The organism is Mycobacterium sp. GA-1285 (assembly GCF_001499905.1).
Classification (GTDB): Bacteria; Actinomycetota; Actinomycetes; order Mycobacteriales; family Mycobacteriaceae; genus Mycobacterium.
The window spans coordinates 228,257-285,927 of the sequence record NZ_LQIS01000012.1 but is presented as its reverse complement, the minus strand read 5'-3'; the positions used below and the strand labels follow the sequence as shown (position 1 = coordinate 285,927).

Annotated in this window: 51 protein-coding genes and 1 tRNA gene (2 of these 52 running past the window's edge); 34 read left to right on the top strand and 18 right to left on the bottom strand. The window is 66.9% G+C overall.

What is annotated here, in order from left to right; translation table 11 throughout:
- On the top strand, positions 1-1,289 hold the 3' portion of the coding sequence (locus AU193_RS10165; RefSeq protein WP_064422213.1) for an ABC transporter ATP-binding protein. Its footprint begins 535 nt before the window's first position; 1,289 of the gene's 1,824 nt are visible here — the last part of the coding sequence; its start codon lies off the left edge, out of view; its stop codon occupies positions 1,287-1,289.
- A 110-nt stretch (positions 1,290-1,399) separates the two neighbouring features.
- Here the strand turns inward: AU193_RS10165 and AU193_RS10160 are convergent, their stop codons facing one another.
- Together AU193_RS10160 and AU193_RS10155 are read right to left on the bottom strand one after the other, a co-directional pair.
- Positions 1,400-2,779, bottom strand: a complete 1,380-nt coding sequence (locus tag AU193_RS10160) for an NAD(P)-binding protein (protein ID WP_064422212.1) — start codon at positions 2,777-2,779, stop codon at positions 1,400-1,402.
- Complete coding sequence (locus AU193_RS10155; protein ID WP_064422211.1) at positions 2,780-3,883, bottom strand: epoxide hydrolase family protein; 1,104 nt, start codon at positions 3,881-3,883, stop codon at positions 2,780-2,782.
- 62 nt (positions 3,884-3,945) lie between these two features.
- On the opposite strand from AU193_RS10155, the gene AU193_RS10150 reads away from it, so the two are divergent.
- From AU193_RS10150 to AU193_RS10140, 3 genes are read left to right on the top strand one after another with little or no spacing between them, the layout of a single operon-like run.
- Positions 3,946-4,392 (top strand): hypothetical protein, encoded by a 447-nt coding sequence (locus AU193_RS10150; RefSeq protein ID WP_064422210.1) that lies wholly within the window; start codon positions 3,946-3,948, stop codon positions 4,390-4,392.
- A 30-nt stretch (positions 4,393-4,422) separates the two neighbouring features.
- Positions 4,423-4,638, top strand: coding sequence for a DUF3072 domain-containing protein (locus AU193_RS10145; RefSeq protein ID WP_064422209.1), 216 nt, complete (start codon positions 4,423-4,425; stop codon positions 4,636-4,638).
- Positions 4,635-4,880 carry a hypothetical protein gene (locus AU193_RS10140; protein ID WP_064422208.1) on the top strand — a complete coding sequence of 82 codons (246 nt, stop codon included), beginning with the start codon at positions 4,635-4,637 and terminating at the stop codon, positions 4,878-4,880. The genes AU193_RS10145 and AU193_RS10140 overlap by 4 nt, the downstream gene beginning before the upstream one ends.
- Before the next feature lies 1 nt (position 4,881).
- On the opposite strand, the gene AU193_RS10135 is transcribed toward AU193_RS10140, so the two are convergent.
- Positions 4,882-6,378: a carboxyl transferase domain-containing protein gene (locus AU193_RS10135; protein ID WP_064422207.1), complete on the bottom strand. Its 1,497-nt coding sequence runs from the start codon at positions 6,376-6,378 to the stop codon at positions 4,882-4,884.
- 26 nt (positions 6,379-6,404) lie between these two features.
- On the opposite strand from AU193_RS10135, the gene AU193_RS10130 reads away from it, so the two are divergent.
- From AU193_RS10130 to AU193_RS10105, 6 genes are all read left to right on the top strand, one after another.
- Positions 6,405-7,139, top strand: a complete 735-nt coding sequence (locus AU193_RS10130) for an enoyl-CoA hydratase (protein ID WP_064422206.1) — start codon at positions 6,405-6,407, stop codon at positions 7,137-7,139.
- Positions 7,139-8,257 carry an MBL fold metallo-hydrolase gene (locus AU193_RS10125; protein WP_064422205.1) on the top strand — a complete coding sequence of 373 codons (1,119 nt, stop codon included), beginning with the start codon at positions 7,139-7,141 and terminating at the stop codon, positions 8,255-8,257. Before AU193_RS10130 ends, AU193_RS10125 begins: the two co-directional genes overlap by 1 nt.
- An 88-nt stretch (positions 8,258-8,345) precedes the next feature.
- Positions 8,346-9,947, top strand: a complete 1,602-nt coding sequence (locus AU193_RS10120; protein WP_064422204.1) for a serine hydrolase — start codon at positions 8,346-8,348, stop codon at positions 9,945-9,947.
- A 14-nt stretch (positions 9,948-9,961) separates the two neighbouring features.
- The gene (locus AU193_RS10115; protein WP_371259177.1) at positions 9,962-12,367 is read left to right on the top strand and encodes a cation-translocating P-type ATPase; all 2,406 of its coding nucleotides are present in this window, start codon (positions 9,962-9,964) and stop codon (positions 12,365-12,367) included.
- Positions 12,368-12,377: 10 nt separating this feature from the next.
- Entirely contained in the window at positions 12,378-12,668 is a 291-nt protein-coding gene (locus AU193_RS10110; RefSeq protein ID WP_064422202.1) for an antitoxin, read from the top strand.
- A 3-nt stretch (positions 12,669-12,671) separates the two neighbouring features.
- Entirely contained in the window at positions 12,672-13,121 is a 450-nt protein-coding gene (locus AU193_RS10105) for an SRPBCC family protein (protein WP_064422201.1), read from the top strand.
- An 18-nt stretch (positions 13,122-13,139) separates the two neighbouring features.
- Here AU193_RS10105 and AU193_RS10100 read toward each other — a convergent pair whose 3' ends face one another.
- The 6 genes from AU193_RS10100 to AU193_RS10075 form a co-directional block, all read right to left on the bottom strand.
- Complete coding sequence (locus AU193_RS10100; RefSeq protein WP_156425162.1) at positions 13,140-13,427, bottom strand: hypothetical protein; 288 nt, start codon at positions 13,425-13,427, stop codon at positions 13,140-13,142.
- 85 nt (positions 13,428-13,512) lie between these two features.
- On the bottom strand, positions 13,513-14,985 hold the full coding sequence (locus AU193_RS10095; RefSeq protein ID WP_064422265.1) for a long-chain fatty acid--CoA ligase: 1,473 nt from the start codon (positions 14,983-14,985) through the stop codon (positions 13,513-13,515).
- Positions 14,982-15,785 carry an SDR family NAD(P)-dependent oxidoreductase gene (locus AU193_RS10090; protein ID WP_253867722.1) on the bottom strand — a complete coding sequence of 268 codons (804 nt, stop codon included), beginning with the start codon at positions 15,783-15,785 and terminating at the stop codon, positions 14,982-14,984. Before AU193_RS10090 ends, AU193_RS10095 begins: the two co-directional genes overlap by 4 nt.
- Positions 15,782-17,326: an AMP-binding protein gene (locus AU193_RS10085; RefSeq protein WP_064422199.1), complete on the bottom strand. Its 1,545-nt coding sequence runs from the start codon at positions 17,324-17,326 to the stop codon at positions 15,782-15,784. The genes AU193_RS10090 and AU193_RS10085 overlap by 4 nt, the downstream gene beginning before the upstream one ends.
- A gap of 8 nt (positions 17,327-17,334) precedes the next feature.
- Positions 17,335-18,072 carry a GntR family transcriptional regulator gene (locus tag AU193_RS10080; protein ID WP_064422198.1) on the bottom strand — a complete coding sequence of 246 codons (738 nt, stop codon included), beginning with the start codon at positions 18,070-18,072 and terminating at the stop codon, positions 17,335-17,337.
- Positions 18,069-19,688 (bottom strand): SMP-30/gluconolactonase/LRE family protein, encoded by a 1,620-nt coding sequence (locus AU193_RS10075; RefSeq protein WP_064422197.1) that lies wholly within the window; start codon positions 19,686-19,688, stop codon positions 18,069-18,071. Before AU193_RS10075 ends, AU193_RS10080 begins: the two co-directional genes overlap by 4 nt.
- Positions 19,689-19,826: 138 nt before the next feature.
- Here AU193_RS10075 and AU193_RS10070 point away from each other — a divergent pair, with 138 nt between their 5' ends.
- The 15 genes from AU193_RS10070 to AU193_RS10000 are packed head-to-tail and all read left to right on the top strand — an operon-like array spanning position 19,827 to position 38,355.
- Positions 19,827-20,672 carry an SDR family NAD(P)-dependent oxidoreductase gene (locus tag AU193_RS10070; protein WP_064422196.1) on the top strand — a complete coding sequence of 282 codons (846 nt, stop codon included), beginning with the start codon at positions 19,827-19,829 and terminating at the stop codon, positions 20,670-20,672.
- Between the two features lie 10 nt (positions 20,673-20,682).
- Complete coding sequence (locus AU193_RS10065; protein ID WP_064422195.1) at positions 20,683-22,056, top strand: SRPBCC family protein; 1,374 nt, start codon at positions 20,683-20,685, stop codon at positions 22,054-22,056.
- Positions 22,057-22,059: 3 nt separating this feature from the next.
- Positions 22,060-23,904, top strand: a complete 1,845-nt coding sequence (locus AU193_RS10060; protein WP_064422194.1) for an NAD(P)/FAD-dependent oxidoreductase — start codon at positions 22,060-22,062, stop codon at positions 23,902-23,904.
- A 2-nt stretch (positions 23,905-23,906) separates the two neighbouring features.
- Positions 23,907-24,854, top strand: a complete 948-nt coding sequence (locus AU193_RS10055; RefSeq protein WP_064422193.1) for an SDR family NAD(P)-dependent oxidoreductase — start codon at positions 23,907-23,909, stop codon at positions 24,852-24,854.
- A complete protein-coding gene (locus AU193_RS10050; protein ID WP_064422263.1) occupies positions 24,847-26,124 on the top strand; it encodes a CaiB/BaiF CoA-transferase family protein in 1,278 nt (425 codons plus the stop codon). Before AU193_RS10055 ends, AU193_RS10050 begins: the two co-directional genes overlap by 8 nt.
- A 14-nt stretch (positions 26,125-26,138) precedes the next feature.
- Positions 26,139-27,275, top strand: coding sequence for an acyl-CoA dehydrogenase family protein (locus AU193_RS10045; RefSeq protein WP_172798266.1), 1,137 nt, complete (start codon positions 26,139-26,141; stop codon positions 27,273-27,275).
- Positions 27,276-27,280: 5 nt separating this feature from the next.
- Positions 27,281-28,198: an acyl-CoA dehydrogenase family protein gene (locus AU193_RS10040; protein WP_064422262.1), complete on the top strand. Its 918-nt coding sequence runs from the start codon at positions 27,281-27,283 to the stop codon at positions 28,196-28,198.
- Positions 28,195-29,121 (top strand): Gfo/Idh/MocA family protein, encoded by a 927-nt coding sequence (locus AU193_RS10035; RefSeq protein ID WP_064422191.1) that lies wholly within the window; start codon positions 28,195-28,197, stop codon positions 29,119-29,121. The genes AU193_RS10040 and AU193_RS10035 overlap by 4 nt, the downstream gene beginning before the upstream one ends.
- A complete protein-coding gene (locus AU193_RS10030; protein WP_082682912.1) occupies positions 29,118-30,323 on the top strand; it encodes an acyl-CoA dehydrogenase family protein in 1,206 nt (401 codons plus the stop codon). Before AU193_RS10035 ends, AU193_RS10030 begins: the two co-directional genes overlap by 4 nt.
- Entirely contained in the window at positions 30,323-31,270 is a 948-nt protein-coding gene (locus tag AU193_RS10025) for an acyl-CoA dehydrogenase family protein (protein WP_064422189.1), read from the top strand. The genes AU193_RS10030 and AU193_RS10025 overlap by 1 nt, the downstream gene beginning before the upstream one ends.
- 19 nt (positions 31,271-31,289) lie before the next feature.
- Positions 31,290-33,005: a thiamine pyrophosphate-binding protein gene (locus AU193_RS10020; RefSeq protein ID WP_064422188.1), complete on the top strand. Its 1,716-nt coding sequence runs from the start codon at positions 31,290-31,292 to the stop codon at positions 33,003-33,005.
- A 27-nt stretch (positions 33,006-33,032) separates the two neighbouring features.
- On the top strand, positions 33,033-34,469 hold the full coding sequence (locus AU193_RS10015; RefSeq protein WP_064422187.1) for an aldehyde dehydrogenase family protein: 1,437 nt from the start codon (positions 33,033-33,035) through the stop codon (positions 34,467-34,469).
- A gap of 24 nt (positions 34,470-34,493) precedes the next feature.
- On the top strand, positions 34,494-35,477 hold the full coding sequence (locus AU193_RS10010; protein ID WP_064422186.1) for an MDR family oxidoreductase: 984 nt from the start codon (positions 34,494-34,496) through the stop codon (positions 35,475-35,477).
- A gap of 11 nt (positions 35,478-35,488) precedes the next feature.
- On the top strand, positions 35,489-36,661 hold the full coding sequence (locus AU193_RS10005; RefSeq protein WP_253867720.1) for a MaoC family dehydratase N-terminal domain-containing protein: 1,173 nt from the start codon (positions 35,489-35,491) through the stop codon (positions 36,659-36,661).
- A 2-nt stretch (positions 36,662-36,663) separates the two neighbouring features.
- A complete protein-coding gene (locus tag AU193_RS10000; RefSeq protein WP_064422185.1) occupies positions 36,664-38,355 on the top strand; it encodes a class I adenylate-forming enzyme family protein in 1,692 nt (563 codons plus the stop codon).
- Here the strand turns inward: AU193_RS10000 and AU193_RS09995 are convergent.
- A complete protein-coding gene (locus tag AU193_RS09995; RefSeq protein ID WP_064422184.1) occupies positions 38,342-38,665 on the bottom strand; it encodes a DUF1330 domain-containing protein in 324 nt (107 codons plus the stop codon). The genes AU193_RS10000 and AU193_RS09995 overlap by 14 nt on opposite strands.
- A gap of 4 nt (positions 38,666-38,669) precedes the next feature.
- Here AU193_RS09995 and AU193_RS09990 point away from each other — a divergent pair, with 4 nt between their 5' ends.
- On the top strand, positions 38,670-39,572 hold the full coding sequence (locus tag AU193_RS09990; protein WP_064422183.1) for an amidohydrolase family protein: 903 nt from the start codon (positions 38,670-38,672) through the stop codon (positions 39,570-39,572).
- A gap of 86 nt (positions 39,573-39,658) precedes the next feature.
- Positions 39,659-40,432: a VOC family protein gene (locus AU193_RS09985; protein ID WP_064422182.1), complete on the top strand. Its 774-nt coding sequence runs from the start codon at positions 39,659-39,661 to the stop codon at positions 40,430-40,432.
- A gap of 7 nt (positions 40,433-40,439) precedes the next feature.
- On the opposite strand, the gene AU193_RS09980 is transcribed toward AU193_RS09985, so the two are convergent.
- Positions 40,440-41,018 carry an SDR family oxidoreductase gene (locus tag AU193_RS09980; RefSeq protein WP_064422181.1) on the bottom strand — a complete coding sequence of 193 codons (579 nt, stop codon included), beginning with the start codon at positions 41,016-41,018 and terminating at the stop codon, positions 40,440-40,442.
- 99 nt (positions 41,019-41,117) lie between these two features.
- Complete coding sequence (locus AU193_RS09975; protein WP_064422180.1) at positions 41,118-41,564, bottom strand: cupin domain-containing protein; 447 nt, start codon at positions 41,562-41,564, stop codon at positions 41,118-41,120.
- 78 nt (positions 41,565-41,642) lie between these two features.
- Between AU193_RS09975 and AU193_RS09970 the strand changes: the two genes are divergently transcribed.
- Positions 41,643-42,056, top strand: a complete 414-nt coding sequence (locus tag AU193_RS09970; RefSeq protein ID WP_064422179.1) for a hypothetical protein — start codon at positions 41,643-41,645, stop codon at positions 42,054-42,056.
- An 81-nt stretch (positions 42,057-42,137) separates the two neighbouring features.
- Here AU193_RS09970 and AU193_RS09965 read toward each other — a convergent pair whose 3' ends face one another.
- Together AU193_RS09965 and AU193_RS09960 are read right to left on the bottom strand one after the other, a co-directional pair.
- Entirely contained in the window at positions 42,138-45,422 is a 3,285-nt protein-coding gene (locus AU193_RS09965; protein WP_064422178.1) for a LuxR family transcriptional regulator, read from the bottom strand.
- A gap of 149 nt (positions 45,423-45,571) precedes the next feature.
- Positions 45,572-46,021, bottom strand: coding sequence for an Hsp20/alpha crystallin family protein (locus tag AU193_RS09960; RefSeq protein WP_064422177.1), 450 nt, complete (start codon positions 46,019-46,021; stop codon positions 45,572-45,574).
- A 374-nt stretch (positions 46,022-46,395) separates the two neighbouring features.
- Between AU193_RS09960 and AU193_RS09955 the strand changes: the two genes are divergently transcribed.
- The 5 genes from AU193_RS09955 to AU193_RS23570 all read left to right on the top strand — a co-directional run bounded on the left by AU193_RS09955 (position 46,396) and on the right by AU193_RS23570 (position 52,853).
- Positions 46,396-47,085, top strand: coding sequence for a GAF and ANTAR domain-containing protein (locus AU193_RS09955; protein ID WP_064422176.1), 690 nt, complete (start codon positions 46,396-46,398; stop codon positions 47,083-47,085).
- Positions 47,086-47,275: 190 nt separating this feature from the next.
- Positions 47,276-48,160, top strand: coding sequence for a universal stress protein (locus AU193_RS09950; protein ID WP_253867718.1), 885 nt, complete (start codon positions 47,276-47,278; stop codon positions 48,158-48,160).
- A 77-nt stretch (positions 48,161-48,237) separates the two neighbouring features.
- Positions 48,238-49,836 carry an AAA family ATPase gene (locus tag AU193_RS09945; protein WP_082682911.1) on the top strand — a complete coding sequence of 533 codons (1,599 nt, stop codon included), beginning with the start codon at positions 48,238-48,240 and terminating at the stop codon, positions 49,834-49,836.
- A gap of 63 nt (positions 49,837-49,899) precedes the next feature.
- Positions 49,900-51,570: a GAF domain-containing protein gene (locus AU193_RS09940; protein ID WP_172798264.1), complete on the top strand. Its 1,671-nt coding sequence runs from the start codon at positions 49,900-49,902 to the stop codon at positions 51,568-51,570.
- A gap of 551 nt (positions 51,571-52,121) precedes the next feature.
- Positions 52,122-52,853 (top strand): integrase core domain-containing protein, encoded by a 732-nt coding sequence (locus tag AU193_RS23570; protein ID WP_064422174.1) that lies wholly within the window; start codon positions 52,122-52,124, stop codon positions 52,851-52,853.
- Positions 52,854-53,835: 982 nt separating this feature from the next.
- Here the strand turns inward: AU193_RS23570 and AU193_RS23095 are convergent.
- The 3 genes from AU193_RS23095 to AU193_RS09925 form a co-directional block, all read right to left on the bottom strand.
- Complete coding sequence (locus tag AU193_RS23095) at positions 53,836-54,165, bottom strand: hypothetical protein (RefSeq protein WP_156425161.1); 330 nt, start codon at positions 54,163-54,165, stop codon at positions 53,836-53,838.
- A 651-nt stretch (positions 54,166-54,816) separates the two neighbouring features.
- The gene (locus tag AU193_RS09930) at positions 54,817-55,056 is read right to left on the bottom strand and encodes a hypothetical protein (protein ID WP_064422173.1); all 240 of its coding nucleotides are present in this window, start codon (positions 55,054-55,056) and stop codon (positions 54,817-54,819) included.
- A 227-nt stretch (positions 55,057-55,283) separates the two neighbouring features.
- Positions 55,284-55,356, bottom strand: a tRNA-Arg gene (locus tag AU193_RS09925).
- Between the two features lie 156 nt (positions 55,357-55,512).
- Here AU193_RS09925 and AU193_RS09920 point away from each other — a divergent pair.
- Positions 55,513-57,474, top strand: a complete 1,962-nt coding sequence (locus tag AU193_RS09920; RefSeq protein WP_064422259.1) for an NAD(P)/FAD-dependent oxidoreductase — start codon at positions 55,513-55,515, stop codon at positions 57,472-57,474.
- Here AU193_RS09920 and AU193_RS09915 read toward each other — a convergent pair.
- Positions 57,469-57,671 carry the final stretch of an LLM class F420-dependent oxidoreductase gene (locus AU193_RS09915; protein ID WP_064422172.1) on the bottom strand. It continues 616 nt past the right edge of the window, so the window shows 203 of its 819 coding nt (coding positions 617-819); its start codon lies off the right edge, out of view; it ends in the stop codon at positions 57,469-57,471. The genes AU193_RS09920 and AU193_RS09915 overlap by 6 nt on opposite strands.

Below are 57,671 nucleotides of genomic sequence, written 5' to 3'. Positions count from 1 at the left end.
CGATCCTGCTCGTCGCGCTCGACTGGCGGCTCGGGTTGATGTGCCTGGGCGCTTTCCCGGTGCTGATCGGACTGGTCTGGTGGTTCCGCAACGAGTCGGCCAGAACGTATCGCCGGGTGCGGGAGAGTGCCGCGCTGGTGATCGTGCAGTTCGTCGAGACGATGACGGGCATCAAGGCCGTGCAGGCCTACCGCCGCGAACCACGCAACCAGCAGATCTTCGAAGACATCGCCGACCGCTACAAGGCCGACAACGAGCGCACCTTCCAACTGCTCGCGATCTTCATGCCGGGTGTCAAGCTCGTTGGCAACCTCACCACCGGCGTGGTGCTGCTGTACGGCGGCTATCGGGTCCTGCACGGACAGATGACCATCGGCACGCTGACGGCCTTCCTGCTCTACCTGCGGATGTTCTTCGAACCGATGCAGGAGATCTCGCAGTTCTTCAACACGTTCCAATCGGCGGCCTCGGCACTCGAGAAACTGGCCGGCGTGCTCGCCGAGCGGCCGGGCATCGAAGACCCGTCGCGCCCCGTCGCGCTGACCGACGTGCGCGGCGAGATCGCCTTCAGAGACGTGAAATTCGAGTACGTGGCGGGTCGGCCGGTGTTACCCGGCCTGACGCTCGAGGTGCCCGCCGGTCAGACCGTCGCGCTGGTTGGCACCACCGGGGCGGGCAAGACCACGATCGCCAAGCTGATCGCACGGTTCTACGATCCGACGTCCGGCTCGGTGACGCTGAATGGCGTTGACCTGCGCGACCTTTCGCAGTCCGAGCTGCGCCGTCACGTCGTGATGGTCACCCAGGAGAACTTCATGTTCGACGGGACCGTCGCCGACAACATCCGGTTCGGCCGGCCCGACGCCACCGACGCCGAGGTCGCCGCTGCGGCCGAAGCCGTCGGCGCCGATCGGTTCATCGCGGCGCTGCCCGACCGATACCACACCGACGTCGCCAAACGCGGCGGCCGGCTCTCGGCCGGGCAGCGGCAACTCGTCGCGTTCGCGCGGGCGTTCCTCGCCGACCCGGCGGTGCTGATCCTCGACGAGGCCACGTCGTCGTTGGACATCCCCAGCGAGCGCATGGTCCAACGCGCACTGGAAACCGTGCTCGCCGACCGCACGGCGTTGGTGATCGCCCACCGGCTGTCGACCGTGCAGATCGCCGACCGGGTGCTGGTCCTCGAGCACGGCCGGATCGTCGAGGACGGCACACCCGCCGACCTCATCGCCCGCGCCGACGGCCACTACGCCGCGCTGCACCGCGCGTGGGTCGACTCGCTGGCCTGACCCGCCTGACGCCTGACCCGCCTGACCTGCCGCCAGACCTGCCCGCCGAAACTGAAGATATGTGCGAGATCGGCGCGGGATTTCAGACAGAAGTTCAGTTTCGTCGCGAATCAGGCCGACGCCAGCAGCGCTTCCAACTTCTCGTTGACCGCCGGAAGCTCCGAGGTGAGCATCGAGATGATCCGGTCGCGTGCCCGCTCGCTGATGTTGGCGGTCACGTGGTGCAACGCGTTGAGCCGCGCCGCGTCGACCCAGGCCATCATGTCCGGGTCGGAGAACCACTGCAGCTGATTCTGGTTAAAAATCAACATCATCCGAAGCCAGTCGATCGGAACGTGCGGGTAGGGAACCGGCTTGCAGAACGTGTTGCGCGTGTCGTCGTCGGGGTACGCCGCCTCGACGTGAGCGATGACGGCCGCACTGAACGCCGGCTGGCAGGTGCGCACGGTCTGCAGCGCGATGTGGTCGCCGTCGAAGATCGTCGTCACCGGCTCTTTACCCAAACCGTCTGCGCTGCAGTCGATGTAGAGCACCGAGCCGTCGACGTCACGGACGCCGTCGTCGAGCATGATCCGCCCGGGCTCGATCGCCTTGACGTGGCCCATCCGCACGACGTCGGTGATGCGGCGCAACTCGGACAGCTCGGCCTGCGACAGGATCGCGCACCGGTACATCGTCGGCTCGACAGACCGGTCGATGCGTTGCAGACAGCCCTTGTCCTCGAGCCGCTCGAACAGGTCGGGGAGCGACTCCGCCTCGCGCACCGCGGCCAACTGATTGGCGAAGTCGCCGATCGTGTGCTTGGCGAACTGGCGCCCCGGCTGGATGGCCGCGCGGTCCAGCACCCACGACTCGCGGGGCTTGATCCACGTCACCCGCTCCGGCGCGACGCCGTGACGCAAGAGCCACAGGCAGGAGTCCATCGCCGTCTTCCCCGCTCCGACAATCACATAGCGGTCCCGCGGATCGGGCAGGCGCGGCAGGCTGTTGGGCGGCACGACATGGACGCCGTCGGCGATGTCGTAGGACGGGCGCCGCATCGACGGCACCACGACCTCGACCCGGGTGGTCACCACCCGCCGTGCCGTCACCTCGATGTCCTCACCGCCGAACGTGCGCACCCGCCCGTCGCCGACATACTCGCTCATCGGCAGGTAGGTCACCCGCCCGGTCGGCAGCAGGTGCTGGGTCATCACCGCGTCGAAATAGGCGCACACCTCGGCACCGCTGGCCAACTCGTAATAGCCTGCGTTGAGCCCGAATTCGTCGACGGTGTCGCTACCCAGCCCGCGCGAGTTCACCCCGTAGTAGGCCGACGGCTGGTGCAGCCGCACGAACGGGTACGCCGTCGTCCAGTGCCCGCCGGGCTGGTCGTTGCGATCGACCATCACGACCGTCGCATCCGACTCGTGGACCAACGTGTCGGTGAACGCGAGCCCCATCGCGCCCGCCCCCACGACCAAGTAATCGGCCTCGAACGTCCTGCCCATCTATCGCACGCTATCGAAGAACTTCGCGACGTCGTCGACGTACAGGTCGGGTTGCTCGAACGCCGCGAAGTGACCACCGCGCGGCATCGTCGTCCAGTGGGTGATGTTGTATCCGTTCTCGCACCAGTCGCGCGGGGCCTGCAAAATCTCTTTGGGGAAGGACGCGACGCCGGTCGGAAGCTCGACGCGGTCGAATCCGCCGAACGCGTTGAAGCTCTCCCAGTACAGGCGGGCCGACGACGCGCCCGATGCGGTGAGCCAGTACAGCATCACGTTGTCGAGGAGCTCGTCTTTGGTCAGCACGTTCTCCGGGTGGCCGTCGCAGTCCATCCACGACCAGAACTTCTCGACGATCCAGGCGAGCTGGCCGACCGGGGAGTCGACGAGCCCGTAGCCGAGGGTCTGCGGCCGGGTGGACTGCTGCTTGGAATAGCCGGAGTCCCACTTCTGGTAGTACGCGCCGCGCTCCAGCGCCCGCTGCTCCTCTTCGGTCGGATTCTCGAGCTTGCCGGGTGGGAAGCCCAGCGGCATGTTCAGGTGGATGGCCTTACAGCGACCCCCGTTGCGGCCAATCTGCGTCGTGACGGCCGCACCCCAGTCGCCACCCTGCGCCCCGAACCGGTCATAGCCCAGCCTGCCCATCAACGTGTCCCACGCCGTCGCGATCTTCTCGATGCCCCACCCCGTACTGGTCGGCTTGCCCGAGAACCCGTAGCCCGGCAGTGATGGGCAGACCACGTCGAAGCCGCGCTCGGTGAGCGGTTCGATCACCTTGTGGAACTCCACGATCGAACCAGGCCAGCCGTGGGTGATCACCAACGGGAAGGCATCGGGCCGCGACGAGCGCTGATGGATGAAGTGGATGTCGAGGCCGTCGATCTCGGTGGTGTAGTGCTCGAACCGGTTCAGCGCCGCCTCGCGGGCGCGCCAGTCGTACTCGTTGAGCCAGTAGTCGGCCAGTTCGCGGGTGTAGGCCAGCGGAATGCCCTGGCTCCAGTCGTCGACGCATTCGGCCTCCGGCCACCGGGTGCGTCGTAACCGGGACCGCAGGTCGTCGAGGTCGGCGTCGGAAAACGCGATGCGGAACGGATTGACTCCAGCCATGCGCTCGATCGTGTCATGGGTGGGGCACGCACGACTCGTGCACACCGTAATAATCGGCGGTGATGTGGACCCCGACACTCATCCTGATCGCCACCACCGCGCTGCTGGCGTGTGTCGTGTTCGGAGGCGGACTCTACGAGACCGTCGTCGTCGACCCCGCCTGGCCCAAACGACCCGGCATCATCCAGGCGCACCACGGCGGACTCTCGCGACGCCGGTTCTGGATCCCGGCGCACACCGCTTTCGAGGTGCTGCTCATCGTCTCGCTCATCGTCGGGTGGTCTCACGCCGATGTGCGCACCGCGCTGCTGGTGGCGCTGGTCAGCCACGCGGTGATGCGGGTGTGGTCGCTGGTCGACTTCATACCGAAGGCGGTGACGTTCGAAAAGTGCGATCCGGCGGAGGTCGACGAGGCCGCGGCCGTGCGCTGGACCCGGCGCAGCCGGGTGCGACTGCCGCTGGACCTCGTCACCTGCATCGCGATGCTCAGCGCGATGACGGTCGCATAGACCAGTCGATCAGCGGGCATAGCTAGGGCCATGAGTGAGGACGCCGGCCGCGCGCCGCAGGAGAATCCGCAGAAGGACCGCTCGGACTGGGTCACCGGTGACGAGCCGATGACCGGTCCGCAGCGCAGCTACTTGACGACGCTGGCGCGGGAGGCGGGCGAGGAGGTTCCCGAGAACCTGACCAAGGCCCAGGCCTCCGAGATGATCGACCGGCTACAACAACAGACGGGACGGAGCTCATCATGATCTCGGCCGAGGATGTACGCACACTGTTGCAGTCCGAGGAGAGGAACGCCGTGCTGGTGGTCATCGAAGGCCGGGTGGAGGTGATCGGCGCGGGCCGGCTCGCATCGGCCGACTACCGCGGCGCCCTCGAGGTGGTGGCCCGCGACGACCTGGTGCAGCGCATCGGCGACTCGCCGTCCGACCGCGAAATCGAAGAGCAGGCAGCACAACTCGACACCGCGGTCTCCGAGCTCGGGGGCTGACTCACAACCCGATCCGTCGGTAGCGCTGCAGCCGCGTCTCGAGCCGCTCGGCTCCGGAAACCGAACGCAGCGAATGCAGTTCGTTGGCCACGACCGTCGACAACCGCCGCGTGAACTGCATCGGTTCGTCGGCGGCATCGGGATTTTCGGGCACGACCACGTCGACGATGCCGTCGCGCAGCAGGTCCGCTGACCGAATGCCCTGCGCGGCAGCCAGTTCCGCGGCGTGGTCCAGATCGCGGAACACGATCGCGCTGGCACCCTCCGGCGGAAGCGGCGCCAGCCAGCCGTGCAGCGCCGCCAACACCCGGTCGGCGGGCACCATCGCCAGCGCCGGCCCGCCGCTGCCCTGACCCAACAGCACCGACACCGTCGGCGTGTCCAGGGTGACCAGTTCCGCCAGGCAGCGCGCGATCTCACCGGCCAAACCACCCTGCTCGGCCTCGACGGTCAACGCCGGTCCGGCCGTGTCGATCACAAGCACCAGCGGCAGTTGCAGCCCCTCGGCCAACGCCATCCCGCGTCGCGCCTCGCGCAGCGCCGCCGGTCCCACCATCACTTCTCTTCCTCCTCGCGTCCGGGTTCCGCCGACCACGCGTTGTTGTCCGAGCACCACCGCGGGCTGCGCGCCGAACCGGGCCAGCGCCAACAGCGTCGTCGCCGCCTCGCCCTGCCCCGTCCCCGACAGCAGCACCCGCTCGGTCGTCCCGTGCCGCAGCAGGTATCCCACGCCCGGGCGGTCCGGCCGCCGCGAGGCCTCCACCGACTCCCACGCCGGCACGTCGGGCAGCGGCCCGAGTTCGGGCCCAGACGGCGGCGAGCCCGGCGGATCGGCGACCACGGTCAGCGTCCGGTTCAGCGTTTCGCGCAGCGATTCGAGCGGCACGACACCGTCGATGACGCCGTGGCGGTGCAGGTTCTCGGCGGTCTGGATGCCCTCGGGAAACGGCTCTCCGTAGAGGTGTTCGTACACCCGCGGCCCGAGGAAGCCGATCAGCGCACCGGGTTCGGCGCCCGTCACGTGTCCCAGCGACCCCCACGACGCGAACACCCCGCCGGTCGTGGGATGCCGCAGGTACACCAGATACGGCAGATGCGCGCGTTTGTGCAGTTCGACGGCCGCGGCGATCTTGACCATCTGCAGGAACGCGACGGTGCCCTCCTGCATCCGGGTGCCACCCGAGCTGGGCGACGCCAGCAGCGGCAGCCGTTCGGCCGTCGCCCGTTGCACCGCCGCGGTGATCCGCTCGGCCGCCGCCACCCCGATCGAGCCGGCCAGGAAGTCGAACTCGCACAGCACCAGCGCGACGCGGCGGCCGAAGACCGTCCCCTCGCCGGTCACCACCGACTCGTCCAACCCTGTCTTGGCGGCCGCTGCGTCCAACGCGCGCCGGTAGTCACCGTCGGCCCCGACGTCTGTGGGCGCACCGTCCCAGCCTCGGAACGAACCGGCGTCCAGCACGGCATCGCGCACCTCGAGGGCGCCGATCCGGCTCATGACGCGAGCCTATATAGGGTGGCGACATGATTGGTGTGACCCGCGACGGCCACGTGCTGACCCTGGAGATGCAGCGCGCCGAGCGCCGCAATGCGCTCAACGCCGAACTCGTCGACGGGCTTCGCGAAGCGATCGAGAAGGCCACCGCCGACGACGTGCGCGTGATCGTGCTGACCGGGCAGGGCCATGTGTTCAGCTCCGGCGCCGACCTCTCCGGCGGCCAAGGCGTCGCCGACGAACTGCCCGACAAGGCCCGGGCGCTGAACCTGGCGATCGACGCGGCGCCCGTACCGGTCATCGGCGCCATCAACGGACCCGCGATCGGCGCCGGGGTCATCCTGTCGATGATCTGTGACCTGCGCGTCGTCGCGCCCGAGGCGTACTTCCAGTTCCCCGTCGCGAAATACGGCATCGCGCTGGACAATTGGAGCATCCGTCGGTTGACGTCGCTCGTCGGGGCCGGTAGGGCCCGCGGCATGTTGCTGGCGGCCGAGCGGCTCACCGCCGACGTCGCACTGCAGACCGGGATGGCCAACCGCATCGGCACGCTGGAAGACGCCCAGGCCTGGGCGCAGGAGATCGCGGGCTTCGCGCCGCTGGCCCTGCAGCACGCCAAGCGGGTGCTCAACGACGACGGCGCCTATGAGGACCCGTGGCCGGCACACCAGGATCTGTTCGACCGGGCGTGGGCGAGCCAGGACATCATCGAGGCGCAGGTCGCACGTATCGAGAAGCGACCCCCGAGGTTCAAGGGGGCCTGATGATCCGATCGGCGCTGCGCATCGGCTTCGGCACGGCCTCCCTGCTGGCCGGCGGTTGGCTGCTGCGCGCACTGAAGGGCGCACCCGCGGCGCTGGGCGCGTCGCCCACGGAGATCGAGCGGGTCGCGCGGCGCTCCCCGAACTACCGCGACGGGGTGTTCGTCAACCTCGAACCCGCGTCGATGCTGAGCATCGACGCCGAACAGCAGCGACTGCTGGTGCGCGAGTTGATCGGCTCGCGCGGCATCACCAGGCCGGACGGCCCGATTCCCGTCGTCACACCGTCACCCACCGAACCCGATTCGACGCAGGTGTCGGCGTGCTGGTTCGGTCACTCCTCGGCGCTGGTCGAACTCGACGGCTACCGCGTGCTGGCCGACCCGGTGTGGAGCCGCCGGTGCTCACCGTCTCAGACGGTCGGCCCGGAGCGCATGCATGAGGTACCCGCTCCGCTCGAGGCGCTGGCCGCCGTCGACGCGATCGTCGTCAGCCACGACCATTACGACCACCTCGACATGGAAACGGTCACCGGGCTCGCCCGCACCCAGCGGGCACCGTTCGTCGTCCCGCTCGGTATCGGCGCGCACCTGCGTAAGTGGGGGATCCCGGAGAGCCGGATCGTCGAGCTCGACTGGAACGAGAGCCATACGATCGGTGAGCTCACCCTGGTCTGCACGCCGGCGCGGCACTTCTCCGGCCGGCTGTTGTCCCGCAACACCACGCTGTGGGCGTCATGGGTGATCATGGGCCCGCGGCACCGGGCCTTCTTCGGCGGCGACACCGGATACACCACGAGCTTCGCTGAGATCGGCGTAAACCACGGACCGTTCGACCTGACGCTGCTGCCCGTCGGTGCGTATCACCCGGCGTGGCCGGACATCCACATGAACCCCGAAGAGGCGGTGAAGGCGCATCGCGACGTCGCCGAAGCCGACAAGGGACTTCTGGTGCCGATCCACTGGGCCACCTTCCGGCTCGCTCCCCACCCCTGGGCCGAACCGGTCGAGCGGCTACTGCGGGCCGCCGACGCGGAGAAGGTGCAGATAGCGGTGCCCAAGCCGGGCCAACGGGTCCGGTTGGACGCGACACCGCCGCTCGATCCGTGGTGGCGGTTCTAGGTACGCCCTGCCCAGCGCACCCTCATTTGCAGGCGCACTCGCGGTTCGCGTACCGCAACCGTGCGCTCGCCGGGTTACCGTTCAGCTCATGAAAGCACTGGCCAGGGTGGCCGTCGTCGGGTTGCTGCTCGTTGCGGGCTGCGGTGCCGACCGCCCCGAACCCGCCCCGCCGTCCCCGCCGTCCTCGCCGACCGCGCAGTCCGACGTCCCGCCGCCGCTGGTGCCCGCGATGCCCCTGCCGGAGAACGCGGTCGACAACGCGGTGGCCGAACTCGACGGCATGGCCGAGGACCTGATGCGGAAGTCGGGAATCCCCGGTATGGCGGTCGCCGTGGTCCACGGCGGAAAGACCGTGTACGCCAAGGGCTTCGGAGTCAAGGACGCCACCAAGCCGGACGTGGAGGAGAACCGGGTCGAGCCCGACACGGTGTTCCAACTGGCCTCGGTGTCGAAATCTCTGGCGGCGACCGTGGTCGCCCACCAGGTCGGTGTGGGCACCGTCGGCTGGGACACCCCGATCGTGTCCAAGCTGCCGTGGTTCGCGCTGTCCGACCCGGTGGTCACTTCGATGGTCACCGTCGGCGACATGATGTCGCACCGTTCCGGACTGCCCGACCACGCCGGCGACATGCTCGAGGACCTCGGGTACGACCGCAGGCAGGTGCTGGAGCGGTTGCGCCAGCTTCCCTTGGACCCGTTCCGGATCTCGTACGCCTACACGAACTTCGGATACACGGCGGGTGCCGAGGCGGTCGCGGTGGGTGCGGGCAAGCCGTGGGAGGTGCTGGCCGACGAGGTGCTGTTCCGTCCATTGGGCATGGGGCAGACCAGCTATCGCTTCACCGACTATCGGGCCAGGGCCAACCGCGCGGTCGGTCACATCCACATGGACGGGCGCTACGAACCGGCCTTCGTCCGCGATGCCGACCCGGAAGCACCGGCGGGCGGGGCGAGCTCGTCGGTCGACGACATGACCCGTTGGCTGGCCATGGTGCTGGCCGACGGCGGCCATGAGGGGAGACAGATCGTTGCCTCGAAGGCTCTGCTGCCCGCTCTCACACCGCAGATCGTGTCGAGCCCGGCGGCCGAACCCGCGGCGAGGTCGGGCTTCTACGGCTTCGGCTTCAACGTCGGCTCGACCTCGGCGGCGCGCATGGAGCTGAGCCATTCGGGCGCCTTCGAACTCGGCACCGGAACGAACTTCCTGATCCTGCCGTCGGCCGACGTCGCGATCGTCGCGCTGACCAACGCCACGCCTTCGGGTGTGCCGGAGTCGCTGACCGCGCAGTTCGCCGACCTGGTGCAGTTCGGCGAGGTACGCGAGGACTGGTACGGCCTCTACAGCGAGGCGTTCGCCGACATGGAGAAACCGGTCGGGTCGCTGGTCGGCAAGCAACCGCCGGCCAATCCCGTACCGGCTGCGCCGCTGACGTCGTACGTCGGCACCTACCGCAACGACTACTGGGGGCCCGCCCGGATCACCGAAAAGGACGGCGAGCTGCGGTTGGCGCTGGGCTCGAAGCTCGATGTGCCGCTCGAGCACTGGGACGGCAACACCTTCACGTTCTCCTTCGTCACCGAGAACGCGCCGCCGGGAACGGTTTCCACCGCGGTGTTCGACGGCGTCGACCGCGACAAGCTCACACTGGAGTACTACGACACGTTCAAGAAGGGGACGTTCGTCAAGTGACCGCCGCACCCGAGATACAGGCCGCCGGGCTGACCGAAGCCGAGGTCGCACAACGCGTCGCCGAAGGCAAGACGAACGACGTCCCGACGCGAGCGGCGCGCAGCGTGTCCGACATCGTGCGGGCCAACGTGTTCACCCGCATCAACGCGATCCTCGGGGTGCTGCTGATCATCGTGCTGTCCACCGGCTCGATCATCAACGGTGCCTTCGGGTTGCTGATCATCGCCAACAGTGGCATCGGCATCATCCAGGAGCTGCGCGCCAAGCGGACGCTGGACAAGCTCGCGATCGTCGGTCAGACGAAACCGTTGGTGCGCAGGCAGACCAGCGCCGGACCCTCTGCTCAGCAGCTCAGCCCCAGCGACATCGTCCTCGACGACATCATCGAACTCGGACCCGGCGACCAGATCGTGGTCGACGGCGAGGTGGTCGAGGATGCCAACCTCGAGGTCGACGAGTCCCTGCTGACCGGGGAAGCCGACGCGATTGCCAAAGACGTTGGCGATCAGGTGATGTCGGGCAGCTTCGTCGTCGCGGGCACGGGTGCCTACCGCGCCACCAAGGTCGGCCGCGAAGCGTATGCGGCCAAGCTCGCCGAAGAGGCCAGCAAGTTCACCTTGGTGAATTCCGAACTGCGCAGCGGCATCAACAAGATCCTGCAGTTCATCACGTACCTGTTGATTCCCGCGGGGCTGCTGACCATCTACACCCAGCTGTTCACCACGGAGTCCGGTTGGCGGCGGTCAGTGCTGGCGATGGTCGGCGCGTTGGTGCCGATGGTGCCCGAGGGCCTGGTCCTGATGACGTCGATCGCGTTCGCCGTGGGCGTGATTCGGTTGGGCCGCAGACAGTGTCTGGTCAACGAACTGCCCGCGATCGAAGGCCTGGCCCGCGTCGACGTCGTCTGCGCCGACAAGACGGGCACCCTGACTGAAAACGGTATGCGGGTCTCGGATCTCGAGCGGCTCGACGAGGCCGGGCCCACGCGCGAGCTGGGGAACGTCGGAAACATTCTGGCGCAGCTCGCGGCCGACGACGCCCGCCCGAACGCGAGCATGCAGGCCATCGCCGAGGCGTACAAGATGCCTCCCGGCTGGACGGCGACGGCCATCGCGCCGTTCAAGTCCGCCACCAAGTGGAGTGGCGCGTCCTACGGCGAGCACGGCAACTGGGTGATCGGCGCCCCCGACGTGCTGTGCGCACCGGGCTCGCCGGTCGCCGAACACGCCGAGCAGATCGGCTCTTCCGGGCTGCGGGTGCTGCTGCTCGGGGCGAGCGACCTGCCGGTCGACCACCCCGACGCTCCCGGCTGCGTCACTCCCGCCGCGCTGGTCGTCCTCGAACAGCGTGTCCGGCCCGACGCCCGCGACACCCTCGATTACTTTGCCTCTCAAACGGTTTCGATCAAGGTCATCTCGGGCGACAACGCGGTGTCCGTGGGTGCGGTCGCGGGCTCGCTGGGCCTGCACGGCGAGTGCATGGACGCCCGGCAGCTGTCGCAGGTCACCGACGAGCTGGCCGATGCGCTCGAGTCGCACACCACCTTCGGACGGGTCCGCCCCGACCAGAAACGCGCGATGGTGCACGCCCTGCAGTCCCGCGGGCACACGGTCGCGATGACCGGTGACGGGGTCAACGACGTGCTCGCGCTCAAGGACGCCGACATCGGTGTCGCGATGGGCTCGGGCAGCTCGGCATCGCGCGCCGTGGCTCAAATCGTGTTGTTGGACAACAAGTTCGCGACGCTGCCGTATGTCGTCGGTGAGGGACGCCGGGTGATCGGCAACATCGAACGCGTCTCGAATTTGTTCTTGACCAAGACGGTGTACTCGGTGCTGCTGGCGACGTTCGTCGGCCTGGCCGGTCTGGCGTCGAAGTTCTTCGGCACCGACCCGCTGCTGTTCCCGTTCCAGCCGATCCACGTGACGATCGCGGCGTGGTTCACGATCGGTATCCCGGCGTTCATCCTGTCGCTGGCGCCGAACAAGGAACGCGCACATCCGGGGTTCGTGCGGCGCGTGATGACGGCGGCCCTGCCCTCGGGTCTGGTCATCGGTGTCGCGACGTTCATCTCGTATCTGGCGGCGTACCAGGGTCGCGAGGCCACCCCCGTCGAGCAGACCCAGGCGTCGACCGCGGCGCTGATCACCTTGCTGGTCGGGGCGATCTGGGTGCTGGCGGTCGTGGCGCGGCCGTACGAGTGGTGGCGGGTGGCGTTGGTCGCCGTGTCGGGCCTGGCCTACGTCCTGATCTTCTCCATACCGCTGGCGCAGGAGTTGTTCATGCTCGACATCTCGAACGTCAAGACGACGTCGATCGCGCTGGGCATCGGCGTTCTCGCCGCGGCCGCCATCGAGGTGATCTGGTGGATCCAGGGGGCGGTGTTGGGCGAGCGACGTCGGTTGTGGCGGGCCGAGTAGCCTCTCGTGCATGGCATTTCTCGACAAGGTGAAGAATCTGCTGGCCCGCAACGCCGACAAGGTGGACACCGCGATCGACAAGGCCGGTGACATCGTCGACCGCAAGACGCAGGGCAAATACGCCCAGCACGTCGACAAGGTCCAGGACGCCGCGCGCAACTATGTGAACAAGGACAACCCGTCCGCGCAGGGTGGACCGCCACCCCAGCCTCCAACGCCGCAGCAGCCGCCCCAGGTTCCGCCGCAGCAGCAGCCGCCGCAGGGTCCGCCGCCGCAGCAGCAGCCGCCGCAGCAGCCCTGAGCCATGGCCAAACTCTCCGTGTCCGTCGACGTCCCCCTGCCGCCGGAGCAGGCGTGGTCGTGCGCATCCGACCTGGCCCGCTACAAGGAATGGCTGAGCATCCACCGGGTGTGGCGCAGCAAATTGCCCGAAACGCTGGAGAAGGGCACGACGCTGGAGTCCATCGTTGAAGTCAAGGGCATGCCGAACCGGATCAAGTGGACCATCGTGCACTACCGTCCGCCGGAGGCGATGACGCTCAACGGGGACGGCAAAGGGGGCGTCAAGGTCAAACTGATCGGCAAGGTGCGACCGGCTGAGAAGGAACCCGCCGGATCGACCGTGACGTTCGATGTGCATCTCGGCGGTCCCGCGCTGTTCGGTCCCATCGGCATGGTGGTCGCCGCAGCGCTCAAGAGCGACATCCAGGAGTCGCTGAACCGGTTCAAGTCCGTGTTCGCGCCGGCCCAGTAGGCGGGTCGGTCCGTCGCGTCAGAGCGAGCCGGCGGCGAGGGCGTAGTCGCCGAACGGCCGGGCCGATGCCTCTCGGCCGAGGCGGCGCTTCTCGAGGCTGCTGTCGAGGAGGACGATGGCCCTCGCGCCGACGAGGTGAAGCACCGCGAGAACTCCTCCCGTCAGGGCGATGGTCGAATGCCCGATGAGGAACGCGGCGAGGCAGGCGGTCGAGGCGAACAACGCCATCGCATGCAGAAGCAGCGCCAGCGTGGCCAACCCTTCGGAGGCGGGCGACCCGTCGGCGGTCGGCATGTGGTCGGTCATCGTCATCCTTCGGTAGAGCAGCCCGCTTGATACCCCTGCCGAATGAGCTCCAAACCAGGATCGTCTGTGATGACGGACACAGGTGCTACCGCGGCACCGATCGCACCCGGTCGCGCAGCTCCCGCTTGAGCACCTTGCCGTAGCTGTTCTTGGGCAGTTCGTCGATGAACTCATAGCGTTTCGGGCGCTTGAACCGGGCGATGCGGTCTAGCAGGTGTGCATCCAACTCGTCTGCCGACGCCGACCCGACGATGAACGCGACCACCACCTCGCCCCACTCCTCGTCCGGTGCGCCGACGACGCCGGCCTCCACGACACCGGGATGTTCGAGGAGCACCTCCTCGACCTCGCGGGGATAGATGTTGCTGCCGCCGCTGATCACCACGTCCTTGGACCGGTCCCGCAGCGTGAGCAAGCCGCGCTCGTCGAACGAGCCCATGTCGCCGGTGTGTAACCAGCCATCTTGCAGCGTGGCGGCGGTCGCCTCGGGGTTCTGCCAGTAGCCCGACATGACGACGTCACCGCGGCAGACGATCTCGCCGATCTCGCCGACATCGGCGGGTGTTCCGTCGGCCCTGCGCACGGCCACGTCCACCCCGGACCGTGCGTAGCCGACCGACCCGAGAACGGCGTCGTCGGTGCCGACGTGGTCGGCTCGCCGCAACCCGGTGATCGTCATCGGCGCCTCGCCCTGGCCGTACAGCTGCACGAAGACCGGGCCGAACGCGGTCATCGCCTTCTTCAGGCTCTCGACGTACATCGGGCCGCCGCCGTAGACGATGGTCCGCAGATTCGGCGGACAGGCGCGACCGGTCTGCACTAGGCGCTGCACCATGGTGGGCGCGAGGAACGCGCTGCAACCGCGATGGTGCTCGCATAGGTCGAGGAACTCGTCCGGCTCGAACGCCCCCGACTCGGGGATCACCTGGCGCGCCGCGCGCAACACGTACGGCGGGATGTAGAGGCCCGAGCCGTGCGACATCGGCGCACCGTGCACCAGAGTGCAGTCCTCGTCGGGCGAGTCGAAGTCGGCGAGATGTGACACCGTCATCGCCATCAGGTTGCGGTGTGACAGCATGGCGCCCTTGGACTTCCCGGTCGTTCCGCTGGTGTAGAACAGCCAGGCCAGGGTCTCTGGATCGGTGTTCGGCGGGTCGGAAGACTCTGTGGTGAACCAGGTTCCGTAACCGTCGGTGCCGATGATCGCGATGGGAACCGCGGTCTCCGGTGCAAGCGCTGAGGCGATCTTCGGCGAGGCGAACACCTGGGTGGCACCGGAGTCCTCGAGGATCTGCACCATCTCCCGGGGGTGCAGCTTGTAATTGATGGGCACGTACACACATTCGGCCGCCCACACCCCGAACATCAACTCGATGATCTCCGGGCGGTTCTCGCTCGCGACGGCGATCCGCGTGCCCGGCGCACCGAGCGAACCGGCCAACCGGAGCGACCGCTGCCGCAACTGCGCCCACGTCTGTAGTTGCCGCTCACCGTGATACACCGCACCACGGTCACCGAAGCGGCTCGCGGCCTGGTCGAGCAGAGCGAACAGGTTCACTGCCGGGCCACCCATTCGGAGTTCAGCGCGAAATCCGACAGGTACTTCGTCGAACTCCACCCACCGTCGACGACGATGGTCTGCCCGTTGATGAAGCTCGCTCCTTCCGAGCACAGGAACGCCACGGTGCTGGCGATGTCGTTCACCTCGCCCAAGCGTGGGTACGGGGTCATCTCGGTGTTGATCTTGCGGAACCGCTCGTCCTCGAGGCGCGTCGCCACCATCGGTGTCAGGGTGACGCCGGGAGCGACTGCGTTGCAACGGATTCCCTGCGGGCCGTACTGGCATGCGATGTGCTGGGTCAGCGAGGTCAACCCGCCCTTGGCCGCGGAGTACGCGCCACCTCGCAGGCCGCCGACGACGGCGAAGGTCGACGTTACGTTGACGATCCCCGAGCCGGCCTCCATGTGCACGATCACGTCGCGGGCCAGCCGGAACGGCGCCCGCAACATCAATCCCAGGAAATAATCCAGGGATTCGTCGTCGGTTTCGTGCAGCGGCTTGGGGCTTCCGACGCCGGCGTTGTTGACCAGGAAGTCGATGCGGCCCCAGCGGTCCAGGGCGGCCTCCACGATCCGCTGCGGCGCATCGTCGGTGGTGAGGTCGACGGCGACCGTTGCGACGCGGTCGGTGTCACCGATCGCCTTCTCCAACGCGGCGAGCCTGGTGTCGTCGCGGCCGGTGCCCAGCACGGCCATGCCCGCCTCGGCCAGCTTTGTCGCACAACCGAATCCGATGCCGCTACTCGCCCCGGTCACGATCGCTACCTTGCCCATTTCGCTCCTCGCGTCCGTGGTCATGCCAGCTCCGCTCGAATTCGATGCTTCAACACTTTTCCGGCGTCGTTCTTCGGTAACGCCTCCCACACCACCACCTGCTCGGGTGTCTTGAACCGGGCCACGCCGTGCTCCTCGAGCAGCGCGCGCATGCCCGCTACGTCGGGAGCCGGCTGATCGGTTGCGACGACGACCGCGCACGCCCGCTCACCCGTGCGCTCGTCCGGTACACCGACGATCGCGATCTCCGCGATGCCCGGATGCTCGATGAGGATGTCCTCGATTTCCTTGGGGGAGATGTTCTCCCCGTTGCGGATGATGATGTCCTTGGCGCGTCCGGTGACGACGAGGAAATCGTCGTCGACCCATCTGCCGAGATCACCGGTGCGGAAGTAGCCCTCGTCGTCGAAGGCGGCCGTCTCGTCCTCGGGATGCAGATAGCCCACGAGCATCTGGGGACCGCGCGCACGGATCTCTCCGTCGACCAGTTTGATGTCGGCGATACCGGGCCTGCCGTCGGTTTCGGCCGCATGCTCGGCATCGTCCAGCGCGCCGACCGTGGTCACCGGAACCTCCGTCGAGCCGTAGACGCGCGATACCGCCGCATTCTCGAAATAAGAAGTAGCCCTGCGAATCAACGACGGCGGAACCGACGCGCCACCGCAGATGAACACCCTCAGTTCGGGTAGCCGGGTCCCGGCCCGCTCCGCGGCGGCGAGCAACCCGTCGAGGAAAGGCGTGGCCCCGGCCATGTGGGTGACCCGCTCGTCGAGCATCGACGTCACCGCGGCGTCCGGATCCCAGCGTTGCATCAGCACGGCCGTACTGCCCAGCAGCAGGGGGCATTCGAACGCGTAGATCGACCCGCCGATGTGCGCGATCGGAGAGGGCACCAGGAACGTGTCTCCGGCCGCGACCTGCCAGTGCTCTCCGATCTGGCGGATCAGGGCGTGAATCGAATTATGGGTGTGCAGAACGCCCTTCGACCGGCCAGTAGTCCCCGACGTGTAGAGGATCATGCGCACCGTGTCCGCGTTCAACACCGGCAGCACTCCTGTGCCCTCGCCGCTGAACATCGAATCGTACGGTGTGTGATCGCCCGCGTCCCCCCGCACGACGACGACCTCGGGCGGGGCGGACATCGCGCCGGTGACCCTGTCCAGCATCGCGACGTAGTCGTGCTTGTTGACCACCGACGGCACAAAGATCGCCCGGACGTCGGCGTCACGCAGAATGAACGACAGTTCGCGATCGCGCATCGAGGGCAGGATCGGGTTGACCACCATGCCGGCCAACGTCGCGCCGTGGTAGACGACCGCGGCCTCGTGCCAGTTCGGCAGCAGAAACGACACCACGCTGCCGGGGGGCATCCGTGACGTCAAGGTGTGCGCCAACGCCGATGCGCGGTCGTGAAGGTCCCGACAGGTGAGCCGAAGATCGCCGTCCACCAACACGATCCGGTCGGGCGTCGAGGTGGCCGCATCCCGCAGTGCGTCGGCCAGCGTGTCGTGCACCCACAGCCCGCGCCGGTAGGCGTCGGCGCTGCGTCTCTCGTCGACGCGCACGGTGCGGCCTAACCCCTGATCCGGCGCATGGTCATCGAGTGCCGGTACCGCGACGACGGATGGGTGTTGACGGTCACCTGCGCGACTTCACCGTCGGAGGTCGTGTACGTGCGGCGCATCTCCAGAGCGGCGCTGCCGGCGTCGACCTTGAGCGCCTCGGCGAGCTCCGGCGTCACGGTGATGGCCGCCATCTCCTGATGCACCTCGACGATGCTGACCCCGAACAGATCCTCGATCAGCGGGAAGATCGGTCCCGAATGGCGTTGCAGCAGACGCCCGACCGCCGCGAACGCCCGGTTGATGTAGTACTCGGTGGTGCAGACCGGTGTGTCGCTGCCCTCGGCCTGCCGGCAGCCGCGAACCGCGAGCCACTGTGACCCGGCGGGCAGCCCGGTGCGGTCTGCCAATTCGTCGCCGACGGTGACCATCGCGTTGGACTCGATCGTCAGTTGTGCTCCGGCCGCGAACGCCAGCAGGTCGTCGATCGAAACGACGTCCTGCGCATAGGAATTGGATGCGGGTCGGGGGACGACGAGGGTGCCCGCCCGGGGCCGGGACGCGATCAGGTTGTCCTCGCGCAGCCGGCGCAGCGCCTCTCGGACGGTGTAGCGGCTGACCGCGAACCGTTCGCACAGTTGTTGTTCGGTGGGCAGTTGCGAGCCCACGGGATAGATCCCGTCGACGATCTCCTTGCGCAGGGTGCGCGCCACCTGCAGGTAGCGATGGTCGGTTGGGCTGACGGTCATGTGCGTCGCAGCGCCAGCACGCTGCCCTCGCCGTCGGCCGACACGTACAGCGTGCCGTCACGGCCGACGGTGATACCCGCGAACGGTCCCTGCGGCCCCGAGAACGGCGGCATTCCCTTGAGCGGCTTGGGCTCCACGCCGGGCGGCGGGCCCACCGGAAGATCCGACGCGATCGTGGTGCGCGCGTGGGTGGCCAGGTTCACGCCGACCACCTCCTTGGCGCCGGCGTCGACGACGTAGAGCACGTCGTCGGCGATCGCGACGCCCTGCGGTCGCTGCAAACCGTCGACCACCGTTTCCGTCGCACCTTCCTTCGTATCGCCGACCGCGATCACCCGTCCCGCCCCGGATTCCGCGACCAGCAAGCGGCCGTCATTGTCGAAGGCCACGCCGACCGGATCCCGCAGATCCGTCGCCAGCACCTCGGTGCCGCCGGAGGCGAGCGCGTGCACCCGTCCCGTGCCGAGCTCGGTGAACACGATCCGCTCACCCGGGCCGACCGCCACACCGTAGAGCTGGTCGAAACCGTCTGCGAGATAGTCGGTCACACCATCGGCGGGGCGGTATCGACCGATCTGACCACCCGACGTGGCGACCACGAACCCATTGCCCGAAACGGGCGCCAGCCCGCGCAGGAAGCCGGGGTACCCGGGGGAGAACAGCATCCCGACCGTCTGTAGCGATCCGTCGTCGCCGACGGTGTAGAAGTAGGTGCCGTCGGCGACGTAGAGCCGGCCGTCCTCACCGAAGGCCAGATCCAGCGGCCAGTTCAACCCGCCGCCGAGCAGCGTGCGGGTCTCGCCGACGCCGACGATCTCGGTGATCTCACCGGTGAAGTTCGAGACGAACAGCCGGTCCCCGACGAACGTTAGGTTGTCCAGCCCCGGGTTCAGTTGAGCCAGAAGGGTTTTCTCACCGCTTCGGGGATCGATGCGCAGCACCTGGCCGCTGGCCACCTGTGTGGAGACCAGATTGCCCTGCGGGTCGAACTTCACCGCATCGGGGACACCGAGGTCGGCGGCCACCCGCTGCGGCTCACCTCCCGACGGGTCGACGCGCCAGATCTCGTTGGCCGTCATCAGCGGGTAGTACAGCAGGCCGTCCGGACCCACCTCCATGGCGTTCGGCGACGGCAGGTTCTCCAACAGAACTCGCTCGGCCCCCGTGCCGCGATCCAGTTCCATCAGCCGCCCGCCGTCACGGCACTCGTTGACGAACAAGCGATCCTGATGCACGGTGATGCCGTTGGCGCACGGCAGGTCGTCGCGCAGGACCCGCGTGCGGCCCGTGGCGTCCCGCACGCTGACCCGTCCGTCCATCACCTCGGTCGCGAACAGGTTGCCGTCGCCGTCGAAGGCGACGTCGTCGGGGGCGACGATGTCACCGCCCTTGGCGCTGATCGTTTCGAGGTCCCCGGTACCCAGATCCAGAGCGCTGATCTGGCTGCCCGTCACCTGGGCGACATAGACGCGGCCGTCCGGACCCGTGCGCAAACCGTTCGCGCCGAACAGCCGGCTCGGGGCGGTGATCCGCTCGACGCGCCACCCGTCCGCGGCTGCCGGATTTCCGCCCGGATAGCGAGACTGCTGCGAGGATCCCGTCGCCGAGTGCGTCATGACCTGGCACGTTAGCAAGGCTGCTTAGTCCAGACAATAGGCCGTGAAAGAAGTTGCTCCGCCCTTGACGGGTCGATTCGCGCTGGGGAATAGTGTTCTGCAACATGGAGAGCCACATTCGTTGTCCGGACAATTAAGGTGACCGACCTCTTGAGACTCGATGGGCGGGTCGTCGTCGTCTCCGGTGCGGGCGGCGGCGGAATCGGCACCACCGTGACCCGGATGGCGGCCGAGGCCGGCGCCACGGTGGTGGCCGTCAGCCGGTCGAAGGAGAACCTCGACGAACACGTCGGGCCGCTGGCCGACCAGGGTCTGCCGGTCGTTGCCGTGTCGGCCGACGCCTCCACCGACGACGGCGTAGCCACCGTGATGGAGCAGGTTCGCCAAACCGATGGTGACCTCTACGGCTTGGTGAACATCGCCGGTGGCGCAGCGCCGTCGACGTGGATGCCTGCGACCCGGGTGACGCGCGAGGACTGGCGGGCGCTGTTCACCGCGAACCTCGAGACCGCGTTCTTTATGAGCCAGGCCGTCGCCGCCGAGATCCGTTCGGGCGGCGGCCCCGGGTCCATCGTCTCGGTGTCGTCGATCAGCGGGATGAACACCGCGCCGTTCCACATCGCCTACGGCACGGCCAAGGCCGCGGTGGTCGCGATGACGCGGACCATGGCCGCCGAGTTGGCGCTCGACAACATCCGCGTCAACGCGGTGGCGCCCGGGGTGACCGAGACCGCCGCGTCACGCACCTACGTCGACGTCGACCCCGACCGGGATCGGAGGGCGATCGCGATGGGCAGGCGGGGCCGGCCCGAAGAGCAGGCGGGGGCGATCCTGTTCCTGCTGTCGGACCTGTCGAGCTACATCACCGGGCAGACGCTGCTCGTCGACGGTGGACTCAACCTGAAGTGGACGCACCTCGGTGCCGACAACACGTCGCTGTTCCTCAAAGACGAAACCTTCCGCGCAGAGATCAGCCGGTTCTAAGGAGTTTCAGATGACCGATACGCAGGACCGTGAAGTGCGGGCGCCAGAAGAACTCTCGGAGCCGATGACGATTCCCGTGGAGGCGTACGTCTCCGAGCAGTATGCGCGTGCCGAACGGGACAGGCTGTGGCGCAAGGTGTGGCAGCAGGTCGGCCGCGTCGAAGAGCTGCCCGAGGTCGGCAGCTATCTGACCTACGACGTCCTCGACGACTCGATCATCGTCGTGCGCACGGGGGAAAACGAGTTCCGGGCGCACCACAACGTGTGCATGCACCGCGGCCGCCGCCTCGTCGACACCCCCGACGGGGAGAAGAACGCCGTCGGCCGCGCCCGCAAATCGTTCGTGTGCGGATTCCACGGCTGGACATACGGACTCGACGGCGCCTGCACGCACATCCGCGAACAGGACGACTGGAACGGGGCGCTCACTCCGCAGAACACCCATCTCGTTCCGGTTCAGGTCGACACCTGGGGCGGCTGGCTGTTCGTCAACATGGACCCCGACTGCGAGCCCCTTGCCGACTACCTGTTCCCGGCAGCCAAGATCCTGGACCCGTTCGGGTTGGAGAACATGCGCTACAAGTGGCGCAAATGGCTGTATTTCGACTGCAATTGGAAGGTGGCGCTGGAGGCCTTCAACGAGACCTACCACGTGTTCACCACGCATCCGGAATTCAACAAGTTCGGCGAGTTCAAGGGCTGGGCCAAGGCGCAGGGCAAACACAGCAACATCGGATACGACGCGCCGAAGGACATGGAGGCCACCAGGTCCAAGATCCGCTTGGGCACCGGCGACGATCCGCGCGTCTCCACCGCGGAGATGCAGATGTACACCTGGGAACAGACAAACGCCACCACCACCGAGACGCTGGTGAACGCGGCGAAGAGACTGGTCGACGAACTGCCCGAGGGCACGCCCCCCGACAAGGTTCTCGAGCACTGGCTTTCGTCGGCCAGGCGCGACGACGAGGCCCGCGGCGTCATCTGGCCGACCATTCCGCCCGACATCCTCGGGCAGGCGGGCACGGCGTGGCAGGTGTTCCCGAACTTCCAGATCGGCCAAGGCCTGACGACCGCGCTGTGCTACGGCGCCCGTCCGCACCCGAGTTACGACCCGAACAAGTGCATCTTCGAAGTGGCGACGTTGGAGCTGTTCCCGAAGAGTCAAGAGCCCCAGACACGTTGGGAGTACACGCCCAAGGACAGCCCGAACTGGCTGTCGGTGCTGCCCCAGGACTTCAGCAACATGGCCGCCGTGCAGCAGGGCATGAAGTCGCTGGGCTTCTCCGGCACCAAACCCAACCCGTACCGCGAACGCAGCACCGTGAACCTTCACTATCAGTTGTCCAAGTACATGGGCACCGGCGAACCGAAAGAGCTCTGAGCAATGACAATGTTCGACACCTGCGGGCCGACGGAGACACCCGGCGACATCGACATCGACGCGCTGCGGGAGAAGTACGCCCAGGAGCGGGCGAAAAGGCTTCGGCCCGAAGGCTCCAAGCAGTACGTCGAGTTGACCGACGACTTCGCCGGCTACTACGAGGTCGATCCCTACACGCCGGTGGCGCCGCGCGACCCGATCGTCGAGGACATCGACGTCGCGGTGCTCGGGGGCGGCTTCGGGGGACTGCTGTCGGCGGCGCATCTGAAGAAGGCCGGCGTCGAGGACGTCCGGATCATCGAGCTGGGCGGCGACTTCGGCGGTGTGTGGTACTGGAACCGGTATCCGGGCATCCAGTGTGACAACGAGTCCTATTGCTATATACCGCTTCTCGAAGAGCTCGACTACATCCCGAGCAAGAAGTTCGCCGACGGTCCCGAGATCTACGAGCACTGCAGACGCATCGGCAAACACTTCGGTCTCTACGACTCGGCGATCTTCTCCACCCAGGTGCGCGACATGCGCTGGGACGAGGAGATCAAGCGGTGGCGCATCGCCACCAACCGCGGTGACGACATCCGCGCGCGGTTCGTCGTGCTGGCGTCCGGGCCCTTCCACCGGCCGAAACTGCCGGGCATCCCGGGCATGAAGGACTTCAAGGGACACAGCTTCCACTCGTCGCGGTGGGACTACGACTACACCGGCGGCGACTACACCGGCGGCATGGACAAGCTCGCCGACAAGCGCGTCGCGATCATCGGCACCGGGGCCACCAGCATCCAGGTGGTGCCGTTCCTGGCCCGAGATGCCAAGCAGCTGTATGTCTTTCAGCGAACCCCGTCGACGGTCGACGCGCGCAACAACGCGCCCACGGATCCGGAATGGGTCGAGACGCTGCAGCCCGGGTGGCAGAAGGAGCGGCAGCGCAACTTCCACTCGTGGACGTTCGAGGGCATGGCGCTGGGCCAGCCGGACCTGGTGTGCGACTTCTGGACCGAACTCGGCCGCAACACCGCGGCCAGGGTGCTGTCGCTCGAGGACCCGGCCTCGATGACGCCCGAGCAGTTCATGGCGATCCGCGAGGAAGAGGACTACAAGATCATGGAGCGGCTGCGCCGCCGGATCGCCGAGATCGTCGAGGACTCCGAGACGGCCGAGGCCCTCAAGCCGTACTACCGATTCCTGTGCAAGCGACCGCTGTCCAACGACGACTACCTGCCGGCCTTCAACCGGCCCAACGTCACGCTTGTTGATGTGTCCGATTCCAAAGGGGTCGAACGGATCACCGAGAAGGGCATCGTCGCCAACGGTCAGGAGTACGAGGTCGACTGCATCATCTACGCCAGCGGCTTCGAGATCACCACGGAGATCAGCAGGCGCTATTCGATCGACGCGATCGAGGGTCGCGACGGCGTGTCGCTCTACGACTACTGGCACGACGGATACAAGACGCTGCACGGCATGACCAGCCGCGGCTTCCCCAACCAGTTCTTCACCGGCTTCACACAGGTCGGCATCTCGGCCAACATCGCGGCCAACTACGAACTGCAGGGCGAGCACATCGCCTACATCATCGCCGAGGCGCTGCGGCGCGGCGCGACGGTTGTCGAGCCGACACCCGAGGCGCAGGACGAGTGGTGCAAGACCATCCGCGAAACCGCCGTCGACAACTCGGCTTTCGACGCGTCGTGCACTCCCGGCTACTACAACAACGAAGGCGGCGGAGGCGGCGAGGGCATCCGCTCGCACCTCGGCGAACCCTACGGGCCGGGCTTCTACGCGTTCGGCGATCTGCTGAAGGAGTGGCGCGACAAGGGCGACCTCGATGGCCTGGTACTCGAGAAGTAGCGATGGGTGAGCTGCGTTTCGACGGTCAGGTGGCCGTCGTCACGGGTGCCGGCAGGGGACTGGGCCGCTCGTACGCCACGCTGCTCGCGGCCAAGGGCGCCAAGGTCGTCGTCAACGATCCGGGCGGCAGCCTCACCGGTGACGACTACGATCCGGTCCACCCGCCATCCGACGCTGCTGGCCCCGCCGAAGAGGTGGTGTCCGAGATCACCGCTGCCGGAGGACAAGCCGTGGTGAACACGGACTCGGTGGCCAGCCCGGCCGGCGGCAAGGCGATCGTCGAAACCGCCATCGAGCACTACGGGCGCGTCGACATCCTGATCCACAACGCCGGCATCGTGCGCCGTGCGCCGCTCGCCGAGATGACGTACGAGGACTTCGAGGCAGTGCTCGACGTCCACCTGCGGGGGGCGTTCCATGTTGTGCGCGCGGCGTTTCCGTCGATGTGCGAGGCCGGCTATGGCCGCATCGTGCTGACGTCGTCGATCGGCGGGCTGTACGGCAACCACGGCGTCGCCAACTACGCGGTCGCCAAGGCCGGCGTGATCGGGCTGTCCAACGTGGCGGCCATGGAAGGTGTCGCGCACGGCGTCAAGAGCAACGTGATCGTGCCCGCCGCGGTGACACGGATGGCGCAGGGCATCGACACGTCGGCGTACCCGCCGATGGGCGCCGAGCTGGTCGCCCCCGCCGTAGGGTGGCTGGCACACGAATCATGTTCGGTCACCGGCGAAGTGCTGATCGCGCTGGCCGGCCGGATCGCGCGGGCCGTGGTCGCGGAGTCACCGGGGGTCTACCGGCCGTCGTGGTCGATCGAGGAGGTCGACGCGCACATCGACGCGATTCGCGACATGTCCGAGCCCGTCGTGTTCCCCGTGGTGCCCGACGGACACGGCGATCACATCAAGTACAGCTTCGCGATGGCGCAGAACGGCGGTGACCATGCCTAGCGGGCCGCTGACCGGTGTGCGTGTCGTCGACCTCACCGCGATGGTGATGGGGCCGTACTGCACGCAGATCATGGCGGACATGGGTGCCGAGGTCATCAAAGTCGAACCGCCGCAGGGGGATAACACCCGCTTCATCTCGGTGGGCCCCGCACCGGGGATGAGTGGGGTGTTCGTCAACGTCAACCGGGGTAAGCGCAGCGTGGTGCTGGACCTGCAGACCGAACACGGTAAAGCGGCGATGCGGGCGCTCATCGAACGGTCCGACGTGTTCATCCACTCCATGCGTGCCAAGGCGGTCGCCAAACTGGGTTTCGGCTACGACGAGGTCGCCGCCATCAATCCCGCGATCATCTACACCAACTGCTACGGCTACGGCCGCCGCGGCCCCGACCGCGACCGCCCCGCCTACGACGACACCATCCAGGCCGAGGCGGGATTGCCTGCGGTGCAACGACAGTTGACCGGTGAGGCCGATTTCGTCGGAACGATCTTGGCTGACAAGGTGGCCGGCCTGACCGCCCTCTACGCGACGACGATGGCGCTGTTCCACCGTGAGCGCACCGGGGAGGGACAGGAGGTCGAAGTCGCGATGTTCGAGACGATGGCGTCGTTCATGCTGGTCGAACATGCCAACGGCGCCATGTTCGACCCCCCGCTCGGGCCCGCCGTGTATCCGCGCACGGTGGCGCCGAACCGCCGGCCGTACCGCACCAGCGACGGGTATATCGCCGCGCTGATCTACAACGACAAGCACTGGAACGCGTTCATCGGCGCGGTCCGCCCGGTGTGGAACGACGAGAGCTACAGCACTCTGGAACAGCGCGCGCACAATATCGACGTCGTGTACGGGCTGCTGGCCGAGACCATGAAGGAACGCACGACCGCCGAATGGTTGGACCTGTTCCGGGAACTCGAGATACCCGCCGCGCCGCTGAACACCCCCGACGCGCTGTTCGACAACGAACACCTGAATGCGGTCGGCCTCTTCGAGACCGTCGAGACCCCGGACGGACCGGTGCGCTTCCCCGGTGTGCCGACGTGGTTCTCCCGCACGCCGGGCAAGGTCGCGGGACCCGCCCCGACGCTGGGCGCCGACACCGACGACGTGCTCAGTGAACTCGGGCTGACCGCGCCCGCGTCGGCGTCCGCGCCCGAGCCTGCTGGCACGCCTCAGCCCGCCGAGCCCCCTCCCGCCGAAACTGCGGTTTCTGCGGGAAAAAGGCCGAATCTGGTCAAAAACCGCAGTTTCGGCGCGTCGGAGGTGGGGTAGACGTGGAGTTCGCTATGGGCGCCGAGGCTGCTGAGTTGCGTGGCGAACTGCGCGCCTTGGTCAAGGAGCATGTGCCCGAGAGCTATCTGGGTGCGTTCACCGACGACCCCGCCGATCTCGAGATCGCACAACGGTTCTGCCGCATGCTCGCCGAACGCGAACTGCTGTGCCTGTCGTGGCCGAAGGAGTTCGGCGGTGGGGGCGCCTCGGTGTGGGAGCAGACCGTCGTCCGCGAGGAGATGTGGGCGCACCACGAACCGCGCGGCGCCCAGTACATGGGTGTCAACTGGGTCGGCCCGATCATCATGCGGCACGGCACCGAGGAGCAGCAGCGCAAACACCTGCCGCCGATCGCGCGCGGCGAGGTGATCTGGTGTCAGGGGTTCTCCGAACCCGAGGCCGGCTCCGACCTCGCGTCGCTGCGCACCAGTGCGCGTCGCGACGGCGACGGCTGGCTGGTCAGCGGGCAGAAGATCTGGACCTCCTACGCGACGATGGCGCAGTGGTGCTTCCTGCTGGCCCGGACCTCGCGCGGTGAGAAAAAGCAACAGGGCCTCACGATTTTCCTTGTCCCGATGGACGATCCGGCGATCCAGGTCAGGCCGATCCGGTGCATGATGGGCCCGCACCACCTCAACGAGGTGTTCTTCGACGACCTGCGGGTCACCGAGGCCGACGTGCTCGGGACGGTCGATGCGGGCTGGTCGGTCGTGCAGGACGTGATGGCCTTCGAGCGGGTCGGCATCGCCCGCTACGCGCGCTGCGAACGACTGCTGGCCGCGGCGCCCACAGTGCTCGGCGATCGGTGGGACGACCTGCCCGCGGAATTGCGGGGGCGGTGGGTGCGGATGCTGACGCACTGCCGGCGAGCCCGGTTGATGGCCTACCGTGTGGTGTCGCTGCAGAGCAGCGGGCGCATCCAACCCGGCGACGCGGCGGCCTACCGGATCGCGGTCACCAAACTTGACCAGGACAGCGCGGAAGTCTTGATAGACATCGCGGCCGAAGTGGCGCACGACGACCCCAGGGCCTCCTGGTTCCTCGGCGAGGTCGAGGACCACTGGAAGTACTCGCAAGCCTCGACCGTGTCGTCGGGCAGTATCGAGATGCAGCGGATCCTGCTGTCGCGCGCACTGCTGGCGGCGAAATGAGCGAGATGATCCTCGATCTGTCCGACGACGCCAAAGAGTATGGGCGCGAGGCGCTGCGGGCGTTCGAGGCCGCCGGCGGCGATGAGCTCGTCCAGCAGGCCGAGGCCAAACCCGAAGCGCGTGAGTCGTTGGTCGGCTCGACCCTGGCGGGGATCGGCGCCTGGGAACTCGATGCGCGCAGCGACGCCGACGGCCTCGAAGCAGCGGCCGCGCTGTGCCGCAGCGCAGGATACTGGGCGCTGCCGTATCCGGTCGCTGAGCGACTGGCCGCGCCGACCGACCTCGACACCGACGGCCTGATCGTGGTGGCGGGAGTACGACCGGAGGCAGCGGTGGCCGGGCTCCAGAGCCGTTGGACGACAGTCACCCTGGACGGCACCCGCAGTAGCGTGACGGGAGTCGGGCCGGGCGGAGCGGGTTTCGTCTCCGAACTGCAGGCGACCGTCGTCGACGAGGAGGGCGCCGCCGACGTCGCGCTCGGTCTGGTGCTGCCCTGCTGGACGTTGCTCGGCATGCTCGACCGGGCGATCGAGCTGACGATCGCTCACGTCAGCCTGCGCAAGCAGTTCGGACAGACACTGTCGTCGTTCCAGGGAGTCCAGTTCCAGCTGACCGACGCCGAGGTCGAGCGCGCTGGACTCGACATCCTCGCCAAGTACGCGCTGTGGAGCATCGCCACCGCGCGTCCCGAGGCGCTCACCGACGCACTCGCACTGCGGATGTCGGCGCTCGAAGCCGCCGAAGTCGTGTTCCGCGTATGCCACCAGTTGCACGGCGCGGTCGGCTTCTGCGACGAGACCACCCTGTCGTGGCTGTCGCGCTACAGCCAGCCGTTGCGGCGGCTTCCGCTCGGCCTGTCGGCGACACGGGATGCCTTGACCCGCAACGCGGGTCGCGCCGGATTGACAGGACTGTACGCATGAGGGTCGCGGTGATCGGCACCGGTTTCGGCAAGCACGCGGCGGCTCCCGCGTACGCCGAAGTCGGCTTCGACGTCGAGGTCGTCAGCCCTCGCGACGACGCCGCGGTGAAGGCCGCGTTGGCGTCGGACGTGGACCTCGTCTCCGTGCACTCCCCGCCCTTCCTGCATCTCGAGCACGTCACCGCCGCCATCGACCACGGCCATGCGGTGTTGTGCGACAAGCCGTTCGGCCGCAACGCCGACGAGGCGGCCCAGATGCTCGACAAGGCCCGCGATGCCGGAGTGCTGCACTTCCTGAACTTCGAGTTCCGGTTCAACGAATCATGGGCACGGCTCAAGGAGTTGGCCGACAGCGGGGCGATCGGCACCCCGAGGCACCTGCACTGGACATACTTCTCGAGCGGGCTGCGCGGCCGCAAGCACGGCTGGATCAACGACCGCGACCTCGGTGGCGGTTGGATCGGTGCCTACGGTTCTCATCTGATCGACTTCACCCGGTGGCTGTTCGGCAGCGAGATCACCGACTGCGGTGGCGTCACCCGCATCGACGGCTCACCCGAACAAGCGACCGCCGAGGACGCGTACTCCGCGTGGTTCGCCATGGCCAACGGCGCCACCGCCACTCACGACACCGGTTTCGCGTACGCCGTACCGTCGGCGCCGTCGGTCACGCTGATCGGCACCGACGGCACCGCCGAACTGGCGGCCGACACGACGCTCGTCGTGCGAAGGCCCGGCACCGATCCCGAGACCGCCGAGTTCGCACCGCCGCCGCGGCGCTCACCCCCGCCTGCGCTGTCGGTGTTCTTCGGCCGCGTCGCCGACGCGTTGCGCACCGGGACGCAGATCGCCCCGTCCTTCGACGACGGCCTGGCCGTCGCGCGCGTGATGGACCACCTGCGGGCCAAGGCGGTGCGGCTATGAGCGCCGAATCTGAGGATATGCACGAGAAAACGGGCGAAACTCGTGCACTGGCTCAGTTTCGGCAGCACGTGCGGCAGTGGTGCGTCGAGCACATCCCGCCGGACTGGCGCGAAACCCAGACCGGCGCAAGCGATGAGCAGTTCGTGGCGTTCCAGAAGCAGTGGTTCGCCGAACTGCGCAGCGCCGGCTTCGCGGTTCCGCACTGGCCCGCCAAATGGGGTGGCGGCATGTCGGTGGCCGAACAGGTGGTGCTGTACCAGGAACTGGCCGCACACGACGCACCGCGGCTGGTGCTCGCGTTCGTCGGCATCCACCACGCCGCGTCGACGCTGTTGGTCGCCGGCACCGAAGAGCAGAGGCGACGGCACCTGCCCGCGATTCTCGACGGCGAGATCTGGGTGCAGGGCTTCTCCGAACCCGAGGCCGGCTCCGACCTTGCGAGCCTGCGCACCACCGCGCGCAAAGAGGGTGACTCCTACGTCGTCAACGGACAGAAGCTGTGGGCGAGCGGGGGGAAGCACGCGGACTGGTGCCTGCTGCTGGCCCGCACCGACCCGGATGCGCCGAAGCGGAAGGGGATTTCGTACTTCCTGCTCGACATGACCGCACCCGGCGTCGAGGTCCGCCCCATCCGCAACGCGATCGGCGACTCGCACTTCTGCGAGATCTTCCTCAACGACGTGAAGATCCCCGCCGCCAATCTCATCGGGGCGGAGAACGACGGCTGGCGGGTCGCGCAGGCCACTTTGGGTGCCGAGCGCGGCATGACGATGCTCGAACTCGCCGAGCGGCTCGGCAACGCAGGCTTTCGCTGGCTCGTGAAAAGCGCTCCGGTCGATGACCCCGTGGTGGCCGATCGACTGGCGCAGTTCGAAACCGAGATCACCGGGCTGCGGGCGCTGTGCCGAAAGCTGGTGGACGACAACAAGAGCGGGACGGCCAGCCCGGCTGACGCCTCGATCGTCAAGCTGTTCTACAGCGAACTGCTGCAGCGCATGACCGACTTCGGTGCCGATTTCGGCGGGTTGGCCGCCCACACCGAACTGGCCAAGCCGATGTCGAGCGGCTGGGAGTCGGGTGCCTGGGTGCTCGACTTCATCGGCTCCTGGGAGTGGACGATCCCCGGCGGTGCGAGCGAGATCCAGCGCACGATCGTCGGCGAGCGCGGCCTGGGGCTACCGCGGGAACCGAGTGCCGTCTGATGACCGACTTCACCGAATTCCACGACGAACTGCGCTCGGTGGCAGGCGATCTGCTCGCAAAGGACCGCACCGTCGAATGGTCGACACTGATCGATGCCGGCTGGGTCGGGCTGGAGGTGCCCGAGCAGTTCGGCGGGGCGGGTGCGTCCTTCGCCGAAGTCGCGGTGATCTGCGAGGAGATGGGCCGCGCCGCCAGCACCACCAGTTTCCTCGGCAGCGCGGTGCTCGCGGTCGGAGCGTTGAACGCCGTGCGGCCCAGCGATACCCGCGACAGGATGCTCACCGAACTGGCCAGCGGCGCCACCCGGGTGGCCGTCGCGCTGGAACCGTACGACTTCGTGCCCGACGCCGAGGGCGCAGACCGCGTCCTGATCGTCACGCAGCAGGGTGTGGCGGTGACGCACCAGCCGGCCACGCCGAGGCCCGTCGTCGACGAGACGCGCAGACTGGCTGCCGTGTCGCCGGACGCGGCAGGCGCCGAACTGTTACCGTTCGCCGACGACACCGCCGTACGACGGCTCCACGACCGGGCCGCCACCGCCATCGCATGTGACAGCCTCGGCCTGAGCGAGGCGATGCTCGCCGCCACCGTCGGATACGTGAAGGTGCGGCAGCAATTCGGCAGGGCCATCGGCTCGTTCCAGGCCGTCAAACACGCCTGCGCCGACATGCTCGTCGGCATCTCCGTGTCGCGCCAACTCGTCGGCGCCGCGGTGCGGGCCGTCGCCGAGGACTCGCCGGACGCCGCCGTCGCGGTCCCCATGGCCAAGTCCTACGCCTGCTCGGCCGCCGTCGACATCGCCGGCAAGGCCATGCAGTTGCACGGCGGCATCGGATACACGTGGGAGAGCGGCATCCACGTCTACCTGAAGCGCGCCACCCTCAACCGATCGCTGTTCGGCTCGCCGGCAGCACACCGAAAACGACTAGCACAACGCTATCTGTAGAGAAATCAAGGAGTTTCCCGTGGGCGTACCCGTTTACAAGCGCATACTCGACCTCTTCGAGGCCGAGGGCGTCAACACATTGTTCGGCATCCCCGACCCCAACTTCGTGCACATGTTCACCGAGGCCGACGCTCGCGGATGGTCGGTGGTCGCGCCGCACCACGAGCTGAGCGCGGGGTTCATGGCCGAGGCGGCATCGCGGATGACGGGCAAGCCGGGGCTGTGCATCGGAACGCTGGGTCCGGGCATGGCCAACATCGCCGGAGCGATCCAGTGCGCACTCGTCGAGAATTCACCGGTGATCTTCCTGGGCGGTCAGCGGGCCCGCGTCACCGAGCGCCGGGTACGTCGCGGCCGCATCCAATTCGTCCAGCAGGAACCACTTTTCGAGGCCTCCGTCAAGTTCAGCAGCTCGATCGAGTACGCCGACCAGACCGACGAGATCATCCGTGAAGCCATCCGTCGATCCATGTCCGGTACCCCCGGACCCAGCTACGTCGAGTACCCGTCTCACGTCATCCTCGAAGAACTCGACGTGCCGGATCCGCTGCCGCCGCACCGGTACCGGCTCGTCAATCAGAGCGCGGGTGAACGCGAGGTCGCCGAGGCGGTCAAGCTCATCCGCGCGGCGAAGAGCCCGATCCTGCTGGTAGGTCACGGAGTTTACACCTCGCGGACCCAGGAACAGGTCAGGGAGTTGGCCGAGCTGATGGCCTGCCCGGTGGTCCAGACGTCGGGTGGCACCTCGTTCATCCCCGGCCTGCAGGACCGCACCTTTCCGTACCTGTTCTCTCCGGCGGCCAACGAGGCCGTCGAGAAGTCCGATCTGTGCGTGGCGCTGGGCACAGAGCTCGGCGAACCCATGCACTACGGCCGCACCCAGCACTGGGCAGGCAACGACGCCAACCGCAAATGGATTCTGGTGGAACAGGATCCGACCGCGATCGGGGTGAACCGGCCGATCGACGTGCCGCTGGTCGGCGATCTCCGCGGCGTGGTGCCGCAGTTGGTCGAGGCGCTGCGCGACAACCCGCGCACCCCGTCGGCCGACCTCGACGCCTTGATCAAGGCCGACGCCGCCGAGCTCGCCCGGGTGGCCGAGGAAGCCCCCAGCGGACGCTCCCCGATACACCCGGCCCGCTACGTCGTCGAGGCCACGAAGGCGTTCGACGAGTGCACCGAGGACGGCATCCTGGTCCGAGACGGCGGCGCCACGGTGATCTTTCAGTGGACGTACTCGCAGACCAAGCCCCGCGACGTGATCTGGAATCAGAACTTCGGTCATCTCGGCACCGGTCTGCCCTATGCCATCGGCGCGTCGGTCGCCGAAGGGCGCAACCGGCCGGTCATGCTGCTCACCAGCGACTCGGCCTTCCTCTTCCACATCGCCGAACTCGAGACCGCGGCCCGGGAGAACGTGCCGCTGGTCTGCGTCGTCGGCGTCGACCACCAATGGGGCCTGGAGGTCGGCGTCTACAAGCGCACGTTCACCCAGCCGTCGCCGCAACCCGGTGTGCACTGGAGCAAGGACGTCAGGCTCGACAAGGTCGCCGAGGGTTTCGGCTGCCACGGTGAGTACGTGGAGAAGGACGACGAGATCGGCCCGGCCATCAAGCGGGCGTTCGCCAGCGGCAAGACCGCCGTGGTCCACGTCTGCATCGACCCGAAGGCCAACTCCGAGGAGATGCCCAAGTACGACCGGTTCCGAACCTGGTATGCAGAAGGCACGCAATAGGACCACGCGATAGAGAAGAGTAAAGCCATGCGTGAATATCTGAAGTTCTACATCGACGGCCAGTGGGTCGACCCGATCCGGCCCAACACCCTCGACGTCGACAACCCGACCACCGAACAGGTCTCCGGCAAGATCGCGATCGGTTCCTCGGCCGACGTCGACGTGGCGGTGCAGGCCGCCCGCCGGGCATTCAACACGTGGTCGCAGACCAGCCGCGAGGAGCGCCTCGACCTGCTGCAGGCGATCATGGGCGAGTACCAGAAGCGCGCGGGTGACCTCGCCGACGCGGTCAACGAGGAGATGGGCGCCCCCGCCTCGCTCGCGGGCGGACCGCAGGTGAACCTCGGCCTCGGGCACCTCGCCACGGCCATCGACGTGCTGAAGAACTTCGAGTTCGAGGAGCAGCACGGGGCAACGCTGGTGGTCAAGGAGCCGATCGGGGTGTGCGGGTTGATCACGCCGTGGAACTGGCCGATCAACCAGATCGCCTGCAAGGTGTTCCCCGCGCTGGCCACCGGCTGCACGATGGTGCTCAAACCGTCGGAGGTCGCGCCGTACTCGGGCCAGATCTTCACCGAAATCCTCGACTCGGCAGGTGTTCCCGCCGGGGTTTACAACATGGTGTTCGGCGACGGGCCGGGCGTCGGAGCGGCGTTGTCGGCCCATCCCGACATCGACATGGTTTCGTTCACCGGGTCGACGCGGGCGGGCGTCGACGTGGCCAAGAACGCCGCGCTGACCGTCAAGCGCGTCACCCAGGAACTCGGCGGTAAGAGCCCGAACATCGTGCTCGACGACGACGACTTCGCCAAGAGCGTGACCGCCGGTGTCTCGGTGATGATGATGAACAGCGGCCAGAGCTGTAACGCGCCGTCGCGCATGCTGGTGCCCAACTCCCGCATGGACGAGGCCATCGCGATCGCCCGTGAGGTGGCGGGCGCGGTCAAGGTCGGCGACCCCGACGACAAGACCGCGATCGGTCCGGTCGCATCGAAGGCGCAGTTCGACAAGATCCAGGGTCTGATCCAGACGGGCATCGACGAGGGCGCGACCGTCGTCATCGGCGGCCGCGGGCGACCCGACGGGCTCGACAAGGGCTACTACGTCAAGCCGACGGTGTTCGCCAACGTCACCAACGACATGACGATCGCCCGCGAGGAGATCTTCGGCCCGGTGCTGTGCATCCTCGGATACGACGATCTCGACCAGGCACTCGAGATCGCCAACGACACGGAATACGGTCTGGCCGGCTACGTTTCGGGAGCCGACCTCGAGAAGGCCCGCGCGGTGGCGCGACGGATCCGGGCGGGTTCGGTGGCGATCAACCACGGCTTCGACATGGCTGCCCCGTTCGGCGGTTACAAACGCAGCGGCAACGGCCGCGAGTGGGGCCACTTCGCGTTCGACGAGTTCCTGGAGATCAAGGCCGCGCTGGGTTATGCGCCCGAAAAGGCCGCCAACTGAATTCCTGAAAGGATTGCACACCACGTGTTTTCGGCAATATTGATCGACAAGGACGATGCGGGTCAAAAGGTCGAGGTCACCACCCTCGACGAGGCGCAACTTCCCGAGGGTGACGTCAGCATCGACGTCGAGTACTCGACGCTGAACTACAAGGACGGCCTCGCGATCACCGGCAAGTCGCCGGTCGTACGCAAGTTCCCGATGGTCCCTGGCATCGACCTCGCGGGCGTGGTCACCGAGAGCTCGCACGCGGACTGGAACAAGGGCGACCGCGTCGTGCTCAACGGATGGGGTGTGGGGGAAACCCATTGGGGCGGCTACGCCCAGCGCGCCCGCCTCAACGGCGACTGGCTGGTTCCGCTGCCGTCGAGCTTCACCAGCAAGCAGGCGATGGCGATCGGAACGGCGGGCTATACCGCCAGCCTCTGCGTGGACGCCCTGCTGGCCCACGGCGTCCAGCCCGATCAGGGTGAGGTCCTGGTGACCGGCGCGACGGGCGGTGTCGGCAGTGTCGCGATCGCGTTGCTGGCCAAGGCCGGCTTCGAGGTCGCCGCCGTCACCGGCAAGACCTCCGAGTCCGACTATCTCGAAGAGCTCGGCGCCACAACGGTTCTGGACCGCGCCGAGTTCGCCGAGAAAGGCAAGCCGATGCAGAAGGAACGCTGGGCCGGTGTCGTCGACGCGGTCGGCAGCCACACCCTCGCCAACGCGTGCGCCCAAACCCGTTACCGCGGAGCGGTCGCCGCCTGCGGACTCGCCCAGGGGATGGACTTCCCGGCCAGCGTCGCACCGTTCATCCTGCGCGGTGTGTCATTGCTCGGGATCGACAGCGTGATGGCGCCCAAACAACCGCGGATGGCCGCCTGGGAACGCCTCTCGAAAGATCTGGATCCGGCCGTGCTCGAATCGATCGCCGACGAGATTCCGCTCGCCGACGTGATCGACGCCGCGGGTCAATTGATGGACGGCAAGGTACGCGGTCGCATCGTCGTCGATGTGAATCGCTGATCGGAGAACACGTGGCTGAACTCGATCTGTCCGACGTCGACCACCGCGTCGGCAAGCCGATCGGCGGTGGGCAGCTGTGGGATCCGTGCAGCTCCTCCGACATCCGGCGGTGGGTGATGGCGATGGACTATCCCAACCCACTGCACTGGGACGAGCGCTTCGCCCGCGAGTCCAAGTTCGGTGGCCTCATCGCTCCGCAGTCCATCGCGGTGGCGTTGGACTACGGCCACGGCGCAGCACCGGCGTGCGTGGGGCACATTCCCAACAGCCACTTGATCTTCGGCGGTGAGGAATGGTGGTTCTACGGCTGCCCGGTGCGGCCGGGGGACCAGTTGTTCCAGGAGCGCCGGTTCCACGACTACAAGGTGGTGGAGACGAAATTCGCTGGGCCAACGATGTTCTCGCGCGGCGACACAATCCACAAGAACCAGCACGGTGCACTCGTCGCCCGCGAGCGTTCGACCGCGATCCGCTATCTGTACGAAGAGGCGACGAAACGCGGCATGTTCGAAAACCAGCTCGGGGACATCAAGCGCTGGACGCAACATGAGCTGGAAGAAGTCGAGAGGCTTCGCCGCGACTGGCTGGAGTCCAACCGGATGGGCGTCTCTCCGCGGTTCGACGAGGTGAAGGTCGGAGACACCCTACCGCGCAGGGTGATCGGGCCGCACAGCATCGCGAGCTTCACCACCGAATATCGGGCGTTCCTGTTCAACATCTGGGGCACGTTCCACTGGGTTGCGCCGGAAGGTGTCGAGGATCCGTGGATCTACCAGGATCCGGGCTGGGGCAAGGACTTCGCGTTCGACGAAGAGGACGCGATGATCGACCCGCGTAAGCGCGACGGGTTGTACGTCGGGCCTTCGCGCGGCCACATCGACGCCGACCGGGCGAGTGAGGTCGGCATGGCGCGCGCCTACGGCTACGGCGCGACGATGGGCGCCTGGTGCACCGACTACCTCGCGTACTGGGCGGGGCACGACGGCATGGTGCGTCACACCAAGGCCGACTTCCGAGGGCCCGCCTTCGAGGGCGACGTCACGTACTTCGACGCCGAGATCGTCGACAAGCAAACCGAATCCACGTGGGGTGTACCGCTCGTGCAGGTCAAGCTGCGCCTGACGAACCAGGACGGCACCGTGCTGGTGGACTGCACCGCCGAGGTCGAACTCCCGTTGGCGTGACAATGCAGTCACTCTCGATCGTCTCCGGTCCGCCACTGGCAGAGGAGCCCGGCCTCGGTGCGCTCACGCTCCCTGGTTTCCTGCGCGAAGTCACCACGATGTACGGCGAACGGGAGGCGCTCTCCTTCCCGACCGCCGACGGCGTCATCCGCTGGACCTATGCCGAATTATGGGACAGGGCAGTCGAAGTGGCCGGTGCGCTGCGGGCATGCGGCGTGGGCAAGGGAAGTCGCGTCGGTGTGATGATGACGAACCGGCCGGAGTGGATCGCGGCGGTGTTCGGCATCTCCCTCGCCGGCGGAGTGGCGGCCACCCTGAGCACTTTCTCGACGGGCCCGGAACTCGACCACCTGCTGCAGTCGTCGGCCGTGTCGGTGCTGTTGTTCGAGCGCACGGTTCTGGGAAAGGACTTCGCGGCCATTCTGGCCGACCTGGAACCAGCGATCTCGAAGTCGACATCCGGCGCATTGCAGTCGGCGAGATTCCCCTACCTGCGACGGCTCGTCGCGGTCGGGGAGCCGCCGGCAGGCATCGAAGGCTGGGACGAATTCCTCGCCCACGGTCGGAACGAACCACGCGAACTGGTCGAGGCGACCGGTGCGGCGGTGCAACCGAGCGACCCTGCGGTGCTGTTCTTCTCGTCGGGGTCGACCAGTAGGCCGAAGGGCATCTTGAGCGCGCACCGCGGCGTCTGCATCCAGATGTGGCGCTTCCGGCGGCTGTATCAGTTCGGCCCCGAGGACAACGTCCGTTGCTGGTCGGCCAACGGCTTCTTCTGGTCAGGCAATTTCGCGATGTCGCTCGGCTCGACGCTCGCGGCGGGTGGGGCACTGGTGCTGCAACCGACGTTCGTCGCCGACGAGGCGCTCGATCTGATGGCTGCCGAGCGCGTCAACTTTCCGTTCGCCTGGCCGCACCAGTGGGCGCAGCTCGAGGGCGCGCCGAACTGGGAAAGCGTGGATCTGAGCAGCATGCGGTTCGTCGACTACAAGACACCGGTCGCGCGCCACCCCACGGTGAACACCAAATGGTTCGAGCCGGGCCACGCCTATGGCAACACCGAAACCTTCACAATCACAACGAATTACCCTGCCAACACCGCGCCGGAGGTCCACAAGGACAGCAGCGGCGTCCCCCTTCCCGGCGTGACGCTCAAGATCGTCGACCCGCTGACCGGCAAGATCGTTCCGCGCACAGAGCGCGGGGAGATCTGTGTGAAGGGCCCGACGCTGATGCTCGGTTACATCGGGACTCCCCTCGACGAGACGCTCGACGCCGACGGCTTCCTGTGCACCGGCGACGGGGGTTACCTCGACGACGAAGGCCGGCTCTACTGGGAGGGCAGGCTCACCGACATCATCAAGACAGGCGGCGCCAACGTGTCGCCGCGGGAAGTCGACGAAGCCGTCATGCAGCATTCGGGCGTCAAGGTGGCTCAGACGGTCGGGGTACCGCACGACGCACTTGGCGAAGTGGTCGTGTCGTGTGTGGTGCCGCACGACGGTGTCACCCTCGACGCCGACGAGATCCGTTCGTTTCTGGCTCAGCGGTTGGCCAGTTACAAGGTGCCTCGTCGGGTGCTCTTCTTTCGTGATGACGAGATCGCGTTGACCGGCAACGCGAAGATCAAGTCCGCCGATTTGCGTCAGCTCGCCACCAAGCAGCTGCAGCAAGCCGCGGTCACTGGGTCTTGAGTAGCGGCCGCAAATCGTCCAACCGGTCGAACAGGTGCCAGATGTATGACGACGACCCGTTCTCCCGATGCGCGTGCAGATCGGCCAGGTCGGGGTCACTGCGGTAGCCGTCGAACGCGTCCTTGGACTCCCACTCGACGAGGATCAGCACTTTTCGCGGCTCGATGTCGCCGAGGACGGCCTCGCTGAACTGTCCGAGGGCCACGACGCGACCGCCGTGCCTGGCGACCTCCGCGGGGGAGCGCTTCGAATAGGCCAGATACTCGTCGCGGTCGGCGACGTCGAAGAGGTTCAGCGCATATATCGTCACCTACGTGACGGTACGCGGCGAGAAGTACGAATACGGCATCGATTTCGCGCGCATCGCGGCGATCGACATCCACACCCACGTCGAGATCGACGGACACGGCCACAAGGCTTACGTCGACGAGCTCGTCGAGGCCACCGAGAAGTACTTCAAGATGCCGCCCGGCGCGATGGCCGGCGTCGACGCGGTCGCCGACCTGTACCGGCGGCACAACACGGCGGCCGTCGTGTTCACCATCGACGCGCGGACGGCGATGCGCCACGTGCCGAACTCGATCGAGGATCTCGTCGCCGGCGCCGCGCGCAACAACGACGTGCTGATCCCGTTCGGCAGCGTCGACCCGTGGCATGAGCGCCGAGCCGTGCACCGCGTCCACGAACTCGTCCGCGACTATGGGGTCAAGGGCTTCAAGTTCCATCCGAGCATGCAGGCGTTCGAGCCCAACGACCGACGCTTCTACCCCATCTACGAGGCGATCTCCGAGGCCGGTCTGCCCGCCTTGTTCCACACCGGGCAGACGGGAATGGGATCGGGGCTGCCAGGTGGGCACCGCATCAAGCTGCGCTACTCCGATCCGATGCTGCTCGACGACGTCGCCGCCGACTTCCCGGACCTGACGATCGTGATGGCCCACCCCGCGGTGCCGTGGGTCGACTCGCAGATCGCGATCGCCACGCACAAGGCCAACGTGTACGTGGACCTGTCCGGATGGAGCCCGAAGTACTTCCCGCCGCAACTGGTCCGCGCGATGAGCAGGCAGCTGCGCACCAAGATCCTGTTCGGCACGGACTTCCCGTATATCCAGATCGACCGGTGGCGCAGCGACTTCGAAGCCCTCGACATCGACCCGGCCGTGCAGTCGCTGATCTACAAAGAGAACGCGCTGCGCGTCCTCGGCGTCGCGTCCTGAGGGCGCTGAGCGCACGTGCGATGAGTTTCCGGGCGGACGACGGTCTGCATCGGTGACTGACCACCGACCGACTGAAGGAGACCGTCGTGCCCGTCCGAAATTCCGCCCCCGTGGGCGCCCCGATCTGGATCGACCTGGCGTCCTCGAACGTCGAACGGTCGCAAGCCTTCTACGGCGAGGTGTTCGGCTGGACGTTCGAGTCGGCCGGGCCCGAATACGGTGGCTACGTCACCGCGTCCAAGGACGGCAGGCCGATCGCCGGCCTGATGTTGAACGATCCGCAGTGGAACAGCCCGGACGGCTGGACCACCTACTTCCACACTCCCGATGCCAAGGCCACCCTCGACGCGGCGGTCGCCGCGGGCGCGACCACGTGCGGAGCACCCGTGATGGAGATCAAGGACAGGGGCTGGATGGCCATGCTGTCGGACCCCAGCGGTGCGTTCGTCGGGCTGTGGCAGCCGGGCGGGCACCGCGGATTCGAACTCGTCAACGAGCACGGTGCACCGGTGTACTTCCAGTGGACCGGGCGCGACTACGCCGGCGCTCAGCAGTTCTACCGCGCCCTGTTCGGCTGGCAGATCGAGACCGTCTCCGACACCGACGAATTCCGCTACAGCACGGCGAACTTCGACGGTGAGGCGTTGCTCGGCCTGATGGACGGCAGTGCCTTCCTGTCCGAGGGGGAGCCGTCGAACTGGAACTTCTTCCTGGGTGCTGACGACGTCGACAAGACCGTGCAGTTGATCCTCGACAACGGCGGCAGCGTGGTTCGCGACGCCGAGGACACGCCCTACGGGCGGTTGGCCGCGGTGGCCGATTGCACCGGGGCCGCCTTCAACCTGTCCTCGCTGCAGTGAGCGGCTGTCAGGCGGTCATCAAATAGTCGGTCCGGCCGACGAAGACGATGCTCGCCGGGTTCGGCGTGGTGGCCGCGTCGACGACGGCGTCGGCGAAGGTCATGTGGCTCATGTCGCCCGACACCACCGTGAGGTGCACGCCGGCCTGGCGGAACTCCGAACGCCTTGTCAGCAAGGCGGTTTCGCCGGCCCGCATGCTTGCAGCGACGGCCGTGTAGCCCTTGGGCACCGCCTTGTCGGGGAAGAAGTGGGCCTGATGGCTGGTGACGAAGACGATCCGTCCGCCGACCGGCATCAGCGGCAGTGCCGCGAGGGCGAGCCGGCGTTGGGCGTCGCGGTTGAGACGCATCGCGCTGTCGGGGTCCGCGTCGCTGTCCAGCGCATCCGACGAGTTGAGGATCAAGGTGTCCAACCGACCGAAGCGCGATGCGATGCCCTCGATCACCTCCGCGGATTCGACCTCGTCGGAGATGTCGCGTGTCACGACGACGTGGGTGTCGACGCTGCCGAGCTGACGCGCGACCCGCGCCCCGAGGCCCCTCGAGCCGCCGGTGACCAGGACGATGCGGTCGGGATCGTGATCCATGTCGGGCTCCTTTCGTCGCTGAGCGCCCGCGTGGCCCCCACCGTACACGCATTCCTAAGAAAATTAAGGTCTATATAAGGTCACAATAAGGTAGCCGTCTCAGGCGGTCGGAGCCGCGAGTTCGAAGTCGGCGAAATCGAACCCCGGCACCACCACACAGGTGACCAGGCTCGGCTCGTCGTCGCGGGGGCGCGCGCGCTGCCAGTGTCCCGGCGGCACGACGAACTGGGGCTGCTCACCGGCGAGGATGTCGGCGCCCAGTAGGTGCGTTGTGGCACTGTCGTGTTCGGGACCGACCTCAAGGAGTAGCGGGCTGCCCGCGTGGAACAGCCACAGTTCGGCACTGCGCACGGTGTGCCAGGCCGATTGCTGGCCGGGCATCAGCAGGAACAGGATCGCCGTGCCGGCGCTGCGCGGGCCGGTGTAGGCCGGCGGCAGCGCGGACTGCGGCACCATCAGGTCGCTGCGCCACGTCTCCCGGTACCAGCCGCCCTCCGGGTGGGGGGACAGGTCGAGGCGTTGTGCCCAGTCCGGAAGAGCGGTCATTCCAGTACCTGCCTTTGCGGTGTCGGACACTCCAGACTAGAGACCGTTTCGGCGCAATCCAGCCGATAGGCTCACGGCATGTCGCGAGTGCGTCCCGGGTGGCTGGTCGCCTTGTGCGGGGCGATCGTGTCGGTGAGCGCGTGGCTGCCGTGGCTGACCGCGAACGGTGGCCGCGTCAGTGCAATCGGTGGCGTCTTCGGCGACCTCCCCGCGCCGAAGGGCTTCGGGGTGGGCCAACTGATCGTGCTGCTGGCCTCGTTCTTGATCGTCGCCGGTGCGATGTCGGCCCGCGGCTTCTCGGCTCGACTGGCATCGACTGCCGCGCTGGGGATTTCGGTGCTGTTGGTGGTGCTGGCCGTGTGGTACTACCGGCTCTACGTGTATGCGCCCGTGTCCGCGGGCTACGGGCTCTACCTCGGCGCCGCCATCGCCGCGGTCGCCACGGTCTTGTCGGTCTGGGCGATGGTGGCCGCGTGGTCGACGGTCGCGTAGACGGCGTGAGCGGGTTCGTCCAGCCGGTCGGTTTGACCGGTGACCGCTGGCCGTGCGCAACCTGCTGTACCGGTTGATCCGTCACGCGTGACGTGCGGCTTCTCGAATGAGCTGAATCCTCGAGGTGCATCCGAGCTTGGCGTAGACGTGGGTCAGATGCGTCTGCACCGTACGCGGCGAGATGAACATGCGCTCGGCGATGTCCTTGTTGCCCAACCCGTCGACGGCGTGGCGGACGACGTCCCGCTCGGTGGGCGTCAGCGACTCCCAGCCGCTCGCGGGCCGCTTCCGTTCCCCCCTTCCACGTTGGGCGTAAGCGATGGCCTCCTCGGTCGACATGGCCGAACCCTCGGCCCAGATGGCGTTGAACACGCCTTCTCCCATGGCTTCTCGGCACTGTGCAACCGCATCGTCGTATCCGATCGCGTATACCGGCCACCGCGCTACGCCCATCACGGTCCGGCTGGCCGTGGCCGCGCCGAAGAGCCGGGCCGCGTGCCGGTGATTGCCATAGTCGGCCGCACAACGCCCGAGAGCTTCGAGCGCTTCGGGAACGTGCAAGAACGCGCCGGTGACCAGTGCGAGCGCGAGGGCGTCGTGGGCGTCCCGCTCGGCTTGGTCGCGTTCGCCCTGGGCAAGCGCTACGTGAGCTCGCGCGACGAGCGCGTTCAGTTGGTAATTGCCGACCGTGAGCCCGACCGTTTCGTCGACCCACCGGCGTGCGGCGGCGACCTCACTGCACGCGAGCAGCGCCAGGGTCATCGGAGTGAGGGCTCGTATGTAGGGCATTCGCTCGGGAACGGTTTGTCCTATCGCCGCTTCGCACTCCGCCTTTGCCTCCGCGCCCCGGCCGGCGGCCAGGGCGGAAAGTGCCCAGGCGATGTGGATCGTGTCCTCATGGAAACCGCCCATCGCGATCGAGGTTTCGCGCGCTTCCTCGGATTTCATCTGAGCCACGGCTGCCTTCCCCTCGTATGCGAACCAGCTGCATTCACAGACCAGGGCGAACAACTCGAGCATTCGTTCACCGGCCGCACGTGCTTCTTCGCTGACGCCGCGGATCACCTCGTCCGCACCCTGTACTCCGCCTCGCCAGCCCATCGCGGTCGCTTGCCAGATCCGGCAATGACGCGACACGAAGCCATCGCCGATGGCGTCGGCGACGCGACGACCCTCTTCCGCCGCCAGTTGCGAGGCGAGCGGCTGCCCCGCCACATTCGATGCGACGGCAAGGCAGCTGAGGAAGTAGCACAACCTCGCCCGATCACGGGCTTGGCGCGCGAGATCGATGGCGTCGGCCCAATACGCTTGAGACACCTCGGGGAGGTAGTAGGCGATCGCTCCGCAGGCGGCCAGGCATAGCGCAATGAGTCCCCGGTCGCCCAAGCCCCGGGCGGCCGCCAACGCCTCCTCGCCGCGCTCCAAGCTCGCGGAATCGGCGGTCCAGGCCGTCAGGATGCTTCTGTCAGCGACGGCGCGTATCCAGACCGCTGCAGCGACGTCCTCGTCCCGATAACCCATGTCATTAAACGCCAGATCGAACGCGGCGATGCCTTCGCGCATCCTGCCGCGGGTCTCCCACAGCCTCTGCAGAGCGGAAATCAGCCGAAGCGCGGGCTCGAACTCCCCGCAGTCGATACTCCAGGCGTGGGCGGCGCGCAGGTTTCCGGTCTCCTGTTCGGCCCATTGGACGAGCCGTTCATCTTCCTCGAGGCGGACCGCTGCGGCGACATAGTGGTCGCGATGGCGACCGCGCATCAGGGTCGCTTCGCCGGATTCGGCGAGCTTCTCCAGTGCGTACTGACGGACCGTCTCGAGCAGGCGATACCGCATGGCGCCCGATTCCTCGTCCGCGGTGACGAGGGACTTGTCGACGAGCAGGCTGAGCTGATCGAGAATCTGGAACTGCTCGAGCTCGTTGGTGGCGGTGACAGCTTGTGCGGCATCGAAGTCGAACCCGTCCATGAATACGCCCAGTCGGCGGAACAGGAGCTGCTCGGCGTCGGTCAACAACGCATGTGACCAGTCCACGGAGGCGCGCAGAGTCTGCTGGCGGCGCATCGTGTTTCGGGCGCCGCCGGTGAGGAGTCGGAACCTGTCATTGAGGCTGTCGGCGATCTGTTGCAGCGACAGAGCGCGGACCCGCGCCGCCGCCAACTCGATCGCGAGCGGCATCCCGTCGAGTCGACGGCAGATGTCCGTCACCAACGCGAGGTCGTCGTCTATTGCGTGGAAGGTGGGCCGCGCGCGTTGAGCCCGTTCGCTGAACAGCGCTACGGCCTCGTTCTCCAGCGTCAGCGAGGGCACCCGCCAGGTGACCTCACCCGACACCGCGATCGGTTCACGGCTGGTGGTGAGAATCGTCAACCGCGGGCAACTGCTCAGCAGTCGCGTGATGACGTCGCCGCATGTGTCCAAAAGCTGTTCGCAGTTGTCCAGTAGGAGCAGGATTTCGCGGTTACCGATGAAGCGCTGCACCGTCTCAAGGGGGGACCGTCCGGGCTGGTCGGGCAGTCCGAGTGTGCGGGCAATCGTGATCGAGACGACCGCCGGATCGGCGATGGCTGCCAAGTCGACCCACCACAGGCCGTCGTCGAATTCTCCGGACAATGCATTCGCGGCCTCAATGGCGAGGCGTGTCTTACCGGCACCCCCTGCTCCTGTCAGAGTGACAAGGCGATTGTCGACGAGTAGCCGGCTTACTTCCTCCAGCTGTTGAGCGCGGCCGACGAAACTGGTCAGTTGTGCCGGGAGATTGTGTGAGCGTGAGCTTTTGGCGGTACGCAGCGGCGGAAACTCATTGCGGATGTCGGGATGACAGAGTTGTACCACGCGCTCGGGCCGGGGCAGATCGCGGACGGTATGCGTCCCGAGTTCCGCCAGCCATGCACCGACCGGCAACCGATCAGACACCAAATCGGTTGTCGTACCCGATAAGACGGTCTGCCCGCCGTGCGCAAGATCGCGGATCCGGGCGGTGCGGTTGATGGTGGGGCCGATGTAGTTGGCCTCGTCACGCAATTGCACTTCGCCCGTGTGCAGGCCGATACGCAGCCGGATCGGTGTCGGTGCAGCGCGCTGTAGGTCAAGCGCGCATGCCACTGCGTCGCTTGCACGCCCGAACGCGATGACGAAGCTGTCACCTTCGCCCTGCTCGATGGGCCGGACGCCGCTGTGCGCGCCGATGACCTCGGCGAGCGTTCGATCAAGGTTGGCGAAGGCCGCCGTCATTTCATCGGGCTGGGTCTCCCAGAGCCGGGTCGACCCCTCGACGTCCGCCAGCAGCAGCGTCACCGTTCCGGTCGGTACCAGCTCGCTCACGCCCAAGTCGCTCCAGTTCAACGGCGCCGCGTCGATTCCAGTCATGCTAGCCAGCGTGCGGCCGTGAGCACGGCGAAACATCGGCGCGGATGCGTAGATCTGTCACCGAGGGGCGCGTAGACACGCCGAAACTGCGGGCAGATCGCAGGATCGGACTTTAACCGCGATCTGACCGCAGTCTCGACGACGTGCGGCTACCCGGCTTCGACCGTCGTGGTCTCGATCGACTTCTGGCCGCCACCGTGGGCGACGTCGATCTTGCGCGGCTTGGCGCGTTCGGCCATCGGGATGGTCACGGACAGCACACCGTTTTCGTAGGTGGCCGAAATGCCCGAGGTGTCGATGCCTTCGCCGAGGGACAGTTGCCTGCGGTAGGTGCCGAAGAATCGCTCGTTCGCCAGCCACTGCACACCCTCATCGGACCGTGCCGTGCGGTGAGCGGAGATGGTCAGCGTGCCGTTGTCGACGTTGACATCCACCGAGCCAGGGTCCACGCCGGGCAGATCGGCGGTCAGCAAATAATGGTCGTCGACCTTGCACAGATCCATCGGCATGAACCGGGGAGAACGATTTGATCCGGTCTGGTTCGTCAGCAGGCCGCGGGTCAGAGCATCGAGTTCAGTGAACGGATCGAATCGAAGCACAGCAATTCACCTCCTATGCCACTCAGAGCCCGCCACCCTGGCGGGCAGCCAAATCACTGTGCGCACCTGCGAGATTAGCACTCGCAGTCCGAGAGTGCTAGACCAAATTTCGAGAAATTTTCACCATCGGGTCGACCGACACTCCGTCGTCGAGCGCCGCGGACGCGCGTGCGCACACGACCGAGGCGCTACCACTGAAAGGGTGGCTCGGCGTAGTGGCCAACTGAGGGCGGCCCCGTCGGCTGTTGTCTGAACCGACGAGACCTCAGCGTGAGTAACGGTCGACCGTCACCCGCGCTTGCCAGGGACATGCCCACTGCCGAGAACGGCAAACAACCGTGTACTTCGCCGATCGAAAGGGAAGACTTCTAGGCATGACCCCACCGCGCACCCATGAGCTGGCCGAGCGGATGGCCGAGCTGGCGCGGGCATCGGCTCCGCCGCGCACTGTCGACGACGTCCTCACCGATGTCACGGAGACGGCGCGTGAGCTGATGCCGGGCGCGGACACGGTAGGTGTGCTGTTGATCGGCAGGGGAGGCAAGTTCGAATCACTCGCGGGGACGTCAGAACTGCCCCACACCCTCGACGAAATCCAGATGCAGGCCGGCGAGGGGCCGTGCGTCGAGGCGGCGATCGACGAGTTGATTCTGCGCACCGACGACTTCCGCACGGAAGAACGCTGGCCGCTGTACGCGGCGGCCGCGGTCGAGCGCGGCGTGTTCAGCGGTCTGTCGATCAAGCTCTATACCGCCGAGCGCACGGCCGGGGCGCTCAACATGTTCGGCTTCAAACCGAACGCCTTCGATGCCGAGGACGAGACCATCGGCACGGTCCTCGCCGCCCATGCCGCCGCCGCGATACTGGCCAGCCGGGAGGGCGAACAGCTGAAGTCCGCGATGGCCACCAGGGATCGGATCGGACAGGCCAAGGGCATCATCATGGAGCGATACGGCGTCGACGAGGTGCGGGCGTTTGAGATGCTCAAGCAGCTCTCACAGGACAGCAACGTCAAGCTGGCGGACGTCGCGCAGCGCGTCATCGACACGCGCAGCGGTATCTGACGACGGGGGCGGTTCGACCCGCCGGCCACTGCCGCTGTGATGTGACGTCTCACTCACATCCGTTGCGAGGGAGCCTGCGTGGGGCGCGTGGACTAGAAAGGATGGGACTTTCGCCTCTGCGCCGGAGCGCGCGGCAACGGTCATCATGCTTGAACGGGCGAACGATCCGGGGCGAGAACAGGAGTCTTCAGTGCGGACGGGTGCGGTTGTGGTCGGCGTGGACGGCAGCGATGCCGCGGTGAATGCGGCACTATGGGCGGCCGCGGTGGCATCGAGATACGAAACGTCGTTGCACATCGTGCATGCGCTACCGGCCGTCGGGCACAACATGACCGACACCGTCGCCGCGATGCGAACGGCGATCCTCGCGCACCGGCACGAAAGCGCCGACACGATTCTGCGCGGCGCCGAGGAGATCGTGCGGTCGCGGTACCACGAGCTCGAAGTGACCACTCTGTCCACCGATGTCCCGGTCGCCGACGTGCTGCTGCAACTGGGCAAGACCGCACGCATGATCGTTGTCGGCAACGATGAGGTCACCGCGGCGGGCGCCCTCTTGCTGGGCTCGACGACGCTGGCCGTCGCGACGCGTGCCGACTGCCCGGTTGTCGCTTGGCGAGGGCCGAACGTCGTGCCGACCGACGGGCCCGTAGTCGTCGGGGTCGACGGGACACCGTCGTCCCTGGCCGCTCTGGAAAACGCGTTTCAATTCGCGGAACGGTTCGACGTGAAACTCGCGGCCGTACGGTCATGGTCGTCGCCGCTGCGCGCGGCGGCCGCGCGACTGCCTCTGTTGATCGACTGGGATGCACTGGAGACGGCGGAGTGGGCGCAGCTGACCAATGACGTCGACGGATACAACCAGCGCTACCCACAGGTTTCGGCACCGTGTTTTGTCGAACACGCGAAACCGGCTGTGGCACTCATGGATCGGTGTCAAGCCGACAGCGCGCAGCTGGTGGTGGTCGGAAGCCATGGCAAGACCGCGCTCACCAGCGCAATCCTGGGGTCGACCGCGTTGAATCTGTTGCAACACGCCACCATTCCGGTCATGGTCTGCCGCCCGAGCCGTTGACGCGCCAGCCGATATGGTCTCGAGGTAAGGGTCTTCGGACCCTGTTCTCGGGAGCCCGGCTGCGAGACGGTCTAGGTATGACGACCGCGTCGGTTACCGCGAGCACCCGCCGAGACCCGTGGAGTGGCAACGGGAATCTGCATGCGGAGATCCATGAAACCCACACGGGGCTGGTGGCTCTCATCGGGGAGCGGGCGTTCAAGACCAAGAAGGCGATCGTCACCGACTTCCTCGACTTCAGCACCCGTGATCGCCGCGAGCAGGCATGTCAACGCGAAGTCGCCCTGAATCGCAGGTTGGCGCCGGACAGCTATCTCGGCGTGGGCCACTTCGCCGCGCCGGGAGAACCCGCCGAACCCGTCATCGTGATGCGCCGCTACCCGGAATCCGCGCGGCTTGCCGCGCTCGTCCGCAGCGGCGATCCCGTCGACGGACACCTCACCGCCATCGCAGACCGATTGGCACGGTTCCACCGGACCGCGCAACGCGGCCCCTCGATCGATGAACAGGCCACGGCCGCTGCGATCTCTGAGCGCTGGCACGAGAACCTCAACGAATTAAAGCGATATGTCGACAAGGTGATCCCCGAGGCGACGCTTCGCGAGGTCACGCTCCTGGCCGACCGGTACCTGGCCGGCCGTGAGCAGTTGTTCGTGCAACGGATCGCGTCGGGCCGCGTCGTCGACGGTCACGGTGACCTGCTGACACAGGACATCTTCTGCATGCCCGACGGTCCGGTGCTGCTGGACTGCCTCGAGTTCGACGACCGGTTGCGCTACGTCGACGGTGTCGACGACGCCGCGTTCCTCGCGATGGATTTGGAGTTCCTCGGCCGGAAGGACCTCGCGGACCGCTTCCTCGACGAGTACCTGCGACGGGCCGACGACCCCGCGCCGCGGTCCCTGAGGGATTTCAGCGTCGCGTACCGCGCCGTGGTGCGGGCGAAGGTGGACTGCATACGCGTCGATCAAGGCGACGCGGACGCGGCGACCGACGCGACCCGCCATCTCGACATCGCCCTGGCCCACCTGAAATCGTGCACGGTCCGGTTGGTCGTCGTCGGAGGCGGCCCGGGCACCGGCAAGACCACCGTGGCGCACGGGTTGGCCGAGCGGGTGAACGCCCGGGTCATCTCCACCGACGAGGTGCGGCGCGAGCTGCAACGGTCCGGCGCCATAGCCGGACGGGTGGGTGAGTTGGACGTGGGACTGTATGCCCCCGAGAACGTGAGCGCCGTCTACGACGAGGTGCTGCGTCGAGCCCGCGCTCTGCTGTCGGCCGGTGAGACTGTCGTGCTCGACGGCACCTGGCGCGATGCGCAGCAACAGGAGAGGGCGTATCGACTGGCTGCCGAGACCTGTTCGGCGGTGGTTCATTTCGTGTGTTCGCTGTCGCCGTCGCAAGCCGCCGAACGGGTCGTGGCCAGGGGCCCATCGAGTTCGGACGCGACACCGCAGATCGCCGTCGCACTCGGTGAGAATGCAGGCACCGGGCGGGTCCACCGGATCGACACAGCCCGTCCGCTCGCGGACTCGGTGAACGAGGCGTCCCGGGTAGTTCGCCGGGCTGTCGGTAAGGTCTCGCGCACGGCACTTGACGTGACGACGCCGACGGGCCCGCGTTCGCTTTACGGGTCGTCGGCGACGCGTAACATCGGCCTCGACGGTTGGTGGTGAGTCGATGAGGATCGGAACGGCAGGACAGTGACCGACAGAGACCGATCCGGGGACGACGCAGGTATGCGCTCGCTTCGGGACACCTTGTCCCAGTTGCGGCTTCGTGAGCTTCTTTCGGAGGTCCAGGACCGCATCGAAGAGATCGTCGAAGGACGGGATCGGTTCGAGGGGTTGCTCGAGGCCATGCTCGTCGTCACCTCTGGCCTCGAACTCGACGAAACGCTGCGCACCATCGTGCGTACCGCCATCGATCTGGTCGATGCGCGGTACGGGGCGTTGGGTGTTCGCGGTCGAGGCCACGAACTCGTCGAGTTCGTCTACGACGGAATCGATGACGAAACCCGCCGAGCCATCGGCCACCTGCCGGAGGGCCGCGGTGTCCTGGGCCTGCTTCTCGACGACCCGAAGCCGATTCGGCTCGACAACATCGCGAATCACGCTGCTTCCGTTGGCTTTCCGCCGAACCACCCGCCGATGGCCACGTTCCTCGGCGTGCCGGTCCGCATTCGTGACGAGGTTTTCGGCAACCTCTACCTGACGGAAAAGGCGGGGGGCCATCCGTTCAGCGAGGACGACGAGGTCCTCGTCCAGGCGCTCGCGGCCGCTGCGGGAATCGCGATCGAGAACGCCCGGCTCTATGAACAGGCCAGGAACCGCCAGTCGTGGATCGAGGCCACCCGCGACATCGGCACCGAACTGCTGTCCGGAACCGAACCGGTGAAGGTCTTCCGGCAGGTCGCCGACACGTCACGTCAGCTCAGCGGAGCCGGCTTGACAGCGGTGTTCGTTCCGACGGAGCGCGACGTGCCGCCGTCGGAGGCAACCGAGCTCGTCGTCGCCGCCACCTCGGGCGACGTCCCCGCACTTGACGTGGACGCGGTCGCCGTCGCTGACAGCCCCATCGGTCAGGCATTCGCCCGGCGGACGCCGATGCGGTTCGACGGCCTCGACCTGGATGGGGCGGAGACGGGTCCCGCGCTGGTGTTGCCGCTGCGCGCGGGCGACGCCGTTGCGGGTGTGTTGGTCGCGCTTCGGCCCGTCGGCGCTGCGCCGTTCAGCGACGAGAACATGGACATGATGGCCGCGTTCGCCGACCAGGCGGCGCTAGCGTGGCAGCTGGCCAGTACGCAGCGCCGGATGCGGGAACTCGACGTGTTGACCGATCGCGATCGCATCGCCCGGGATCTTCACGACCACGTCATTCAGCGGCTGTTCGCCGTCGGCCTGGCGTTGCAGGGGACGATCCCGCGAGCGCGTGCGCCGGAGGTGCAGGAGCGGCTCAACGGCTGTGTCGACGACCTCCAAGAGGTCATCCAGGAGATCCGGACCGCGATCTTCGACCTGCACAATGCGCAGCCGGGCGTCTCGCTGCGGCAGCGGCTCGACGAGGCGATCGATCAGTTCGCCGACCCGAACATGCGCACCACGACGAGGTTCTCGGGTCCGCTGTCAGTCGTGGACGACGAACTCGGCGAGCACGCGGAAGCGGTGGTGCGGGAGGCGGTCAGCAACGCCGTGCGGCACGCGAACGCCACGGCGTTACAGGTCAGCGTCACCGTCGGTGACGACCTGCGTATCGAGGTCGTCGACAACGGTTGCGGGATCGACGCCGAGGTGACGCCGAGCGGGTTGGCCAATCTCCGCACGCGTGCCGAGGAGGTCGGTGGCGAGTTCACGGTCGCGGCCGCCGCGGATGGCGGGACTGTTCTCACGTGGTGCGCGCCGCTGACCTGACTGAGAACCCCCGCTGGGGCGAAAACGCTTGGTGCCCCCGGCAGTGTCTGATTTCACGACATAGTGGGCGGCTGTCTCGCGACATAGTTGGCACCTCTGCAAGCGTGGGAGGCCGGCCATGTCGAAAGCGCAGCTCATCATCACCGCGGTGGTGCTGGAGGGACGCAGGAAAAGCGAAGTCGCCCGCGATTATGAGGCGCCGCGTACCTGGGTCCAGCAACTATGTAAGCGGTGTCGGACCGAAGGAGCTGCGGGGTTCGAGCCGCACTCGCGGCGTCCACACCACAGTCCCCAGGCGGTCGAGGCCCAGTGAAGAGCGCTCATCTGGTTGCGCAAGACCCTCGACAAGCAAGGCTTCGACGCCGGTGCCGCCACCATCGCCAGCCACCTTGCCCGCGACCCAGAGTTCACAAAAGTCCCTGCGGTGTCGACGATTTGGCGCATCCTCAAACGGCGCGGATTCATCACACCCCAACCGCACAAGCGGCCCCGCTCAAGCCGATGTCACCCACTGGCGCCTAGCCGACAACGGCCCGGCAGAAATCCTCGACATGCTCGACGACCACTCCCGTGTGGCCCTGGCTAGCACCGCCCGCCCTGTCACCATGGGCCCCGACGTCGTCGACACCTTCACCACAGTCATCACCCAATGGGACGCACCAGCGGGCGCGCTGACCGACAACGGCGCCATCTTCACCGCCAAACAACGCGGCAACGCACGCACCGCCCTAGAAATCATGCTCGGCGAACTAGGTATCAAATACAGCCGCTCACGCCCCTACCATCCGCAGCCCTGCGGCAAGGTCGAACGCCTCCACCAAACCCTCAAAAAACACCTACGGGCCCTACCCCCAGCGGCCACCATCGACGAACTGCAACACCAGATCGACGATTTCCTGGTTTACTACAACACCGTCCGGCCCCACCGGGCGCTAGGACGCCGCACCCCCATTGAGGCATTCAACGACCGACCCAAAGCCTTCCCCAGCGGCTACCAGATCCCGCCGCATTACCGAGTACGCCACGACACAATCGACGCCGGCGGGGTCATCACCATCCGCTACAACAGCCGCCTACACCACATCGGCCTGTCCAAACACTTACGCGGCACCAAAGTCACCGTGCTCATCGACGACCGCGACATAGAGATGTGCGCCTATGCCAGGAGGGGGAGGCGGTCCAGCTCGGGTCACCCACCCACCCCCAATTCGCGGTCGTCTGACGAAAAACGAAGCGAAGTCCTCTCGATGGAAGTAACTCGACGTGTCAAGTGGTCCGACTGAAGTAGTCGACTACTGCAGTCACCCGCCGTTGCCGCGCTTAACGTCTTGCGCAGAACGATGGTTTCGGATTCGGAGAGAGGAAGTCGACATGAACACGTATGACGTACGGTGCGCGATGCGGGTCCGAGTCGGCGCCGGTGCAGTGCTGGCGGCGGGAACATTGGTGTTACTTTGCCCGGCCGGGCTTGCCCTTGCAGACCCCGTTCCTACTGACACGAACGGGTCCAGCCAACAGGAAGCGAGTTCCGAGAATCCTCAAGGCGCCGCGGGCAAGTTAACGAGTAACGACTCTCGCGAGACCCTTCGGAACCTCAACGAGAATCTTCAGCAACGCCTCGCATCCGACATCCGACGTAACTCGGTTATCGGTGGACCATCTTCAACGGGACGGTTGCGGTCGATCACTGAACGCTTCGATCGCACTAGCGAGAGTTATTCTCTCCAGGATCTTCGGCTCCAAAACCAAATGGACAGGGTAGGCAAGGTGGAGTCCACGGTGTCGAGCATCATGAAGAAGCAATCCGGCATCACAGATCAGATTTTGCGAAATCTGAGATAGCGAATGCATGAGTGCGGTGGGCGCGCGATTTGTGGCTGCCGGGTGGACCCTTGTCCCATACTGTCATGTGGCCTCGTTCGGTAGGTCTGTAGTAGCGGCGACGCAGGTGTCACGCTCGGGACGTCAGGTGTCCGTCGTGGGTGTCCTTGACCGGGTGGTTAACGAACGCCGAAAAGTGCCCGGCTTGACGTCGCCGCTACCGAGTTCGGGCTAGGACCCGCTGGCCATGATCTTCACGATGGCGCCGGGGTGGGGGAAGCCGAAGCTGGCCCGCAGTGTGGCCCTTACCGCAAGCGGTCACTGGTGAAGTAGACGCTGGAGTTGGTGACCACGGTGGTGTCTTGGCGCAGCACGAAGATGCTGGGGGAGGGGCCTGTGGGCGCGGCTGGTTGGGTGACTTGGCGCATCCAAGCGCGGCTGTGGTCACGCCGCGTATATGAGCACCGCCACGGTCATCGCACGGTGGGGTCGAGCAGATAGTGCTTCAGCATGTGCGCCACACCAGCCATCCCCGCCGGGTCGGCGCGGAACGCCTCGACCACGGCCGCGTCCATGCGGGTGGGTGGCCTGGCCCGCCCCGGCCGCGCTGAGCAGGTTGCTGATCTTCCACGTCACCGACCCCACCGAGCGGCCGAGCTGGCGCGCCAGCAGTTCGCAGGCGTCGGTGCCGGGACGCCGCCAACCGCCGTAGTCGTGGACTAGCTCGCAGGCCACAATCAGCTCCGCCGCCGTCCATTGTTTGCGTTCAGTCATCGCGACTCCCAAATAAGCTGGGCGCCAACCGTTTTGGTTGCCTCACTGTCCATGGCGTGCGATGCGCTCGTGGAAGTCGAGAGCGTGTACGGTGGCGAAGGTGGCCGGGCAGTCGCTGCACAGCAGCCGGTAGTTGTCGCTCATCGCCGCCGTCCCAAGGTGGGCAGGCCAGCGCTAGCGGGGCCGTACCGGGCAGGCGTGATGTCGTACTGCGGACGCCGTGGTGGCACCGGCTTGCGCTCGATAACTTGCACTGGCTGCCGCCCATGGCATTCCGCCCGATGCGGCATTCGATGCGGACGCAGCTGGCCGTCGCGCTCCAGCCGGATGCGCTGGTGGCACACGGGGCACTCGCCCAATGGCTTGCGTGGCTTCCACCCGTTGGCGCTCACCGCGCCCGCCTCCCCAGCGTGGGCAGGCCAGCGCTAGTGGTGCGCCCGTCCCCGTACTCGCGGGACTCCGACCGGGTGCCAAGGCTGTACGTCGCCCGCCGCGCTGGCCGTGGCTTGCGCACGATCACCTCCACCGGCACCCGGCCGGGGCACTTGCCATCAGGGCTGCGGTGGGCGCGCAGGGTGCCGCTGCCCCACATACGGACGCGCTGCCCGCAGTCGGGGCAGACGCCCAACGGTGGCCGTGGCTCGCTGCCCATTAGCGCACCACCCCCCTGGCCAGCGCTGTGGGCCACCAGGACCGACGCTGCTGGCCGTCGTAGACGCCCTGCAGCAGTACGGTGGCCAGCTCGTCGGCCTGCTCTGCGGTCAGCGTGGCGTCGATCCAAGAATCCGCGTTGGCCAGCCGTAGCGTGCAGCTGCCATCGGCACGCGGCTGGTAGTACACGTCGCCGCTGTGGTGCCCCGAGGGTGTGATGGTTGCGAAGAGCCGCCGCATCCTCATTGGGGGATCGCGATGTACGCACGGCTGGCCGGTGTTGTGATCCGCATGGATGGCCCCCTCTTTCGAACGTCCGTTCCCCTTGGAAGTCCAAAATTACGCCCGCTCACGGCTCCGTTCAGGTTTGCCGCAGAAGCGACTGAAGTGCCCCAAAAATGCACGATAGTTGCACAGCGGATGCGGGAAGGGGGCAGAAATACGCATCTAGCTGCACGAATACGAAGTGCCCCCGGCAGGATTCGAACCTGCGACACCGGCTTTAGGAGAGCCGTGCTCTATCCCCTGAGCTACGAGGGCGAACCGCTGGGGAGCTTACCGGCTGGCCGCGGAAGCAGCGTGGACCACTCGTACCGCCGAAGCCGCTGCGGATCACCAAGCACCGCACATGCCCGGCGATTACGCTACTGTACGTTCCGTAATTCTATGCGGCCGTCGCGGTCGGGAGGAGAAGTCGTGCGCAGTCGCTACGCGGGGACGCCGTTCACCACACCTACCGCCGAAATCCAGCGGGCGCTCGAGGACGTCAGCGTTCCGACGCTGTTGCTCAGCCTCGTGCACATCACCGGCGACACGCGCTTCATCCGCGACTACGCACAGGCCGGGTTGTTCCTCAACGAAGTCCAAGGCTTCATGTCCGAGGAGGACAAGGCGCGGGCGAGGGCCGAGGCGCTGGAGGTGATCGCCGCCTACCGCGACCGCGGCTGTCCGGAACCCGCGCCGCTGGACGCGTCCGTCGTCAAGCAGATGATGGATTGGGCCGCATGCGAACCCGTCGGTGAGGAGTACGTGCCGCTACTGTCCGAGGAACTCGACCTCGACGGCGTCGATCCGCGCCGGCCCGAACCCGTCGATCCGGACGCGGCGGCGACGCTTCCGGTGCTCGTCATCGGCTGCGGCGAGTCCGGGCTGCTCGCCGCCATCCGGCTCAAGCAGGCCGGGCTGCCGTTCACCGTGGTGGAGAAGAACGCCGGGCCCGGCGGAACCTGGTGGGAGAACAGCTATCCGGGGGCCCGCGTCGACGTGGCCAACCACTTCTACTGCTACAGCTTCGAACCCAGCAACAAGTGGAGCCACTACTTCGCCGAGCAGCACGAGCTGCGCCAGTACTTCGTCGACGTGATGGACAAACACGGCATCGGTGATCACGTGCGGTGGGAGACCGAGGTCGTCTCGGCCGAATGGGACGACGGGTCCGGCACCTGGACCGTCGCGCTGCGCGCCAGAAACGGTCGTGTCTCGAGGGTGACCGTCCGTGCGATCATCAGCGCGGTCGGCCAACTCAACCGGCCGCAGGTCCCCGACATCGAGGGCGCAAACACGTTCCGGGGTCCGGCCTTTCACTCCGCCGCGTGGAACCACAACGTCGACGTCACCGGACGACGCGTCGCGCTGATCGGCGCCGGCGCGAGCGGATTCCAGATCGCACCAGCGATCGCCGACCGGGTCGAGCATCTCGACGTCTACCAGCGCACCGCCCAGTGGATGTTCCCGAACCCGATGTATCACAAGGAAGTCGGCGACGGCACCCGCTGGGCGATGGAACACCTGCCGTTCTACGGCCGCTGGTACCGCTTCCTGTTGCTGTGGCCCGGAGCCGACAAGGGCCTGGACGCCGCACGAGTCGATCCGGCCTACCAGCAAGGAGATTACGCGGTCAGCGACATCAACGCCGCCGCGAGGATGATGTTCACCGACTGGATCACCAGCCAGGTCGACGGCGATGAAGAACTGCTCACCAAGGTCCTGCCCGACTATCCCGCGACCGGTAAACGCACGCTCCAGGACGACGGCACTTGGTTGCGAACCCTGAAGCGCGACAACGTTGAGCTGGTCCGCACGCCGATCGAGCGCATCACACCGACCGGCGTGGTGACCGCAGACGGCCGTGAACGGCGCGCCGATGTCATCGTGTACGCCACGGGTTTTCGCGCCACCGAGGTGCTGTGGCCGCTACGGATCACCGGCCGCGACGGCGACGGCAATCCGATCGACCTGCGCGACGTCTGGGGTGACCGCCCGTACGCGTACCGCGGGATCATGGTTCCGGGCTTCCCGAACTTCTTCCTCACCTACGGCCCCGGCACGCACTTGGCGCACGGCGGCAGCCTCATCTTCAACTCCGAGTTGCAGATGCGCTACAACGGCAAGTGTCTGCACGCTCTGGCCGACGGGCTGCACTCGATCGAGCCGAGGGCCGACGCGACCGAGGAGTGGCGCCGACAGTCGCAAAAAGCGATCAAGATGACGGTCTGGTCCCATCCGTCGATCCAGCATTCCTATTTCAAGAACGCCCGCGGCGAGATCCACACCGTCAGCCCGTGGAAGCTCTACGAATATCACGACGCGGTGCGCGAACCGGAATGGTCGGACTTCGTGGTCCGGTCCGCCGATAGCGTTGCGGCACAACAGCTATAGCTCGGCGATCACCTTGGCGAACGGCTCGGCATGCAGCTGCTGGACCGTGATGTAGCTGATGCCGTACGTCTCGCGGTAGCCGCGCAGCGTGTCAGCGATCGCGCCCGTCGACCCAGACAACACCGCCGGGGTCGCCAGCAGTTCCTCCTCGGACAGGTGGGGGAGGAACCGGCGGGTGATCGACAGGTCCGGCCGAC

Bases quoted from the DNA above. Each gene is read 5' to 3' on its own strand.
- AU193_RS10140 (WP_064422208.1), top strand. From the start codon at position 4,635: ATGATCTCGGCCGAGGATGTACGCACACTGTTGCAGTCCGAGGAGAGG.
- AU193_RS09980 (WP_064422181.1), bottom strand. From the start codon at position 41,018: ATGGATCACGATCCCGACCGCATCGTCCTGGTCACCGGCGGCTCGAGG.
- AU193_RS10090 (WP_253867722.1), bottom strand. From the start codon at position 15,785: ATGACCACGGACGCGAGGAGCGAAATGGGCAAGGTAGCGATCGTGACC.
- AU193_RS09975 (WP_064422180.1), bottom strand. From the start codon at position 41,564: ATGACCGCTCTTCCGGACTGGGCACAACGCCTCGACCTGTCCCCCCAC.
- AU193_RS10145 (WP_064422209.1), top strand. From the start codon at position 4,423: ATGAGTGAGGACGCCGGCCGCGCGCCGCAGGAGAATCCGCAGAAGGAC.
- AU193_RS10105 (WP_064422201.1), top strand. From the start codon at position 12,672: ATGGCCAAACTCTCCGTGTCCGTCGACGTCCCCCTGCCGCCGGAGCAG.
- AU193_RS09940 (WP_172798264.1), top strand. From the start codon at position 49,900: ATGCGCTCGCTTCGGGACACCTTGTCCCAGTTGCGGCTTCGTGAGCTT.
- AU193_RS10025 (WP_064422189.1), top strand. From the start codon at position 30,323: ATGACCGACTTCACCGAATTCCACGACGAACTGCGCTCGGTGGCAGGC.
- AU193_RS10080 (WP_064422198.1), bottom strand. From the start codon at position 18,072: ATGACCGTCAGCCCAACCGACCATCGCTACCTGCAGGTGGCGCGCACC.
- AU193_RS10040 (WP_064422262.1), top strand. From the start codon at position 27,281: ATGATCCTCGATCTGTCCGACGACGCCAAAGAGTATGGGCGCGAGGCG.
- AU193_RS10160 (WP_064422212.1), bottom strand. From the start codon at position 2,779: ATGGGCAGGACGTTCGAGGCCGATTACTTGGTCGTGGGGGCGGGCGCG.
- AU193_RS10150 (WP_064422210.1), top strand. From the start codon at position 3,946: ATGTGGACCCCGACACTCATCCTGATCGCCACCACCGCGCTGCTGGCG.
- AU193_RS10130 (WP_064422206.1), top strand. From the start codon at position 6,405: ATGATTGGTGTGACCCGCGACGGCCACGTGCTGACCCTGGAGATGCAG.
- AU193_RS10155 (WP_064422211.1), bottom strand. From the start codon at position 3,883: ATGGCTGGAGTCAATCCGTTCCGCATCGCGTTTTCCGACGCCGACCTC.
- AU193_RS09955 (WP_064422176.1), top strand. From the start codon at position 46,396: ATGACCCCACCGCGCACCCATGAGCTGGCCGAGCGGATGGCCGAGCTG.
- AU193_RS23095 (WP_156425161.1), bottom strand. From the start codon at position 54,165: ATGACTGAACGCAAACAATGGACGGCGGCGGAGCTGATTGTGGCCTGC.
- AU193_RS09970 (WP_064422179.1), top strand. From the start codon at position 41,643: ATGTCGCGAGTGCGTCCCGGGTGGCTGGTCGCCTTGTGCGGGGCGATC.
- AU193_RS10100 (WP_156425162.1), bottom strand. From the start codon at position 13,427: ATGACCGACCACATGCCGACCGCCGACGGGTCGCCCGCCTCCGAAGGG.
- AU193_RS10065 (WP_064422195.1), top strand. From the start codon at position 20,683: ATGACCGATACGCAGGACCGTGAAGTGCGGGCGCCAGAAGAACTCTCG.
- AU193_RS10060 (WP_064422194.1), top strand. From the start codon at position 22,060: ATGACAATGTTCGACACCTGCGGGCCGACGGAGACACCCGGCGACATC.
- AU193_RS10075 (WP_064422197.1), bottom strand. From the start codon at position 19,688: ATGACGCACTCGGCGACGGGATCCTCGCAGCAGTCTCGCTATCCGGGC.
- AU193_RS09945 (WP_082682911.1), top strand. From the start codon at position 48,238: ATGACGACCGCGTCGGTTACCGCGAGCACCCGCCGAGACCCGTGGAGT.
- AU193_RS10135 (WP_064422207.1), bottom strand. From the start codon at position 6,378: ATGAGCCGGATCGGCGCCCTCGAGGTGCGCGATGCCGTGCTGGACGCC.
- AU193_RS10000 (WP_064422185.1), top strand. From the start codon at position 36,664: ATGCAGTCACTCTCGATCGTCTCCGGTCCGCCACTGGCAGAGGAGCCC.
- AU193_RS10050 (WP_064422263.1), top strand. From the start codon at position 24,847: ATGCCTAGCGGGCCGCTGACCGGTGTGCGTGTCGTCGACCTCACCGCG.
- AU193_RS10045 (WP_172798266.1), top strand. From the start codon at position 26,139: ATGGGCGCCGAGGCTGCTGAGTTGCGTGGCGAACTGCGCGCCTTGGTC.
- AU193_RS10110 (WP_064422202.1), top strand. From the start codon at position 12,378: ATGGCATTTCTCGACAAGGTGAAGAATCTGCTGGCCCGCAACGCCGAC.
- AU193_RS23570 (WP_064422174.1), top strand. From the start codon at position 52,122: ATGCTCGACGACCACTCCCGTGTGGCCCTGGCTAGCACCGCCCGCCCT.
- AU193_RS10035 (WP_064422191.1), top strand. From the start codon at position 28,195: ATGAGGGTCGCGGTGATCGGCACCGGTTTCGGCAAGCACGCGGCGGCT.
- AU193_RS10015 (WP_064422187.1), top strand. From the start codon at position 33,033: ATGCGTGAATATCTGAAGTTCTACATCGACGGCCAGTGGGTCGACCCG.
- AU193_RS10055 (WP_064422193.1), top strand. From the start codon at position 23,907: ATGGGTGAGCTGCGTTTCGACGGTCAGGTGGCCGTCGTCACGGGTGCC.
- AU193_RS09930 (WP_064422173.1), bottom strand. From the start codon at position 55,056: ATGCGGCGGCTCTTCGCAACCATCACACCCTCGGGGCACCACAGCGGC.
- AU193_RS09965 (WP_064422178.1), bottom strand. From the start codon at position 45,422: ATGACTGGAATCGACGCGGCGCCGTTGAACTGGAGCGACTTGGGCGTG.
- AU193_RS10030 (WP_082682912.1), top strand. From the start codon at position 29,118: ATGAGCGCCGAATCTGAGGATATGCACGAGAAAACGGGCGAAACTCGT.
- AU193_RS10120 (WP_064422204.1), top strand. From the start codon at position 8,346: ATGAAAGCACTGGCCAGGGTGGCCGTCGTCGGGTTGCTGCTCGTTGCG.
- AU193_RS10125 (WP_064422205.1), top strand. From the start codon at position 7,139: ATGATCCGATCGGCGCTGCGCATCGGCTTCGGCACGGCCTCCCTGCTG.